The organism is Streptomyces sp. MUM 2J (assembly GCF_022414535.1).
GTDB lineage: Bacteria > Actinomycetota > Actinomycetes > Streptomycetales > Streptomycetaceae > Streptomyces.
Map to the genome: position 1 here is coordinate 57,672 of NZ_JADWYM010000025.1, position 49,554 is coordinate 107,225.

At 73.1% G+C, this 49,554-nt stretch carries 48 protein-coding genes and 1 tRNA gene (1 of these 49 cut by a window edge); 23 read left to right on the forward strand and 26 right to left on the reverse strand.

Features of this window, described 5'->3' with window-relative positions:
• The 4 genes from I3F54_RS20415 to I3F54_RS20430 form a co-directional block, all read left to right on the forward strand.
• A protein-coding gene (locus I3F54_RS20415) for a glycerol-3-phosphate dehydrogenase/oxidase (protein WP_240120270.1) crosses the window boundary here: on the forward strand, positions 1–265 show its 3' end. It extends 1,352 nt beyond the left edge of the window; 265 of the gene's 1,617 nt are visible here — the last part of the coding sequence; its start codon lies off the left edge, out of view; the stop codon is at positions 263–265.
• Positions 266–579: 314 nt separating this feature from the next.
• The gene (locus tag I3F54_RS20420; protein ID WP_240120271.1) at positions 580–1,566 is read left to right on the forward strand and encodes a PAC2 family protein; all 987 of its coding nucleotides are present in this window, start codon (positions 580–582) and stop codon (positions 1,564–1,566) included.
• A gap of 352 nt (positions 1,567–1,918) precedes the next feature.
• Complete coding sequence (locus I3F54_RS20425) at positions 1,919–3,634, forward strand: S8 family serine peptidase (RefSeq protein ID WP_240120272.1); 1,716 nt, start codon at positions 1,919–1,921, stop codon at positions 3,632–3,634.
• A 46-nt stretch (positions 3,635–3,680) separates the two neighbouring features.
• Positions 3,681–4,253 carry a hypothetical protein gene (locus I3F54_RS20430; RefSeq protein ID WP_240120273.1) on the forward strand — a complete coding sequence of 191 codons (573 nt, stop codon included), beginning with the start codon at positions 3,681–3,683 and terminating at the stop codon, positions 4,251–4,253.
• Positions 4,254–4,322: 69 nt separating this feature from the next.
• Here the strand turns inward: I3F54_RS20430 and mshC are convergent, their stop codons facing one another.
• From mshC to I3F54_RS20450, 4 genes are all read right to left on the reverse strand, one after another.
• A complete protein-coding gene (mshC, locus tag I3F54_RS20435) occupies positions 4,323–5,552 on the reverse strand; it encodes a cysteine--1-D-myo-inosityl 2-amino-2-deoxy-alpha-D-glucopyranoside ligase (protein WP_240120274.1) in 1,230 nt (409 codons plus the stop codon).
• A gap of 116 nt (positions 5,553–5,668) precedes the next feature.
• Complete coding sequence (locus I3F54_RS20440; RefSeq protein WP_240120275.1) at positions 5,669–6,487, reverse strand: SCO1664 family protein; 819 nt, start codon at positions 6,485–6,487, stop codon at positions 5,669–5,671.
• The gene (locus tag I3F54_RS20445) at positions 6,451–7,041 is read right to left on the reverse strand and encodes a DUF3090 domain-containing protein (RefSeq protein ID WP_205383595.1); all 591 of its coding nucleotides are present in this window, start codon (positions 7,039–7,041) and stop codon (positions 6,451–6,453) included. The genes I3F54_RS20440 and I3F54_RS20445 overlap by 37 nt, the downstream gene beginning before the upstream one ends.
• A 133-nt stretch (positions 7,042–7,174) precedes the next feature.
• Complete coding sequence (locus I3F54_RS20450) at positions 7,175–7,891, reverse strand: histidine phosphatase family protein (RefSeq protein WP_240120276.1); 717 nt, start codon at positions 7,889–7,891, stop codon at positions 7,175–7,177.
• Between the two features lie 62 nt (positions 7,892–7,953).
• Here I3F54_RS20450 and I3F54_RS20455 point away from each other — a divergent pair, with 62 nt between their 5' ends.
• Positions 7,954–8,949: a magnesium and cobalt transport protein CorA gene (locus I3F54_RS20455; RefSeq protein ID WP_240120277.1), complete on the forward strand. Its 996-nt coding sequence runs from the start codon at positions 7,954–7,956 to the stop codon at positions 8,947–8,949.
• A 27-nt stretch (positions 8,950–8,976) separates the two neighbouring features.
• Here I3F54_RS20455 and I3F54_RS20460 read toward each other — a convergent pair whose 3' ends face one another.
• Positions 8,977–9,768, reverse strand: a complete 792-nt coding sequence (locus I3F54_RS20460) for a ferritin-like domain-containing protein (protein ID WP_240120278.1) — start codon at positions 9,766–9,768, stop codon at positions 8,977–8,979.
• Between the two features lie 224 nt (positions 9,769–9,992).
• Positions 9,993–11,048, reverse strand: coding sequence for an LLM class F420-dependent oxidoreductase (locus tag I3F54_RS20465; RefSeq protein ID WP_240120279.1), 1,056 nt, complete (start codon positions 11,046–11,048; stop codon positions 9,993–9,995).
• A 113-nt stretch (positions 11,049–11,161) separates the two neighbouring features.
• Here I3F54_RS20465 and I3F54_RS20470 point away from each other — a divergent pair, with 113 nt between their 5' ends.
• Complete coding sequence (locus I3F54_RS20470; protein WP_240120280.1) at positions 11,162–12,148, forward strand: aldo/keto reductase; 987 nt, start codon at positions 11,162–11,164, stop codon at positions 12,146–12,148.
• A complete protein-coding gene (locus I3F54_RS20475) occupies positions 12,145–14,511 on the forward strand; it encodes a helix-hairpin-helix domain-containing protein (RefSeq protein WP_240120281.1) in 2,367 nt (788 codons plus the stop codon). The genes I3F54_RS20470 and I3F54_RS20475 overlap by 4 nt, the downstream gene beginning before the upstream one ends.
• A 336-nt stretch (positions 14,512–14,847) precedes the next feature.
• On the opposite strand, the gene I3F54_RS20480 is transcribed toward I3F54_RS20475, so the two are convergent.
• Positions 14,848–15,546 (reverse strand): hypothetical protein, encoded by a 699-nt coding sequence (locus I3F54_RS20480; protein ID WP_240120282.1) that lies wholly within the window; start codon positions 15,544–15,546, stop codon positions 14,848–14,850.
• A gap of 47 nt (positions 15,547–15,593) precedes the next feature.
• Here I3F54_RS20480 and I3F54_RS20485 point away from each other — a divergent pair, with 47 nt between their 5' ends.
• Entirely contained in the window at positions 15,594–15,782 is a 189-nt protein-coding gene (locus I3F54_RS20485; RefSeq protein ID WP_205387297.1) for a DUF5703 family protein, read from the forward strand.
• Between the two features lie 70 nt (positions 15,783–15,852).
• On the opposite strand, the gene I3F54_RS20490 is transcribed toward I3F54_RS20485, so the two are convergent.
• From I3F54_RS20490 to I3F54_RS20500, 3 genes are all read right to left on the reverse strand, one after another.
• Entirely contained in the window at positions 15,853–16,704 is an 852-nt protein-coding gene (locus tag I3F54_RS20490; RefSeq protein WP_240120283.1) for a chaplin, read from the reverse strand.
• 175 nt (positions 16,705–16,879) lie between these two features.
• Positions 16,880–17,113, reverse strand: a complete 234-nt coding sequence (gene chpH / locus I3F54_RS20495; protein ID WP_240120284.1) for a chaplin ChpH — start codon at positions 17,111–17,113, stop codon at positions 16,880–16,882.
• A 178-nt stretch (positions 17,114–17,291) separates the two neighbouring features.
• Positions 17,292–18,617 carry a M20/M25/M40 family metallo-hydrolase gene (locus I3F54_RS20500; protein ID WP_240120285.1) on the reverse strand — a complete coding sequence of 442 codons (1,326 nt, stop codon included), beginning with the start codon at positions 18,615–18,617 and terminating at the stop codon, positions 17,292–17,294.
• 186 nt (positions 18,618–18,803) lie between these two features.
• Between I3F54_RS20500 and I3F54_RS20505 the strand changes: the two genes are divergently transcribed.
• A tRNA-Leu gene (locus I3F54_RS20505) sits at positions 18,804–18,888 on the forward strand.
• Between the two features lie 73 nt (positions 18,889–18,961).
• Positions 18,962–19,339 carry a YchJ family protein gene (locus I3F54_RS20510; protein WP_240120286.1) on the forward strand — a complete coding sequence of 126 codons (378 nt, stop codon included), beginning with the start codon at positions 18,962–18,964 and terminating at the stop codon, positions 19,337–19,339.
• A gap of 49 nt (positions 19,340–19,388) precedes the next feature.
• Here I3F54_RS20510 and I3F54_RS20515 read toward each other — a convergent pair whose 3' ends face one another.
• Positions 19,389–20,090: a FadR/GntR family transcriptional regulator gene (locus I3F54_RS20515; RefSeq protein ID WP_240120287.1), complete on the reverse strand. Its 702-nt coding sequence runs from the start codon at positions 20,088–20,090 to the stop codon at positions 19,389–19,391.
• Between the two features lie 129 nt (positions 20,091–20,219).
• Between I3F54_RS20515 and I3F54_RS20520 the strand changes: the two genes are divergently transcribed.
• Positions 20,220–20,741, forward strand: coding sequence for a gluconokinase (locus I3F54_RS20520; RefSeq protein WP_240120288.1), 522 nt, complete (start codon positions 20,220–20,222; stop codon positions 20,739–20,741).
• 202 nt (positions 20,742–20,943) lie between these two features.
• A complete protein-coding gene (locus I3F54_RS20525; RefSeq protein WP_240120289.1) occupies positions 20,944–22,341 on the forward strand; it encodes a gluconate:H+ symporter in 1,398 nt (465 codons plus the stop codon).
• A 138-nt stretch (positions 22,342–22,479) separates the two neighbouring features.
• Here I3F54_RS20525 and I3F54_RS20530 read toward each other — a convergent pair whose 3' ends face one another.
• From I3F54_RS20530 to I3F54_RS20545, 4 genes are all read right to left on the reverse strand, one after another.
• Positions 22,480–23,106, reverse strand: coding sequence for a cytochrome b/b6 domain-containing protein (locus I3F54_RS20530; protein WP_240120290.1), 627 nt, complete (start codon positions 23,104–23,106; stop codon positions 22,480–22,482).
• Complete coding sequence (locus I3F54_RS20535; protein WP_240120291.1) at positions 23,090–23,836, reverse strand: molybdopterin-dependent oxidoreductase; 747 nt, start codon at positions 23,834–23,836, stop codon at positions 23,090–23,092. The genes I3F54_RS20530 and I3F54_RS20535 overlap by 17 nt, the downstream gene beginning before the upstream one ends.
• Before the next feature lie 272 nt (positions 23,837–24,108).
• Positions 24,109–25,641, reverse strand: coding sequence for an APC family permease (locus I3F54_RS20540; protein WP_240120292.1), 1,533 nt, complete (start codon positions 25,639–25,641; stop codon positions 24,109–24,111).
• Positions 25,642–25,850: 209 nt separating this feature from the next.
• Positions 25,851–26,807 carry a hypothetical protein gene (locus I3F54_RS20545; RefSeq protein ID WP_240120293.1) on the reverse strand — a complete coding sequence of 319 codons (957 nt, stop codon included), beginning with the start codon at positions 26,805–26,807 and terminating at the stop codon, positions 25,851–25,853.
• Between the two features lie 483 nt (positions 26,808–27,290).
• Between I3F54_RS20545 and I3F54_RS20550 the strand changes: the two genes are divergently transcribed.
• The 4 genes from I3F54_RS20550 to I3F54_RS20565 are packed head-to-tail and all read left to right on the forward strand — an operon-like array spanning position 27,291 to position 29,457.
• Positions 27,291–28,184 (forward strand): DMT family transporter, encoded by an 894-nt coding sequence (locus tag I3F54_RS20550; protein WP_240120294.1) that lies wholly within the window; start codon positions 27,291–27,293, stop codon positions 28,182–28,184.
• Positions 28,185–28,216: 32 nt separating this feature from the next.
• A complete protein-coding gene (locus tag I3F54_RS20555; RefSeq protein WP_240120295.1) occupies positions 28,217–28,750 on the forward strand; it encodes an NUDIX hydrolase in 534 nt (177 codons plus the stop codon).
• Between the two features lie 9 nt (positions 28,751–28,759).
• A complete protein-coding gene (locus tag I3F54_RS20560; RefSeq protein WP_240120296.1) occupies positions 28,760–29,152 on the forward strand; it encodes a DUF202 domain-containing protein in 393 nt (130 codons plus the stop codon).
• Positions 29,140–29,457 carry a DUF202 domain-containing protein gene (locus I3F54_RS20565; protein WP_240120297.1) on the forward strand — a complete coding sequence of 106 codons (318 nt, stop codon included), beginning with the start codon at positions 29,140–29,142 and terminating at the stop codon, positions 29,455–29,457. The genes I3F54_RS20560 and I3F54_RS20565 overlap by 13 nt, the downstream gene beginning before the upstream one ends.
• Positions 29,458–29,538: 81 nt before the next feature.
• On the opposite strand, the gene I3F54_RS20570 is transcribed toward I3F54_RS20565, so the two are convergent.
• Positions 29,539–30,483 carry an NADP-dependent oxidoreductase gene (locus I3F54_RS20570; protein ID WP_240120298.1) on the reverse strand — a complete coding sequence of 315 codons (945 nt, stop codon included), beginning with the start codon at positions 30,481–30,483 and terminating at the stop codon, positions 29,539–29,541.
• A gap of 112 nt (positions 30,484–30,595) precedes the next feature.
• Here I3F54_RS20570 and I3F54_RS20575 point away from each other — a divergent pair, with 112 nt between their 5' ends.
• The 3 genes from I3F54_RS20575 (at position 30,596) to I3F54_RS20585 (ending at position 33,446) form a co-directional block, all read left to right on the forward strand.
• Positions 30,596–30,892, forward strand: coding sequence for a hypothetical protein (locus I3F54_RS20575; RefSeq protein ID WP_240120299.1), 297 nt, complete (start codon positions 30,596–30,598; stop codon positions 30,890–30,892).
• Positions 30,893–31,190: 298 nt separating this feature from the next.
• Positions 31,191–32,225 (forward strand): phosphotransferase family protein, encoded by a 1,035-nt coding sequence (locus I3F54_RS20580; RefSeq protein ID WP_240120316.1) that lies wholly within the window; start codon positions 31,191–31,193, stop codon positions 32,223–32,225.
• 6 nt (positions 32,226–32,231) lie between these two features.
• On the forward strand, positions 32,232–33,446 hold the full coding sequence (locus I3F54_RS20585) for an acyl-CoA dehydrogenase family protein (protein ID WP_240120300.1): 1,215 nt from the start codon (positions 32,232–32,234) through the stop codon (positions 33,444–33,446).
• Between the two features lie 279 nt (positions 33,447–33,725).
• Here I3F54_RS20585 and I3F54_RS20590 read toward each other — a convergent pair whose 3' ends face one another.
• The 3 genes from I3F54_RS20590 to I3F54_RS20600 are packed head-to-tail and all read right to left on the reverse strand — an operon-like array spanning position 33,726 to position 36,774.
• On the reverse strand, positions 33,726–34,319 hold the full coding sequence (locus tag I3F54_RS20590) for a TetR/AcrR family transcriptional regulator (protein ID WP_240120301.1): 594 nt from the start codon (positions 34,317–34,319) through the stop codon (positions 33,726–33,728).
• A gap of 26 nt (positions 34,320–34,345) precedes the next feature.
• Positions 34,346–36,013 (reverse strand): class I adenylate-forming enzyme family protein, encoded by a 1,668-nt coding sequence (locus tag I3F54_RS20595; RefSeq protein ID WP_240120302.1) that lies wholly within the window; start codon positions 36,011–36,013, stop codon positions 34,346–34,348.
• Positions 36,010–36,774 (reverse strand): SDR family oxidoreductase, encoded by a 765-nt coding sequence (locus I3F54_RS20600; RefSeq protein WP_240120303.1) that lies wholly within the window; start codon positions 36,772–36,774, stop codon positions 36,010–36,012. The genes I3F54_RS20595 and I3F54_RS20600 overlap by 4 nt, the downstream gene beginning before the upstream one ends.
• A 363-nt stretch (positions 36,775–37,137) precedes the next feature.
• Here I3F54_RS20600 and I3F54_RS20605 point away from each other — a divergent pair, with 363 nt between their 5' ends.
• Entirely contained in the window at positions 37,138–38,463 is a 1,326-nt protein-coding gene (locus I3F54_RS20605) for a serine-threonine protein kinase (protein ID WP_240120304.1), read from the forward strand.
• A gap of 24 nt (positions 38,464–38,487) precedes the next feature.
• Here I3F54_RS20605 and I3F54_RS20610 read toward each other — a convergent pair whose 3' ends face one another.
• The gene (locus tag I3F54_RS20610) at positions 38,488–41,277 is read right to left on the reverse strand and encodes a penicillin acylase family protein (RefSeq protein WP_240120305.1); all 2,790 of its coding nucleotides are present in this window, start codon (positions 41,275–41,277) and stop codon (positions 38,488–38,490) included.
• Positions 41,278–41,617: 340 nt separating this feature from the next.
• Here I3F54_RS20610 and I3F54_RS20615 point away from each other — a divergent pair, with 340 nt between their 5' ends.
• Entirely contained in the window at positions 41,618–42,223 is a 606-nt protein-coding gene (locus tag I3F54_RS20615) for a hypothetical protein (RefSeq protein WP_240120306.1), read from the forward strand.
• A 286-nt stretch (positions 42,224–42,509) separates the two neighbouring features.
• The gene (locus tag I3F54_RS20620) at positions 42,510–42,971 is read left to right on the forward strand and encodes a MaoC family dehydratase (protein WP_240120307.1); all 462 of its coding nucleotides are present in this window, start codon (positions 42,510–42,512) and stop codon (positions 42,969–42,971) included.
• A gap of 115 nt (positions 42,972–43,086) precedes the next feature.
• Here I3F54_RS20620 and I3F54_RS20625 read toward each other — a convergent pair whose 3' ends face one another.
• From I3F54_RS20625 to I3F54_RS20635, 3 genes are all read right to left on the reverse strand, one after another.
• On the reverse strand, positions 43,087–43,713 hold the full coding sequence (locus tag I3F54_RS20625) for a TetR/AcrR family transcriptional regulator (RefSeq protein ID WP_240120308.1): 627 nt from the start codon (positions 43,711–43,713) through the stop codon (positions 43,087–43,089).
• 117 nt (positions 43,714–43,830) lie between these two features.
• A complete protein-coding gene (locus I3F54_RS20630; protein ID WP_240120309.1) occupies positions 43,831–44,118 on the reverse strand; it encodes a YiaA/YiaB family inner membrane protein in 288 nt (95 codons plus the stop codon).
• A 103-nt stretch (positions 44,119–44,221) separates the two neighbouring features.
• Positions 44,222–45,373: an acyl-CoA dehydrogenase family protein gene (locus I3F54_RS20635; RefSeq protein WP_240120310.1), complete on the reverse strand. Its 1,152-nt coding sequence runs from the start codon at positions 45,371–45,373 to the stop codon at positions 44,222–44,224.
• Between the two features lie 89 nt (positions 45,374–45,462).
• Between I3F54_RS20635 and I3F54_RS20640 the strand changes: the two genes are divergently transcribed.
• On the forward strand, positions 45,463–46,095 hold the full coding sequence (locus I3F54_RS20640) for a TetR/AcrR family transcriptional regulator (RefSeq protein WP_240120311.1): 633 nt from the start codon (positions 45,463–45,465) through the stop codon (positions 46,093–46,095).
• Between the two features lie 253 nt (positions 46,096–46,348).
• Here I3F54_RS20640 and I3F54_RS20645 read toward each other — a convergent pair whose 3' ends face one another.
• The 3 genes from I3F54_RS20645 to I3F54_RS20655 form a co-directional block, all read right to left on the reverse strand.
• A complete protein-coding gene (locus tag I3F54_RS20645) occupies positions 46,349–47,431 on the reverse strand; it encodes a Zn-dependent alcohol dehydrogenase (RefSeq protein WP_240120312.1) in 1,083 nt (360 codons plus the stop codon).
• A gap of 17 nt (positions 47,432–47,448) precedes the next feature.
• Positions 47,449–48,837, reverse strand: a complete 1,389-nt coding sequence (locus tag I3F54_RS20650) for an aldehyde dehydrogenase family protein (protein ID WP_240120313.1) — start codon at positions 48,835–48,837, stop codon at positions 47,449–47,451.
• Positions 48,838–49,004: 167 nt separating this feature from the next.
• Positions 49,005–49,554, reverse strand: a 550-nt coding sequence (locus I3F54_RS20655; protein WP_374205944.1) for a TOBE domain-containing protein, incomplete at its 5' end; no start/stop codon positions are given.

Below are 49,554 nucleotides of genomic sequence, written 5' to 3' on the forward strand. Positions count from 1 at the left end.
GTCCGCGGACACCGCCCGGCACCTCGCCACGCACTACGGTTCGCTGGCCTTCGACATCGCCCGGCTGGCCAACGAGAACCCGGAGCTGGGCGAGCGCATCCACCCGGACGCCCCCGAGATCTGGGCCCAGGTCGTCTACGCCCGGGACCACGAGTGGGCCGAGACGGCGGATGACGTACTGCGCCGCCGGACGACGCTGACGATCCGGGGCCTGGCCACGGACGAGGTCCGGACGAAGGTCCGGGGACTGCTCGACCAGAAGTAGCCCGCCATGGTCCGGAAGGGGCGGCTCCAGCGCCGACGGAGCCGCCCCTTCCGCCTGTCCGGCCGCTCATGCCCGCACGGCCCCCGCCGCGGTGCGGCAACGACGACCTGCGCGGACCCGCGCGGACCCGTCCGCCCCGCCGGCCGCGTGCGCCGTGCGGGGGCAGTCAGGGCCGGGACGTCCGGCGGGGTGTTCCGATATGGCGAACGGGGCAGTGATCCGTTCACTCCCCCGTGCAAGGGGGCTGCGGGCCCGCCCTGCGCACGCCGTAAGGTTGGGTGGTCAAGCGAGGGCACGTCGGAAGGAGGCACTGGGTGATCGAGCTCGAGGGGGTTCCCGAGCTGATCGACCCGGTCATGGTGGCCGCGTTCGAGGGCTGGAACGATGCCGGCGACGCCGCCTCCACCGCGGTCGCGCATCTGGAACGTGAGTGGAAGGGCGAGGTGTTCGCGGCGCTGGACGCCGAGGACTACTACGACTTCCAGGTGAACCGCCCCACGGTGTGGATGGACGGCGGCGTCCGCAAGATCACCTGGCCGACCACCCGCCTGTCGGTGGTGCGGGTCGGCGGCGACAAGCCGCGGGACCTGGTGCTGGTCCGCGGCATCGAACCCTCCATGCGCTGGCGTTCGTTCTGCAACGAGCTGCTGGGCTTCGCACACGAGCTGGGCGTGGAACTCGTGGTCGTCCTCGGCGCTCTGCTCGGCGACACCCCGCACACGCGCCCGGTCCCGATCAGCGGGACCACCTCCGATCCGGACCTGGCACGGCGCATGGACCTGGAGGAGACCAAGTACGAGGGGCCCACGGGCATCGTCGGCGTCCTCCAGGAGGCGTGCACGCACGCGGGCGTCCCGGCGGTGTCGCTGTGGGCGGCCGTGCCGCACTACGTGTCGCAGCCGCCGAACCCGAAGGCCACCCTGGCCCTCCTCAACCGGCTGGAGGACCTGATCGGCGTGCGCATCCCGCTGGGCGAGCTGCCCGAGGACGCGCGCGCCTGGCAGGTGGGCGTGGACCAGCTGGCGGCGGAGGACAGCGAGGTCGCCGAGTACGTCCAGACACTGGAAGAGGCCCGGGACACCGCGGAGCTGCCGGAGGCGTCGGGCGAGGCGATCGCCCGCGAGTTCGAGCGCTACCTGCGGCGCCGGGACGGCGGCGGCCCGCCCGGCGGCCACGCCACGGCGGACGGCGAGGGCCCGTCGTACCTGCGGGACAGCTCCAGCGAGCGGACCCGGCCGCCGAAGCCGCCGCGGACGGAGCCGGAGCAGGACAAGGGCGACGAGGACTCCGCGGAGGACTGAGCCCCCGGACGGCACCCGGTCCGCGGGCCGGTGCCAGGGGCGGGCGGGGGGCGGTGCGGCGCACCGCCCCTCTGCCGTGCCGTCACCCCCCGTACCCCACGACGTCGTGCCCGCGGGCACCGGGGCGGCGTGCCCTTCCTCCACCGGGCTGTCGGGGCATCGGGGTCCGGCCGGATACCGGCGTGACATCTGTTTCCAGACGAATTGCACCCGTTACCCAATTCAACCTGCCCCAAACAAAGTTGGTGCGAACACGGTCTGGACGGACCGCCGCGCGCGTGCTTGGTTGTCCCCCGAAGGCGCGCCGCACGACCCCTCATGGCATCCGCACGGACCGAAGGGAGCGGCACAGATGACCGACCAGGCAGAGCCGGCGCAGGGCCCCGGGGCGTTGGGGCCGGGGCCCGACGGAGCGGGATTCACCTATCGAGGAGCCGAGCAGGAGCTGATCGTCGTCGCCCGCCCGGAAGCCCGGCTGCGTGCACGAGCCGACGGCGTCCGCTCCGCGTCGGGCGCCGACGTGACCTCCCTCACGATGTTCCTCAGCGACGAACAGCTCACGCTGGAGCCGCTGTTCGGCAGCGAGGATCGCCTGGCCCAGGCCGCCGCACCCGCGCCGGACGCGCCCGACCTCGCCCTGTTCTACCGGGTGCGCGGCGGGGAGAGCCGCGCCCGCGAGCTGCGCGCCCGGATCGCCGCGCTGCCGGGCATCGACACCGCCTACGTCAAGCCGGGTGCCGTGCCGGCCTCCCTGGGGCAGGGCGAGCGGCAGGAGGAGAAGGCGCCGCTCACCCCCGACTTCAGCGGCCGTCAGGGTTATCTGCACCCCGCCCCGGAGGGTGTCGGCGCGCTGTGGGCCTGGCAGCGGCACGGCGGAGCGGGCCAGGACGTGACGGTGATCGTCGTGGAGGGTGCCTGGCAGCTCGGGCACGAAGACCTCGCCGCCAAGCTGGCGGGCGTGGTCGTCGGGACTCCGCTGGACGACCTGGCCTGGCGCAACCACGGCACGTCGGTCCTGGGCGTCGTGGCCGGTGACCGGGGCGAGTTGGGCGTGACCGGTATTGCGCCTGACGCGGTGACCGCCGCGGCCTCCGTCCGGGGCATCGGCTCCGCCGCGGCGATCCACGCGGCGGCCGAACGGCTCGGCCCGGGTGACATCGTCCTCGTCGAACTGCACCGGCCGGGGCCGCGGTTCGAGTACGCCGAGCGTGACGACCAGCGCGGCTGCCTGCCGCTCGAGTGGTGGCCGGACGACTTCGCGGCCGTGCGGTACGCCACCGCCAAGGGCGTCCTGGTCGTGGCCGCCGCCGGCAACGGCGCCGAGTCGCTCGACGACGCGCTCTACGAGCGCCGCCCCGACGACTTCCCCGGCTGGTGGCGCAATCCGTTCAACCCGTCCAACGCCTCCTCCGGTGCCGTACTGGTCGGCGCGGGCGCACCGCCGCCCGGCACGCACGGCCGTGACCACGGCCCGGACCGCTCGCGGCTGGCGTTCTCCAACCACGGCGCGCGCGTGGACGCGCAGGGCTGGGGGCACGAGGTGACGACCACCGGCGGCTTCTGGGACCGGCCCGGCGACCTGCAGGGCGGGCCCGAGGAGATCACCTGGTACACCGACGCCTTCTCCGGGACTTCCGCCGCCGCGCCGGTGGTGGCGGGCGCGCTGGCCGGGCTCCAGGGCGTGCTCAGGGCAGCCGGCCGCCCGGTCATGTCCCCGGAGGACGCGCGCAGGGTGCTGCGGGCCACGGGTTCCCCGCAGCAGGACGCGCCGGGCCGGCCCGCCTCCCAGCGGATCGGCAACCGGCCCGACATCAGGGCGGCGGTCACCCACCTGCTGCCGCAGGCGGTCGACTCCGGCCGGGCCGAGCGGTACTGGGACGAACTGCTGCCCTACCCGCCCGAGCTCCCGCCCCGGCTCCGGCTGTTCGTGGCCGGCGCCTGGCGCACCCTGGACCACCCGTCCCCCGAAGTCCGCCAGGCGGTCCACACCGCCTTCGCGGGGGGACGGCCCGACGTCCGCGTCTGGTTCGCGGACGAAGAGATCGTCGGCCTCGTCGTCGTGGGCTGACGCACCATCGCAAGGACCCATCACGTCAACGGAAGGTGGCATCGACATGAGCACCACCCCGCAGATGAGTCACATGGGCCAGCAGCAGGGCCAGCAGTACCCCAGCACGTCGCCGTTCCAGCAGCAGCCCTTCCAGCAGCAGCCCTTCCAGCAGCAGTCCTACCAGCAGCAGCCGTCCCAGCAGCCCTACCAGCAGCAGCCGTACGGCATGGGCGGCACCCTGGAGCAGCTGCAGCAGCTCGGCCAGCAGCAGCCGTTCCAGCAGCTGCTCCAGCAGCTCGGCCGGCCCGACCAGCAGGCGCAGCAGGCCGAGCAGCAGGCGCAGCAGCAGCTCCAGCAGATCGTGCAGGCCGCGGTGCAGCAGGTGATGCAGCAGGCCCAGGCCCAGGCCCTGGCCTCCGGCATCGCTGAGGGCTTCGTCGACATCGTCCACCCGCTCCAGGGCCACCCGCAGCAGGTCTTCCTGCGCATCAACGGTCACTTCCGGGTGCTGAACAGCCCGACCCCGCAGCTGCACCAGCAGATCCAGGAGGCGTTCGCCTTCGGCCACCAGGTGATCGGCGTGTGGGACACGCAGTCGCCCAGCGTGCTCCGCAGCGTGCGGATCCAGCGGGTCTGACCGTCGCCCGCACAGCACAAGGGGGCGCTTCCTCCTCGGAGGAAGCGCCCCGTTCGTGCGGGGCGAGGGCTACAGGGCCACGCCCAGCAGCGCGTCCACGGCGCGCGAGACGACGCCCGGGGCACCGGGGTCCGTCCCGCCCGCGTCCTGCTGGAGGGCGACCCAGCAGTCGACGGCGGCGAGGGCCGCCGGGGCGTCGAGGTCGTCGGCCAGGGCGGCGCGGATCTCCTCGACCAGCGCCTCGGCAGAGGGGCCGTCCGGCCGGGACACGGCGGCACGCCAGCGGTCGAGGCGGGCGAGCGCCTCCTGGAGCACCTGGTCGGTCCACTCCCAGTCGGAGCGGTAGTGGTGGGCGAGGAGGGAGAGCCGGATGGCGGCGGGGTCGACGCCGTCGCGCCGCAGTTGCGAGACGAAGACGAGGTTGCCCTTGGACTTGGACATCTTCGCGCCGTGCAGGGCGACCATGCCGGCGTGGACGTAGGCCTTGGCCATGGGGAACTCGCCGGTCAGCACCTGGGCGTGGGAAGCGCCCATCTCGTGGTGCGGGAAGGCGAGGTCGGAGCCGCCGCCCTGCACGTCGAAGCTCATGCCGAGGTGGTCCAGGGCGATGGCCACGCACTCGATGTGCCAGCCGGGCCGGCCGCGGCCGAGGGAACCGCCGTCCCAGCTGGGCTCACCGGGTCGGGCGGCCATCCACAGCATCGGGTCGAGGGGGTTCTTCTTGCCCGGGCGGTCGGGGTCGCCGCCGCGTTCGGCGGACAGCAGCCGCATGGCGGCGGCGTCCAGGCCGGACACCTCGCCGAAGTGCGGGTCGGCCTCGACGGAGAAGTAGATGTCGCCGTCGAGCTCGTAGGCGGCGCCGAGCTCGCGGAGCCGCTCCACGAGCGGCACGATCCCGGGTATGGCCTCGACGGCGCCGATGTAGTGCTGCGGCGGGAGCATCCGCAGCGCCGTCATGTCCTCACGGAAGAGAGCGGTCTCCTGATCGGCGAGGGCGGCCCAGTCGACGTCGTCACGCTGCGCCCGCTCCAGCAGTGGATCGTCGATGTCGGTGACGTTCTGCACGTAGTGGACCTGCCGCTTGGTGTCGAGCCACACGCGCTGCACGAGGTCGAACGCGTTGTAGGTCGCCGCGTGTCCCATGTGGGTGGCGTCGTAGGGGGTGATGCCGCAGACGTAGAGACGGGCGACGGGACCGGGGCGGAGGGTCACCGGACCCCCGGTCGCGGTGTCGTGGATCCTGAGGTCGCGGCCCTGACCGGGCAGGGCGGGGACCTCGGAAGCGGGCCAGGCATGCATGTCATGAGCCTAACCGGACTGGTGTTCCGTATACGAACCGGTGGGGTCCGGATGGCCGGGAAGGCGCTCTTGCGCGATCCCGGCCGCTGTGCTGGGGCCTGCGGTACCGGGCCGGGCTACACGGGGGGCCAGGGGATCGCCGGCCACTCCCCGCTGGGCTCCGGGTGCCTGCGGGAGGCGAGGAGCGCGTCGACACGCGCACGCGTGGCGTCGATCTCGGCGGGGGTGATCAGCCCGGCCAGCCGGGCGGCCAGCGTGCCGCCGTCGCCGAGGGCCGTCCCCAGCGCACGCAGCACCTCGACCGCCTCGGCGGTGAGGGGTTCCCCCGCCCAGCCCCACAGCAGCGTCCTCAGCTTGTCGTCGACGTTGAAGGCGACGCCGTGGTCGATGCCGTACAGACGCCCCTCGGCGGCGGGCAGCAGATGGCCGCCCTTGCGGTCGGCGTTGTTGATCACCGCGTCGAGCACGGCGAGCCGCCGCAGCCGCTCGTCGTCGGCGTGCACCAGCAGTGCCGTACGGCCCTCGCCGGCCTCGGCGAACCCGATCGCCTTCCAGCCGGGCGCGGGCTCCTCGTCGTCGACGAGGGCGAGCAGCTCGGTGCCCGGCACGACGTCGATCCACAGCTGGCACATGCCCTCACCGTAGGGTCCGTCCCGCAGCACGGTCGGCGGGACGAGCCGCCAGCCGGTGGCCTCGGAGACCTCGTAGGCGGCCACCTCGCGCCCGGCGAGGGTGCCGTCGGGAAAGTCCCACAGCGGGCGCTCCCCGGCGACCGGTTTGTACACGCAGGACACCTCGTGCCCCTCGTGCGCGACCGTGCAGAACAGCGCCGCGTTGGAGGCGTCCCGGAGACGTCCGCGCACCGTCAGCTCGCCGTGCGCGAGCAGGTCGGCGGCGGTCACGCTCCGCGGCGGTATCCGTTCTGGCGCGGACATACGTGTCCTTCCGGGTCGAGCGGCAGGCTGCACAGCGGGCAGGGCGGCCGGCCGGCGTTGACGACGTCGAGGGCCCGCTTGGCGAAGGCCCTGGCCTGTGCGCCGCTGAGCCGGACCCGCAGCATCGGGGGCCCGTTCTCCTCGTCCTGGAGAAGCCGCTCCTCGGCCTCGGCGAGATCCTCCTCGGAGTCGGCGTCGAGCTCGACGAGGGCCTGGGCCTCGACGATCATGCGCTGCTCCTCGCCGTCCCAGGCCAGCGCCATGGTGCCGACGCGGAACTCCTCCTCGATCGGGGTGTCGAGGGGCGCGGTGTCGGCGACCTCCGAGGGCGCCACGGCGGGCACCGAGGCGCTGCCGCCGCTCCGGCGCACGACCTCGTCCAGCAACTCGTCCATGCGCTCGGCGAGTGCGGCGACCTGGGTCTTCTCCAGGGCCACGCTGGTCACCCGGGAGCCGGCGGTGGCCTGGAGGAAGAACGTACGGCGCCCGGGCAGTCCGACCGTGCCGGCGACGAAGCGGTCCGGCGGATCGTAGAGGAACACCTGACGGGACACGTCCAGTCTCCATGGGAATCGTTCGTGGATGGGTTCGCGGGGGATCCGCTGGGGAGTGGTGCGGAATCGGGAGTGCGGGCAGCTCCTGCGGACATGCATATGTGCGGACGCTTCACCCTACTGCGGCCGACGATCACGGTGCGCCCGCGCCGCCCCCTACGGGTGCGTCCCCGGCCGGTGCTTCCCCGGCCGGTGCTTCCCCGGCCGCGGGTTCCCCGCGGGGCGCGAGGGAGGCGAAGTCGCCGGTGTCGCCGAGCCGCAGCAGGAACGGCCGCAGCCTGGTGTAGCGGATCGCGGTGACGGAACACGGTTCGACGGAGATCCGCTGGAAGAGGTCGAGGTGAAGTCCGAGCGCGTCGGCCACGAGCGACTTGATGATGTCGCCGTGCGAGCACATGAGGTAGACGGCGTCGGGGCCGTGGTCGCGCGCCACACGTGCGTTCCACTCGCGTACGGCCTCGGCGGCACGGGTCTGCATGGCCCGCATGGACTCGCCGCCGGGGAAGGCGGCGGCGGACGGATGGGCCTGCACGACCTCCATCAGGGGCTCGTCCTTGAGCTCCGCGAGCTTGCGGCCCGACCAGTCGCCGTAGTGGCACTCGCCGATCCGCTCCTCGGTGTGGGCGGTCAGCCCGGGCCGGGCGTCGAGCAGCGGCCGAACGGTCTCCTGGCAGCGCTGGAGCGGGCTGACGACGGCCTCGGCGAGCGGCAGGCCGGCGAGCCGGTCGGGCAGGGCGGCCGCCTGCGCGGCGCCGCGGTCGTCCAGACCGACGCCGGGTGTCCATCCGGCGAGCAGTCCCTCGGTGTTGGCGGTGGAACGTCCGTGCCGGACGAGGATCAGCGTGGGCATGCGGCCCAGCGTAGGCGTACGCCCGGGTGCGCCGGGGCGCCGCGGGCGGGACAATACGCTCCGTGATCGTGGACTGCGCCATCTACCGCGACGGGCACCGCACGGAGGGTCCGCAGGAGTTCTCGGACGCCCTCGAAGCGGCGCGTGCGGCGGGCGGCTTCGTGTGGATCGGGCTGCACGAGCCGACCGGGGAGGAGTTCGACACGGTCACCGAGGACTTCGCGCTGCATCCGCTGGCCGTGGAGGACGCGCTCAAGGCGCATCAGCGGCCGAAGCTGGAGGTGTACGACGACTCGTTGTTCCTGGTGCTGAAGCCGGTGGTGTACGAGCCGCGCGACGGGACCGTCTCGGCCGGCGAGGTCATGGTGTTCCTGGGCGACTGCTTCGCGGTGACGGTGCGGCACGGCGTCGGTTCGCCGCTGAGCGCCGTGCGGCGGCGGCTGGAGCACGAGCCGGAGATCCTCGGCAAGGGCCCGACGGCCGTGCTGTACGCGATCGCCGACGCGGTCGTCGACCACTACGTCGAGGTCGCCAGCGAGCTGCAGACCGATCTGGAGGAGCTGGAGGCGGAGGTGTTCTCGCCGGACGGCGGCGGCTCCCGCCACACCGCGTCGCGGATCTACCGCTTCAAGCGGCAGATCACGGAGTTCCGGCGGGCGACGGGCCCGCTGGCCCTGCCGCTGCACCGGCTGGCGGGCACCGGCCCGTTCGGCACGGCGGTGCCGTACGTCAGCGACAAGGCCCGCCCCTTCTTCCGGGACGTGCACGATCACCTGACGCGCGTGAACGAGGCCGTGGACGGCCTCGACCGCCTGGTGTCGGACATCCTGTCGGCCCATCTGGCGCAGATGAGCGTCCGGCAGAACGACGACATGCGGAAGATCTCGGCGTGGGCGGCCATGGCGGCGGTTCCCACCATGATCGCGGGGATCTACGGCATGAATTTCCGGTACATGCCGGAGATGCGCTGGGTGTGGTCGTATCCGGCGGTGATCGTGGCGATGGCCGCTCTCGAGGTGGCGCTGTACCGGCTCTTCAAGCGGCGGGGCTGGCTGTAGGGCGCGCGGGCGGGACGGGCGCGCGGGTCAGGCGAACTCGGGGTGGGCGGGGGCCGGGGGGCCGCCGAGCGCGTTGCGGTGTTCGGGCATGGTCAGGGAGACCATGCGCCGCCAGCCCGCGAACCGCTCCCAGGCGTACACCGCGTGGATGCCGGCCGCCAGGACGGCCGACTTCGCCCTGGACCAGTGCAGGACGTTCCCCATGTGGGCCATGACGGCGAGGCTGACGTCGCGGTAGATGCGGATCTCGGCGAGCGCGCACTCACGCAGGGTGGTCTGGATGGCGCGGCCGTGGCCCGCGCGGGCGAAGCGGAGGAGTTCCTCGTGGCAGTAGGCGAGGTGGTTGTCCTCGTCGTGGGAGATCTGCCGGACCGCGCGGCCGATGTCGGGGTGGTCGCCGAAATGCCTGCGCAGCAGGTCCATCTGCTCCGAGGCGCGCTGCTCGGTGACGCGGCTGTGCGCGAGGTAGGTGACGATGTCCTGGACGGTCAGCGGCCGGTCGCTCCTGAGCTTGTCGTGGGCGAGTCCGATGCCGTGCCGCTCCAGCAGCATCGTGTAGTCGGTGTCGGCCGGAACCGGAACGGGCTGCAGGCCCCGCTTCTTCATCAGGGCGTTGAAGATGCGGCCGTGCTTGTCCTCGTCGGCTCCGTGCCGGGTGATCTTGGGAGCCATGTCACGCTCGCCCTCCGGCACGAGCGCGGCGATCCGGGCGTTCTCCCAGCCGCCCTGCGACTCACCGCTGGCGGCGATGGAGCAGAACAGGGCGAAGGACTCGTCGTTGTCGAGGATCTCCTGGAACAGACTCTTGGCCGAAAGCATCGTGGGCACCTCTCTGCAGGATCCGCGAAGAACGAGTCAAATGCCGCAAGAGGGACGCCGCAACAGCTGTGTCGGACAAGTCGGCCGAACGGATGAGACGCGGGGCCCCGACGGGGGCGTAACCGAGCCCGCCCGGGCGCGTTGTTCCCCGTGACGGCCGTGGCGGGGAAGACCCCCGAGCCCCCACCACGGCCGCTGAAAGACTGCTCCCCGTGTCTCCCGGGTCACGCGAGCCCGGCACGCTCCATGGCGTCCACACCGGCGCGCAGGGAGGCCAGCCGCTCGTCCAGGGTGAAGCCGGCCGGGGCGAGCGTGAGGGTGGTGACACCGGCCGCCGCGTAGGCCTTCATCCGGTCGGCGATGCGCGCCACCGAGCCGAGCAGGGTGGTCCGGTCGATCAGGTCGTGCGGAACGGCCGCGGCGGCACCTTCCTTGTCGCCGGAGAGGTACTTCTCCTGGATCTCGGCGGCGGCCTGCTCGTAGCCCATGCGCCGGGCGAGCTGGTTGTAGAAGTTCTGCTTGAAACTGCCCATGCCGCCGACGTACAGCGCGGTGTAGGGCCGGAAGGTGTCCGCGAGCCGCGTCACGTCCTTGTCGTCGCCGACGGCGAGCGGGAGCGTCGGGCAGACGTCGAAGCCGTCCATGGTCTTGCCGGCCTTCTCGCGCCCGGCGCGCAGATAGGTGACCGCGGTCTCCTCCAGGTGGTCGGCGGAGGGGAAGATCAGCAGCGCGCCGTCGGCGATCTCCCCGGTCTGCTCCAGGTTCTTCGGCCCGATCGCGGCGATGTACAGCGGAATGTGCTCACGCTGCGGGTGCACGGTCAGCTTGATCGGCTTGCCCGGGCCTCCGGGCAGCGGCAGCGTCCAGTGCTCGCCCTCGTAGGACAGCCGCTCCCGGCTCATCGCCCTGCGGACGATCTCGACGTACTCACGCGTGCGTGCCAGCGGCTTGTCGAACTTCACGCCGTACCAGCCCTCGGAGACCTGCGGGCCGGACACGCCGAGGCCGAGGCGGAACCGGCCGCCGGAGAGGGAGTCGAGGGTCGCTGCCGTCATGGCGGTCATGGCGGGCTGGCGGGCCGGGATCTGCATGATCGCGGAGCCGACGTCGATGTGCTCGGTCCGGGCCGCCACGTAGGAGAGCACCGTCGGCGCGTCGGAGCCGTAGGCCTCGGCGGCCCAGCAGACGGCGTACCCGAGCCGGTCGGCCTCCTGGGCCACCGCCAGATTGTCGGCGTCCATACCGGCGCCCCAGTAGCCGAGGTTGATCCCGAGCTGCATACGCGATCCCCTTACCCATCGGTAATGTCCCTTGTGCGGCCGACCTTAGCGCGCGGGAAACGGTTGTCCACAGGCAACCCACGGCCCACCTATGGCCAGTAATCTCGGCGTTCATGGAACAGAGGCATCTCGGCCGCACCGGCCTGCGTGTGTCCCGGATCGGGCTCGGCACCCTGACCTGGGGCCGGGACACCGACGAGCACGACGCCGCGGACCTGATGAAGACGTTCTGGGAGGCGGGCGGCACCCTCGTCGACACCGCGGACGTGTACGGCGACGGCGAGGCCGAGTACCTGCTCGGGCGGCTCCTGGAGGGGCTCGTCCCGCGGCGGGATCTGGTGATCTCGACGAAGGCGGGCAGCGTGCCCGACCCCGACCGCCGCTTCGACGGCTCGCGCGGGCATCTGCTCACCGCGCTGGACGCCTCCCTGGCGCGGCTGGGCACGGACCACGTCGACCTGTGGCACGTCCACGCCTACGACCCCGGGACGCCCTTGGAGGAGACCCTGCACGCCCTCGACCTGGCCGTCAGCAGCGGCCGGGCACGCTACGCGGGCGTCTCCAACTTCTGCGGCTGGCAGCTCGCCAAGGCGGCGACCTGGCAGCTGGCGGCCCAGGGCACGCGGACCCGGCTGGCCGGTACGCAGATGGAGTACTCGCTGCTGCAGCGCGGTGTCGAGCGCGAGGTGCTGCCGGCCGCCCTGGACCTGGGCATCGGCCTGCTGCCGTCGTCGCCCCTGGGCCGCGGTGTCCTGACCGGCAAGTACCGGGGCGAGTCCCTGCCGCCCGACTCGCGCGGCGCCTCCGAGCACCTCGCCCCGTTCGTCGCGCCCTATCTGGACGACACCGCGAGCCGCATCGTCGACGCCGTGTCGACCGCGGCGGACGGCCTCGCGGTGTCCCCGCTCCAGGTGGCCCTCGCCTGGGTCCGTGACCGGCCCGGGGTGACCGCGCCGATCGTCGGCGCGCGCACGGCACAGCAGCTCACGGCGGCATTGTCGGTGGAGGCGCTTAGTCTTCCTGACGAGATCTGCCGGGCGCTCGACGACGTGTCGGCGCCCGTGCACCGCTATCCCGATCACGACTGGAGCACGCTGTGAGCACGGAGCCGGAGGCCACGGAGAACGCCGGGCCGGGGACGCCGGACGTCGGGGCGGAGGGCGGCATGCCCGGGACCGGCTCCGCCGAAGCGGACACGGCCCCCGAGGGGGACGCCCCCGCCCTGCAGGAGGGGACCGGGTCCACCGGCGGCGACAGCCGGGCCGCGGCCGGGGAGGACGACGGCACTCCCGGTGGGGGCCGGACCACCGCGGCCGGCGACGAGGACGCGGAAGGGGCCGGGGAGCTGTCCGAGGCCCAGGCGGAGCTGGCGGCGCAGCGGGTCGAGAGAGATCGGATCGAGCGGCGCAAGGCCGAGCGGCAGGGGCCCGTCGAGAGCGGGGCCAATCTGAGCGGCACCGCGGCCGACCTGCTCGCGGCGGTACGGGCCGTGGAAAGCGGGCAGAAGCCGGCGGAGACGGTGTTCCGCGAGCCGCCCGCACCCCGCCGCCCCGCCCCGGAGCCCACGCACCGCCCCCGGCCTCAGCAGCCCGCGTCCACCGCCACGCCCGCGGCCCCCTCGGACGGGTCCGTCGCGTCCGCGCGGGAGGTGCTGACCGCCGGCGGCGCACCCGAGGGACTGGCGGGGCAGGTCGCCACCACCCTCGGCGACGGCGCCGCGGAGGAGCTGCGGGCCGACCCCTGGCAGCTGTTGCGGGTCACCGGAGTCCGGCCCGAGCACGCCGACTCCTTCGCGCGGGCGCTACTCGGCCCCACGTGCGCCCCGGACGACGAGCGGCGCGGCCGGGCGGTCACCGTCTGGCTGCTGGAGCAGGCAGCCCTCGCCGGGCACACCGCCCTGGAGCTGCCCGCGCTCACCGCGGCGCTGGCACAGCGGGGGATCCCGGAAGCGGAGGACGCCGTGCGCAGCGCGATCGCCGAGGGCGACGCACTCGTGTTCCAGGACACCCTGGAGGAGCCGGCCGGCCGGGTGACCGCCCCGGGCCCGGAGGCTGAGGGGACCGAGGGGACCGAGGGGACCGAGGGGACCGGGAAGGAGGATACGGACCAGGAGGAGGGCGAGGACGCGGAGCGCCCGGTTCGGGTCCTGGTCGGCCTGGAACGGTACGCGCTCGCGGAGGAGAGCCTCGCGGACGCCCTGGCCCGGGTGGTCAACTCCGTCGCCAAGGAGGAGACCGCGGCGGACTGGGCGTCGGCTGCCGCGTCGGCCCCGGGCAGCGCGGCCGAGCTGATCCGCGCCGTCGCCGGGCACGGCCTGGTCCTGCACACGGGTGGGGAGGCGTCCCGTGCGGACCCGGCGGCCCTGCTCGCCGCCGCCCGCACGCTGGGCCTCCGGGCGGTGGGCGCGTGCCACACGCCCGACGGCAGCCGCCGTCTCGCCGGGCTGCTGGCGGCGGCCGGGGCCCGCCCGTCCCCGGGCGACGACACAGCCGGTACGCCCGGTGCGGAGGCGGTCGCCACCGTCGCCGGGCTGCTCTCGGGCTCCGAGGGGCCCGGCCGGGACGCCGAGGGCGCGCTCGCGTTGGATCTTCTGGTCGTGCTCGACGCGCCGCAACTGGACGTGGAGAGCGCGGCGGCGCTCGCGGAGGCGCTGCCGGACGGGGCCCGGCTGGTGCTGAGCGGGGATCCGGCGGTGCTGTGGTCGGCCGGGCCCGGGCGGGTCTTCGCCGATCTGCTCGCTGCCCGCGTCTGCCCGCGGATCGCCTCCCGCACCCCGGACCCGGGGCCCCTTGGCGAACTGGTCTCCGGAGTCGGCATCGGCGAGCTGAACCAGGTCGAGGCACCAGGCAGGGAACTGGTGATCGTGCCGGTGCGGGACGCGGGCGAGGCCGTGCACCGGACGGTGCAGCTCGTCGCCGACTCGGTGCCGCGGGCCCTGGGCATCCCGGCGGAACAGACCGTCGTGATCACCCCGGGCCACGGGGGCACGGCCGGTACCCGTGCCCTCAACGCCGCGCTCAAGGAACGGCTCAACCCCGGACCGGGCCGGTTCGGCGGCTTCGATCCGGGTGACCGGATCGCCTACTCCCCCGCTCCGGGACGCACGCTGACGGGGCAGGTGGTGAAGGCCGACGCGGACGGGCTGCACCTGTCGTGCGCAGGCGCCCCGGTCGTCGTGCCGCGGGAGCGGGTGGAGCAGTCGGTACGGCACGGGTGGGCGCTGACCGCGCACCAGGCGGTGGGCGACCGGTGGCCGGCGGCCGTCGTCGTGCTGCCCGGGGACGCCGCGCAGGCGCTGAGCCGGCCGTGGGTGTACACGGCCTTCGGGCGCGCCGACCGGCATCTCTCGGTGGTCCACGGCGTGGAACAGACTCTGCCCCGCGCCGTCCGGGAGGTCGGGGTGAAGCCGCGGACGACCCGGCTGCCGTTCCTGCTGCGCGCCCAGGTCCCGGTCCCGGCCTGACAGCGACGGCCCGACGGCTGCGACCGACGACCGAGGCGGCCCGGGAACGTCCCGCCCGGGCCGCCGTACCGGGTCGTGCCGCCGGCGCGCGCATGGGCGCGTCCCGCGCGAGGGGTGCTCCGCCCGGCGGAGCACCCCGGCGCTCCGGTCACCTCACCGGTGCCGTCGCGGCACTAGGAGGTGTTTCGAACGTCCGGTGCGGTGCCCGCGGTGTCCGGTGCGTGCTCTCGGCGTGCCGGCGAAAGACCTCGTACCGGATGTACTCGGGCTTACGGCCGGTGCGGCGAGAGTGCGTGCCGGGCCCCGCGGGTGCTGTGCGGGACTTTCGCAACACCCCTAGCGGTCGGCGTCCAGCGGTTCCAGGTCGTCCTCGTCCTCCCCGTCGAGCTCGGTGCCGACGTCGTTCCCGGCGTCGTCCCCGTCGACGAGGTCGGCGTCGTCGTCGAACACCGCGCTGACGTCGAAACGGCAGACCACCCCCTGCGGGTCGGCCTGCTCGAAGGGTGCTTCCAGCCATTCCCCGGGCTCGGCCGGTTCCTCCGCGGCCACCACCCAGAGCGTGGAGTCGCCCTCCTCCAGACCGAACTCCTTGTGCCGGGAGGCGATCTCGTCCGGCTCGAACTCGCCGAACAGGACCCCCAGGGCCCCGTGCACCGTGTCGCCCAGGTCCTCGCCCGCGCTGTCGCCGTCCGCCGCCTCCACCCGCCTGGCCTGCGCCAGCAGCCGCTGCGGCTCCACCACGGTGTAGTCGCGGCGGATCAGCACGCTGAGCGCGCTGGGCTCCTCGGGACCGGTGTAGGGCGGCATCTCCTCGCCGCCGGGGATCTCGAAGGGCGTGACCTCGTCGTAGCGGTCGTAGAGCAGCTCGTCGTACGCCTCGGCGGCCGAGGCCAACTGGTTGAACGCCTCGTAGACGGCCGGGTCGTCCTCACCCGACCTGCGTTCGACCGCGGCCAGATGGCGGTCGAGCGCGGTCTTGACCGCCTCGGCGGCGGCGCGTACCTCGGCAGCGGTGGGCTGCGCAGCATCAGACATACTGCAGACGCTATCCGTACCGGGCCCCGGCCCGCACAATAGATGCGATGCCGGAATACGAATTTGTCGACGTCCACGTACCGCGCGGGGTTTCCCGCAAGGAGACGACCCGCCTTCTGACGGACCATGCCGAGTACGGACACTGGGAGTTGTACCGCCTGACCCTGCTGCGTGACGGCAGCCGCAAGGTGCGGCTGCGTCGGCGGATCATCCGCCAGGTGCGCGCCACGTGGTGAGGCGAGGACGGCCGGAACGAAGCGGGTCCCGCATCGGCGGGGCCCGCTTCGTACACGGGCGCGGGACCGGTCAGGCCGCGGCGCGCGCCCGGCGGTAGAGCACCGCTCCCGCCAGCAGCGCTCCCGCCCCGGCCGGGAGGACGACGCCGAGCGGCAGGTCACTGCCGGTGTGGGCCAGCTGAGCCGCGCCCCGGGGCTGGGTCACCGCGTGGGTGCCCGGGTGATCGGGGTTGCCCGGACCGCCGGGCGTCTCGCCGCCGGGAGTGGACGGCGTACCCGGAGTGGACGGCGTCCCGGGGGTGTCCGGCGTTCCCGGAGTCCCGGGCGTTCCCGGATTGCCCGGAGTCCCCGGCGTTCCCGGATTGCCCGGAGTCCCCGGCGTTCCGGGGGTGCCCGGCGTTCCCGGGGGCGTGGTGTGGTGCCCGCCGGCGTGGTGGCCGCTGCCGCAGTCGTTGCCCATCGCACTGTTGCCGATCCCGATCACGTCGACGCTGTTGCCGCAGACGTTCACCGGCGCGTCGATCGGCGCCTCGACGTGGTTGCCGGAGCCGACTCCCGGCGAGTGACCGGTGTGGCCGCCGGCGTGCGAGCCGGTCCCGCCCCCGTGCCCGCCGGAGCCGCCCGAGTGGCCGGAGCCGCCGTACCCGCCCGAGTCGCCGTACCCGCCCCGCGTGTGGCCGGGGTGGGCGCACCTGTTGCCCATCGCCGGGTTGAGCACACCGACGACGTCGACGGTGTTGCCGCAGACGTTCACCGGGGCGTGCACCGGCGCCTGCACCGAGTTGCCGGACAGCACGCCCGGCGAGTTGGATGCGGAGCCGCTCGCTCCCGAGTCGGCTTGGGCGTAGCCGCTGCCGGCGGCGGCGATGACGCCGGTGGCCGCCGCCACCGTCATGAGGCCTTTGCGGGTTGCCTGTCGCATTGCTGAATCCCTGCCTTCGACTGAAGCCTTCGGTTGACGCCGTGGACCGAATTCGATTCCGTCCGGACGCGAGTCCGTCGCCGAAAACCGGTCGGCCCCGGAACGCGTGGAGTGCGCTCCGGGGCCGACGGCACGGACGACCCTCAGAGGAACAACCCCTGGAGGGGCGACAACGTCACTTGTTGAAGCAGGTGTTGCCGAAGGCGGGGTTCAGCAGCCCGATCACCGAGATCGTGTTGCCGCAGACGTTCACCGGCACGTGAACGGGCACCTGGACGACGTTGCCGGAGGCGACGCCCGGGGAGTGCACGGCGGCACCCTGGGCACCGGCGTCGGCGACGGCGAGACCCGCGCCCGCGAGAACCAGACCGCCGGTGGCAGCCGCAGCAGCGACGACCTTCTTGATCATTATTCCTCCTTGTTGGCACAAGCGATCCCAGCGTTGCGGATCGCATCAGGCGTAACGAGGAGGGAGTAATGGGGCTACGAGCGTATCGTCGCATTCACTCTTCTCAGTCGGATCCGCACAGGCGGCCGATTGACGACTCCCCCTTCCGTGCACGTCCCACGGACGCCTGCGCAGCGCCTCACGACGCGTCGATGAATCGGTCGAGCACCCGCACGCCGAACCTCAGTCCGTCCACCGGCACCCGCTCGTCGACGCCGTGGAACATGCCCGCGAAGTCCAGCTCCGGCGGCAGCTTCAGCGGGGCGAAGCCGAAGCCGCGGATACCGAGGTCGTCGAACGACTTCGCGTCCGTGCCGCCCGAGAGCATGTACGGGATCGCCTTGGCGGCCGGGTCCTCGGCGACCAGCGCGGACTGCATGGCCTCGACCAGCGCCCCGTCGAAGGTGGTCTCGACGGCCTTGTCGGCGTGCACGTCCTCGCGGCGCACGTTCGGGCCCAGGATGCGGTCCAGGTCGAAGAGGAACTCCTCCTCGTGCCCGGGCAGGAACCGGCCGTCCACGTGTGCCGTGGCCTCGCCGGGGATGACGTTGACCTTGTAGCCGGCGCCCAGCTGAGTGGGGTTGGCGGTGTTGCTCAGCGTGGCGCCGATCAGCTTGGCGATGCCGCCGAGCCGGGCGAGCGTCGACTCCATGTCCTCCGGATCGAGCTCCGTGCCGAACGCGTCGCCGAGCTCGTCGAGGAAGGCGCGGGTGGTCTTGGTGACCCGCACCGGGAACCGGTGCCGGCCCAGCCGCGCAACGGCCTCCGACAGCTCGGTGATGGCGTTGTCGCGGTGGATCATCGAGCCGTGCCCGGCGGTGCCGGCCACGGTCAGCTTCATCCAGTGCATGCCCTTCTCGGCCGTCTGGATCAGGTAGAGGCGCCGCTGCTCGCTGACGGTGAAGGAGAAGCCGCCGACCTCGCTGATCGCCTCCGTGACGCCCTCGAAGAGGTCCGGGTGGCGGTCGACCAGGTACCGGGCGCCGTACGTCCCGCCCGCCTCCTCGTCGGCGAGGAAGGCCAGCACGATGTCCCGCGGCGGCCGGCGCCCGCTGCGCAGCCGGTCCCGGACGACCGCCAGGGTCATCGCGTCCATGTCCTTCATGTCGACGGCGCCTCGGCCCCACACGCAGCCGTCCGCGACCTCGCCGGAGAAGGGGTCGTGCGTCCAGTCGGCCGCGCTGGCGGGCACGACGTCGAGGTGGCCGTGGATGAGCAGCGCGGGCCGGGACGGGTCCTCGCCCTCGATGCGAGCCACGGTGGAGGCGCGGCCGGGGTGCGACTCGTAGATCTTCGGATCGAGCCCCACCTCGGCGAGCTTCTCCGCGACGTACTCGGCCGCCGTGCGCTCGCCGGGGCCCGAGTGGTCGCCGTAGTTGCTGGTGTCGAACCGGATCAGGTCGCGGCAGAGGTCGACGACCTCGTCCTCACCGGTGACGCCCCTGGCCGTGTCGGTCTCGCTCACGCTGCTTCCTCCCGGTGTCAGCCGTTGGTCCCTCTCATCCTCCCTCCGCGCGGCGCCCGAGCCCAAGACCGGTCCCGGCGCGGTCACGCGCCGTGCGCGTGCGGACCGGGCGTGATCGACCACTCTCGAAAGCCTGGTAGTGTTTACTTCGTCGCCGCGAGGGAAACCCCGCACGACAGACACCTGGTCCGGGTGGCGGAATGGCAGACGCGCTAGCTTGAGGTGCTAGTGCCCTTTATCGGGCGTGGGGGTTCAAGTCCCCCCTCGGACACAGATGAAAGGCCCCTGTTCAGCAGGGGCCTTCCGCATGTCCGGCACCTCTGTGACCAGGCACAATGGCGGGCATGACGACGCGTTCCTGCCCCTGTGGCCACCCCGAGGCGTACGAGGACTGCTGCGGCAGGTACCACTTGGGGACCGCCGCCGCGCCCACCGCCGAGGCGCTCATGCGGTCGCGCTACAGCGCCTTCGTGCGAGGGGACGCCGCTTACCTTCTGCGCACCTGGCACCCGAGGACGCGGCCCGCGCGGCTCGACCTGGACCCGCGGATGCGGTGGACCGGCCTGGAGATCCTCGGCACCGGGGCCGGAACGGCCTTCCACACCCACGGGACGGTGACCTTCCGGGCGTCGTACCGCGGCGGGTCCCTGCTGGAGCGCAGCCGTTTCGAGCGGCTCGACGGGGCGTGGGTCTACGTGGACGGGACCTTCCCGGAGGAGTAGGCCGACGGGTGTCCCCGCCCGCGGACCGGGCACACCGCCGGCCGGGGACCTACGGCGCCAGGATGTCCAGCTCCTGGAGCGCCCCCGCGGTGATCTCCCGGGTCAGCCGCTCCGCGCCGTCGGCGTCGCCCGCGCGGATCGCCTCGGCCAGCCGCACGTGCAGGGTGACCGCGGCCGGGTCGGGGTCCTCGAACATGACCTCGTGGTGCGTGCGTCCGGTGAGGACCTCGGCGACGACGTCGCCGAGGCGGGCGAACATCTCGTTGCCGGAGGCGTCGAGGATCACCCGGTGGAAGGCCACGTCGTGGAAGAGGTACTGCTCCAGCCGGTGGCCGCGCGAGTTGGCGACCATGCCGAGCGCGCACTCGGTCAGCTCGGCGCACTGCTCCGCGGTGGCGTACTGCGCGGCGAGGCCGGCGGCGACCGGTTCGACGGCGGAGCGCAGCACCGTCAGTGAGCGCAGCTGGTGGGGGCGGTCGGCGCCGGCCAGCCGCCAGCGGATGACCTGCGGGTCGTAGACGTTCCACTCGGACCTGGGGCGCACGGTGACGCCGACGCGGCGGCGGGACTCGACCAGGTGCATGGACTCCAGCACCCGCACCGCCTCACGCATCACCGACCGGGACACGTCGAAGCCCTGGGCGAGTTCGTCCGTGCGCAGCACACTGCCCGGTGGGTACTCACCCGCGGTGATCGCAGGGCCGAGGGTGTCGAGTACATGGCCGTGCAGACCCCGGCCCGGAGTGGTCATCCCCACAGCGTACGGGCGGATCACGGAACCAAAAAGTCAGACTTATTTGTCCCTGCCTCTTGAATTAGTCGTACCTAATGGGTTTCAGTGGCCCGGCATCAACATGTCGACGAGGACAGCGAGGCAGCGATGAACACCCCCCACGTCGTCGTGGTCATGGGCGTGGCAGGCACCGGCAAGACGACCGTCGGCCCCCTGCTCGCCGCCCGACTCGGCGTTCCCTACGCCGAGGGCGACGACTTCCACCCCGCGGCGAACATCGCCAGGATGTCGGCCGGCATCCCGCTCACCGACGAGGACAGGTGGCCGTGGCTGGACGCCGTCGGTGCCTGGGCGGAGGGCCGGGCGGGGCTGGGCGGAGTGGTCAGCTGCTCGGCGCTGAAGCGGTCGTACCGCGACCGGCTGCGGGCCGCCGCTCCCGGTCTGGTGTTCGTGCACCTGACCGGTGACAGGGCACTCATCGCCGACCGCATGGCGCACCGCCGGGGCCACTTCATGCCCACGGCGCTGCTCGACTCGCAGTTCGCCGCGCTCCAGCCGCTCCAGGCGGACGAGGCGGGTGTCGACGTCGACGTCGAGGGCGGTCCGGACCAGATCGCCGAGCGGGCCGCGGCCGCGCTGGCCGCACGCTCCGAGGCGACGTCCCGCTAGCGCCTCGACAGGCACCAGCACCCTCCAGGGGCCGCCCCCGGCCCCGTCTCCCGCGGGCACCCGTCCGGGCCCGCGCCCTCCCTCCGGGGTCCGGCGGTCCGGACCCCGCTCCTCCTCGGGGCTCCCTGCCCGGCCCCGGGGCTCTTGGGGTCCCGTGCCGGGCCCCGGACCTGCCCATCCCCGTATCTGCAAGGGAACCCCCGTGACCAGACTCAGCGTCGAGATGCTGGCAGCGGACACCGCCGCACCGATCACCTCCGCCGGTCATGCCCGACTGGGCGTGGCCGTGCTGGCGGGCATCGCCGTCATCGTCCTGCTCATCACCCGGTTCAAGCTCCACGCGTTCCTGTCGCTCACCCTCGGGTCGCTCGCGCTCGGCGCGATCGCCGGGGCCCCGCTGGACAAGGTCATCGCCGGCTTCACCGGCGGACTGGGCGCCACGGTCGCCGGTGTGGGCGTGCTCATCGCCCTCGGCGCGATCCTCGGCAGGATGCTGGCCGACTCCGGCGGCGCCGACCAGGTCGTCGACACGATCCTCGCCAGGGCGGGCGGGCGGAGGATGCCGTGGGCCGTGGTGCTCATCGCCGCGGTGATCGGCCTGCCGCTCTTCTTCGAGGTCGGTGTCGTGCTGCTGATCCCGGTCGTGCTGATGGTCGCCCAGCGCGGCCACTACCCCCTGATGCGGATCGGCATTCCGGCGCTCGCGGGCCTGTCCGTGATGCACGGCCTGGTGCCGCCGCACCCCGGCCCGCTGGTCGCGATCGACGCGATCAGAGCCGACCTCGGTGTCACGCTGGCGCTCGGCGTGCTCGTCGCCATACCCACCGTGATCGTCGCCGGTCCGCTGTTCTCGCGGTACGCGGCCCGCTGGGTGGACGTTCCGGCGCCGGAGCGCATGATCCCGCAGCGCGCGTCCGATGACCTCCGCACCCGCCCCGGCTTCGTCCCGACGCTGGTGACCGTCCTGCTCCCGGTCGTCCTGATGCTGTCCAAGGCCCTGGTCGACATCGTGGTCGACGATCCGGCCCACCACGTCCAGCGGGTGTTCGACGTCGTCGGCTCCCCGCTGATCGCACTGCTCGCCGCCGTGCTCCTGGGCATCTTCACGCTGCTGCGGCCCGCGGGCTTCGGCAAGGAGCGCCTCACGCCGCTCGTGGAGAAGGGGATCGCCCCCATCGCCGGCATCCTGCTGATCGTCGGCGCCGGAGGCGGTTTCAAGCAGACCCTGATCGACACCGGTGTCGGCCGGATGATCCTCGACGTCTCCCGGGACTGGAACATCCCTGCGCTGCTGCTGGGCTGGCTGATCGCGGTGGCGATCCGGCTGGCGACCGGTTCGGCGACCGTCGCGACCGTCTCCGCGTCCGGTCTGGTCGCCCCGCTCGCGGCCGGCATGACGACCACCCACACGGCCCTGCTCGTCCTGGCCGTCGGTGCGGGCTCGCTGTTCTTCAGTCATGTCAACGACGCCGGGTTCTGGCTGGTCAAGGAGTACTTCGGCCTGAACGTCGGGCAGACGGTGAAGACCTGGTCCGTGATGGAGACGATCATCTCGGTCGTCGCGGGCGGTCTGGTCCTGCTGCTCTCCCTGGCGCTCTAGTCGCAGTGTCCCGACCGCAGGGTGCACGCCGGCCCGCGGCCCTCTCCCCCGAGGGCGCGGCGCCTGGGGCGGGGGGCGGCCATCACCTGCGGTGGTTCCCGCCCCCCGTGTCCGCGGCCGGGGGGAACAGCGGCGCCGTCAGGGGCGCCACAGGGGGTGCTCCCGTTCGGCCCACTCCCGGTCGACCGCGCCGGTACGCAGGCCGCGGCGGGCCTCTGGGTCGGCGAGGGCCATGCCGATGTGCCCGGCCAGGACGACGCCGATGGTGAGGGCGAGCCAGTCGTGGACGAAGGTCGCGCTGGTCCGCCACATCAGCGGGGTCAGATGGGTGAACCACATCAGCAGTCCGGTGCCGAGCATCACCAGTGAGGCGCCGGCGATCCAGGCGGCGTAGACCTTCTGCCCGGCGTTGAACTTGTCCGCGGGCCGCGATGCGGGCCGCCGGTCGCGGCGCAGCGCCGCGCGCAGCCAGCGCCGGTCGTGCGGACCGAAGCGGTTGAGGCTCCCGAGGTCGGCGCGGAACGCCCGGGAGGCGAGACCGGCCAGGACGGGTACGGGCAGGGCGATCCCGGCCCACTCGTGGATACGGACGACCAGTTCACGGCGCCCGACGAGTTCGGCGAGCTGCGGCAGGTACAGGCAGGCCGCCGTCACCACGCAGGTGCCCATCAGGACGGCCGTCGTGCGGTGGATCCAGCGCTCGGCGCGGCTGAAGCGGGGCAGGCGCACGGCCTTCGGGGTGGGGGCGTCAGCTCGTAGGCTCATCGTCGCGTCCGTTCGAGCGGCCCACCCAGGCGTCGACGTCGTATCCGCGCTTCTCCCAGTAGCCGGGCCGCACCTCGTCGGTGACGGTGATGCCGGAGAGCCACTTGGCCGACTTGTAGAAGTACATGGGGGCGACATAGAGGCGGACGGGGCCGCCGTGGCTGTGGCCCAGGTCCTTGTCCTGCATGCGCAACGCGACCAGGACGTCGGCGCGGCGGGCCTGGTCGAGGGTGAGGCTCTCGGTGTAGGCGCCGTCGAAGCAGGTGAAGCGGACGGCTCTGCCCTGCGCCCGGACGCCCGCCGCGTCGAGCAGGTCGGAGAGGCGGACCCCTTCGAAGGGAGTGCCGGGCACCCGCCATCCGGTGACGCACTGGACGTCCTTGACCAGCCGGGTCTGGGGCAGTCTGCGCAGGTCGGCCAGGGTGTAGGTGGTCGGGCGGTGTACGAGCCCGCCGACCGTGAGGCGGTAGTCCCCGGCGCTCTTGTGCGGCACGGACGAGGTGACCGAGTAGTAGCGGAATCCGCCGCCGTTGGGCAGCAGGCCGGTCAGGCCGGTGGGATCCTTGTCGGCGGCGTTGCCGAGGAAGGCCTCCAGCCCGCGTTGCAGGGTGGGGGCGGTGAGCACGCCCAGGGCGCCCAGGCCCAGAGTGCCGAGGAGGATGCGGCGGCCGATCGGCTTGCCCGGCACAGGCGGCTCGTCCGGGCGTTCCGCTGGTTGTTCGGGGTTCACCCTGCCATTCGAGCACCAGCGGCCCCTGCCGGAGAAGGGTCTCCGGCAGCTCGTCAGGGTTCCGTAACCACTTCGCGCCCCTTCGCGTGCACGGGCCGGGGCGGGCCCGGGGCGGGAAGCGGGCGCGGGCGCACGGGATCGGGACGGGCCCGCGTGGGAGTCGGGGTCTGCTCAGGGGCCCGGCGCGGCCCCGCCCCGGACGCGGGCCCGCACGGGGAGCACGGAGCCGCGCCGGGGCGTGCACCGGCAGGAGACCGGGGACGGGCCCGGTCTCAGGAGGAGGCCTCACGCTCCAGCCGGAAGGCCTCGTTGCCGAGTCCGATCCGGGCGTGCGCCTCGGGGTTGCGGGAGCGCAGCAGCAGGCCGAGGACGAGCCCGGCCACGAGCGCGGCGCCGACGACGGCGGGCAGGAGCCAGCTGAGGGCGGAGCCTGGCCCCGCCCCGACCAGGACGTCGAAGTCCTTGACCGTGAAGCCGGCGAGCACCAGCAGAGCGAGGCCGGCGAGCGCGGAGGTCACCAGGCGCCAGGCCTGGGCTCCGGCCGCGCCGCGCCGGGCGAAGAAGACGATCACGGACAGGGAGGCTGCGGCCATCAGCAGGGTCACGCCGAGGGCACCGAGGTTGCCGCACCAGGTGAACAGGTGCAGCACGGGGGCCGTCGGGTCGCCCGCCGGGCCGTTGTCGGCGACCGCGAAGGCGGTCACGACGATCGCCGCCACGACCGTCTGGAGCAGGGAGCCGATGCCCGGGGCGCCGCTGGTGCCGTTGGTGCGGCCGAAGGCGCGGGGCAGCAGCCCCTCACGGCCCATGGCGAACGCGTACCGGGCGACGACGTTGTGGAAACTGAGCGTGGCGGCGAACATGCCGGTCACGAAGAGCACGTGCAGGACGTCGGTGAAGGTGGCGCCGAGCCGGGACGAGGTCAGCGTGAACAGCAGGCCGGCGCTCTCCTGCTGCGCGGTGCCCACGATCGCGGAGGGCCCGGTGGCGACGGTGAGCGCCCAGGAACTCAGCGCGAAGAACACCGCGACGGAGCCGACGGCGAGGAACATCACGCGTGGCACCAGCACGTGCGGCCTGCTGGTCTCCTCGGCGTAGACCGGGGCCTGCTCGAAGCCGGTGAAGGCGGCGATGCAGAAGCACAGGGCGGTCGAGACACCGGCGCCGGCGAGGGTGTCGGGGTTGAAGGCGTGCAGGGAGAGGCCCTCCGCACCGGGGTCGGTCAGCGCCGCGAAGTCGAAGACGACCACGAGGGCGACCTCGATGACCAGCAGCACGCCGAGCACCCGCGCGTTGACGTCGATCTTCAGCCAGCCGAGCGCGCCGACCACGGCGACGGCCGCGAGCGCCGGGATCCACCAGGCGATCTCCAGGTCGGCGTAGGTGGCGAACAGTCCGGAGACCTCGAAGCCGAAGATGCCGTAGATGCCGACCTGGAGCGAGCTGTAGGCGACGAGGGCCACGAGCGCCGCACCCGCACCGGCCGTGCCGCCCAGCCCGCGGGCGATGTAGGCGTAGAAGGCACCCGCGTTGTGGACGTGGCGGCTCATCTCGGCGTACCCGACGCTGAACAGGACGAGGACGGCGCCGAGGGCGACGAAGAGGAGCGGCTGGCCGACGATGCCCATCACCGCGAATGTAGTGGGCATGACACCCGCGACCACCATCAGCGGGGCGGTCGCGGCGAGGACGGAGAGCAGCAGCCCTCCGGTGCCGAGGCGGTCGGCGCGCAGGGCGCGCTCCCGGCCGAGGTAGGTGCTGATGTCGGCGGCGGGGCGGCCCGGGCTCGAACGGCCGATCGTCATCGGGAGGTCCTTCTCTCGTCACTCGGTGAGCGGTCTGTCGGAAGCGGCCGGTGGCGGCGGCCGGTGGCACGCGGGCGGTCGGGGGGGGCGCGGCCGGCGGCGGTCTGCCGATCGGTCGCAGGGGGGTCGCAGGGGGGTCGGACGTGGGCGGTCGGGGGTCGCGGGCAGGACGTCGGCCGAGGGCTTCGGGCGGAGGGCGGTGGCCGGACTCACCGCGTGCCGAGCGCGCGGTCGCGGGCGGCGCGGAAGGCGGCGAGCGGGTCCCGGTCCGGATAGGACCAGGGCTCGGCGGTGGCATGGTCGCCAATGCGGTGGAAGAGGGCTGCGGCCTCGGCTCCCCGGCCCTCGCAGACCTTGGCGTGGGCCAGGAAGTTGAGGTCGACGAGACGTCGCGGGTGGCCCTCGTGCTCCCACTCGAGCCACCAGTCGAAGGCGGCCTTGAGCACCTGCCGGGCGCGGCGCCCGGTCCAGTGCCCGGATGCCACGGGATCGCCGGGCTCGAACCCGGCGGCGGCCAGGACACGGTAGCGCTCGGCGTGCGCCACGACCGGCAGGACGGCGAGCGGGGAGTCGGCGGGTGCCTGTTCCGCGGCCCAGGCGGCGAAGTCGTAGACCTCGTGCAGCGGGTCGGGGCCGGCGTCGGCGCGCCGCTCGGCGAGCCGGGCGACCATCAGATGGTGGGCGTGATGGTGGTCGGTGTGGCGGGCGCGGACCTGCTCGAAGGCGCGCACGAACCCCGCGTCGTCACCCGTCCAGCGCTCCAGCATCAGCAGGCCGAGCCAGGGAGTGGGGGCACCGGGGACGAGGGCGGCCGCGGCACGGCAGGCCTCGCGAGCACGGGTGGGCTTCTCCCTGCCGCGCAGGCACTGCCGGACCAGGGCCACGGCCAGCAGCGCGGTGGCGTCGGCGGAGTCGGGCTCGGCGAGCAGCCAGTCCCGGGCCCAGGCCGCGCAGTACGGCTCTCCGGCAAGGACCGCGATGCGGTGGTCCCGGCGGTCCCAGTCATCGCCGGTACGGGCGAGCAGCGCGCGGACGGCCTGCCAGCGCCCCTGGGACAGCGCGGCGCGGGCGGCGCCGAGTTCGATGTCGTCGAGGGCGGCGTCGAAGGCCTGGGCCGGACGCCTGCGGACGCGGCCGAGCGGAGGCGGAGGCGGGGGTGGGGACACCGCGGGACTACCTCGTGTTCCTCATGTTCCTCGTTCGGCCACGGGCGTCGGTGCCGCCCGTGGCGCTCCTGTCACCCGAAGACGCCGGTGGTCGCCTGGGGGCGTTGCTGCCGTTGCTGCTCGTCCTGCCCGTGCGGACATCGGCCCGCTGTCAGTCGATCACTCACAGCAAACCCGCAGCCAACACTTGACGTCAAGGGCCGACGACTCATATCGAGGATCAACTGCCCTTCAAATGGCGGGAATTGATCGGTGCCACGTCATGCCGCGCACCTGCGGCCCGGGCTCCGGGCGCCACCGATGTGACGTACGCCATAGCAAAGCCGGGCCCGGCACCCGACCATGGCGGGACTCAGCCGCCCGTTTCCGGGTCCTCCCCGGAGACGGTTCTCTCCGGGCACTCCCCAGGGCCCCGCCGGCTCTGGGACGCTACAGTCGGCCCTTGACGACCCGTGGCCCGGCCGGACGATCGAGGTACGCAGCGTGTCGGTTCTCATCCTTGTTCTCGCCGTGAGCGCGGCGTGCTGCCTGGGCTTCGGGTTCGTCCTCCAGCAGAGCGCCGCGCAGCGGGCACCGCTCGGCGACTTCCTCTCCCCCCGCCTCCTGCTGGACCTGATGAAGGTGCCGAGCTGGCTGGGTGGCATCGGGCTGATGGCCCTCGGCATGGCGCTGGGTGCGGTCGCACTCGGCCAGGGCGAGATCTCGCTGGTGGAGCCGCTCCTGGCGACGAACCTGCTGTTCGCCATGGCCCTGTCGCGTCAGCGCAGCCGACAGCCACTGGGCCGGCAGGGCTGGTCCGGGCTGGCCCTGCTCGCGGGCGGGGTGACCGCGTTCATCGTGGCGGGCCGGCCGCGCGGCGGCACCGCGGTTCCGGACCCCCTGCGGCACTGGCTGATCATCGGCACGATGATCGGGCTCGCACTGGTGCTGACCACTTGCGCCAAGCGCTCCCGACTGAGCATCGGCCCGATGCTGCTGGCCGTGGCCGCGGGTCTGCTGTACGGGGTGCAGGACGCGCTCACCCGGATCAGCGGCCAGCGCTTCTCCGAGGGCGGCCTGCCGGAGCTGCTGACCGGCTGGCAGCCGTACGCCGTGCTGGCACTGGGGGTCACCGGGCTGGTCCTGGTGCAGAGCGCCTTCGAGACCGCCTCCCTGCGCATGTCCCTGCCCGCGCTGACCGCCGCCCAGCCCCTGGCCGGCATCGCCTGCGGCGTGGGCTTCCTCGGCGACCGCCTGCGCACCGACACGGGCGCCCTGACCTGGGAGGCGGTCGGCCTCGCGGCGATCGTGACCGGCATCGTCCTGCTGGGGCTGCACCCGGCGATGCCCTCCGGCTCCGCGAAACCCGAGCGGGTCCGCGCCCTCCAACCGAGCTGAGCCGGCACGGGCGGGCTGCTTGGATGGGGCCCATGAGCGCTGCCGACGAGATCCTCGACATCGTCGACGACCAGGACCGGGTCGTCGGCCAGTGGCCGCGGGGCGAGGCGTACGCCAGAGGCCTGCGCCACCGCTGCGTCTTCATCCAGGCCCGCGACGGGGCGGGGCGCATCTTCGTACACCGCCGCACCCCGACCAAGCTGGTCTTCCCCTCCCTGTACGACATGTTCGTCGGCGGAGTCGTCGGCGCGGGCGAGGCCTACGACGACGCGGCCCTGCGCGAGGCCGAGGAGGAACTGGGGGTGAGCGGGCTGCCCCGGCCGCGGTTCCTCTTCAAGTTCCTGTACGACGACGGCGCCGGGCACAGCTGGTGGTCGGCGGTGTACGAGGTCCGCTGCGACCTCGCGGTCAGCCCCCAGGCCGAGGAGGTCGCCTGGCACGGCTTCCTGCCCGCGGAGGACGTCGAACGGCTCCTCCCGGAGTGGACCTGGGTACCGGACGGGCTGGCGGCGTACGAACGGCTGAGGGACTTCCGGGCCGAGGGCCGCGAGGGGGCCGCCGGGTAAGGTCCTCACGTGATCCCATTCGTCCGCAATGTCCGACTGTGGTTCGCGCCTCAGCGGATCCGCGAGGAGGGCGCCACGCCCGACTACCGGTTCTCACTGGCGAACGAGCGCACCTTTCTCGCGTGGCTGCGCACCGCACTGGCACTGATCGGCGGCGGATTCGCGGTAGACCAGTTCCTGCCCGACCTTCGATGGGCCTGGCGGGCCGGACTCGCCCTCGCCCTGCTCGCGTCCGGCGTGCTGTGCGCGCTGCGCGCGGTGAACCACTGGGTGCGCGCCGAGCAGGCGATGCGGCGCGGGGAGGATCTGCCGCTGTCCCGTTTCCCGGCCGTGCTGAGCCTCGCCGTCGCCGTGGTCGCCATCGCGATGGTGATCGTCGTGATCGCGGGATGGGAGGGGTGAGCGAGCGGGATCCGGGACTCCAGCCGGAACGGACGCGGCTGGCCTGGCGCCGTACGACGCTGGCCGCCACGGTGGTCACCGTGCTCGCCGCCCGCAGCGCCCTGCACGACGGCGCGTCGGCTCCCGGGCTCGCGGTGTGCGCCGCCGGCTCGCTGCTCTGGCTGGGCTTCCTGGTCGTCGCCCACCACCGCATCCGGGCCCTCGCCGTCACCGGCCGCCCGCCGGCCCTGGCGCCCCGGCACGCGACGGCAGCGGTGCTGTGCACGGTCGCGCTGGCGCTGTGCGCGACGCTCCTGGTGCTCTGAACCGGGGCCGGGCCGCACGGGCCTGGCCCGGCCTCCACGCCCTTGGGGCGCCCCGGGGCCCGCAAAAGCCTCCCGAGGGGGCTACGCGGACTCCTCCTCCCAGTCCACCGTCACCACGATCTTGCCGCGGGTGTGGCCTCCCTCGTTCAGCCGATGCGCCTCCGCCGCCCGCTCCAGCGGGAAGGCCTCGGCGACGTTCACGTTCACCACGCCCTGCTCGGCCAGCTCGGACAGCCGCCCGAGGTCCTCGGCGTCGGGGCGGACCCAGTAGTACCGACCGCCGTAGGTGAGCACGTCCGGGTCGGCGATCGAGGCCAGCCGCCCCTCGGAGCCCAGGAGGGCCACCGACGCCTGCAGCGCCTCGCCGCCGACGGTGTCGAAGGCCGCGTCGATACCCTCGGGCGCCAGCCCCCGCACCCGGTCGACCAGCCCCTCGCCGTAGGTCACCGGCTCACCGCCCAGTCGCCGCACGAAGTCGTGGTTGGCCTCGCTCGCCGTACCGATCACACGGGCGCCGAAGTGCCGGGCCAGCTGGACGGCGAGCGAGCCGACACCGCCGGCGGCGGCGTGGACCAGCACGGTCTCGCCACGCTTGACGCCCAGCGCCCGGTTGAGCACCTGGTAGGCGGTCAGCCCGGCCAGCGGCAGCCCCGCGGCCTGCTCCCAGCTGAGGTTGCGCGGCTTGTGGGCCAGCGTGCGCACCGGGGCGGCGACGTACTCGGCGAAGGTGCCGCGGGAGAGGAAGTCCTCACGGACGTACCCGATGACCTCGTCACCGACGGCGTACTCGGTGACGGAGACCCCGGGCTGCACCACGACCCCCGAGACGTCCCAGCCGGGGACCACCGGGAAGACGGCTTCGAGCATGCCGTCCAGATGGCCCTCGCGGCACTTCCAGTCGACGGGATTGACGGCCGCCGCCCGGACCTTGACGAGGACGGCGTCGGGTCCGACCTTGGGCTCGCCGACGTCTCCGTACTCCAGCACCTCGGGTCCGCCGTACCGTCTGTAGCTGATCGCCTTCATGCCTCCGACCCTCGGGGGTACCCTGACGCCACGCAAGCCGGATGCCCCGATATGCGCCGTTCGCGTGGCAGCCTGTCCGTCGGCATCCCCGGCGTCACCGAAGGTGGGCACCATGACGACCCTGCACCACGCACACGGCTCCCACAGCCACATCCACGGCCCGGAGTGCGGCCACACCGAGGTCCCGCACGGCGACCACGTGGACTACGCGCACGACGGCCACATGCACCGCGCGCACGAGGACCACTGGGACGAGTGCGAACGCGACGAGCACGTGGTGCACGAGGCGCACGAGCACCGGCACGGACAGGACTGCGGGCACGAGAGCGTCCTGCACGGCGACCACGTGGACTACCTCCACGACGGCCACCGCCACGCGGAGCACGACGGCCACTGGGACGACCACTGACCGACCCCGCCGGACGGGCGCGGCGCCGCTCCGCCGGAACCCGGGACGCCGAAGAGGCCCGGCGGGGCCCGGCACGCCGCGGGCAGCGGGCGCGGCGGGCGCGGCAGCGAAGCGAACGGAGGGCCGGGCACGGCCGGAAAACACCGCTCGGCCACCCACGAGGCTCCCCGGGGTACTGCCCCGGGTGCCGTCGGCCTATCGTGTCCCCGATCACGTTTGCGCCCCGCACTGGACGACATACCGACTGGTCGGCATGATAAGTCGAGTCCTGTCGCCCAGCAGCCCGTGGGAGCGCCGCATGAGCCCCGACCATCCGCCCGGACTCGATCTCGACCGGCTGCGCGACCTGCTCGACCGTGAGCGTCCCGGCCTGGTGCAGGGACCTCTGACCGGCCGGCTGATCGAGGGCGGACGGTCGAACCTGACCTACAAGGTCTCCGACGGCACCTCGACATGGGTCGTCCGGCGCCCCCCGCTCGGGCACGTGCTGGCCACCGCGCACGACATGCGGCGCGAGCACCGCGTGATCAGCGCGTTGCACCCGACGTCCGTGCCGGTGCCGCGGCCGCTGCTGCTGTGCGAGGACGAGGAGGTGCTCGGGGCGCCGTTCTACGTGATGGAGTTCGTCGGGGGCACCCCGTACCGCACCGCGGACCAGCTCGTCCCACTCGGCCCGCAGCGCACCCGGGAGACGGTGCTCTCCCTCGTCGACACGCTCGTCCGGCTGCACGCGGTCGAGCCCGGCGAGGTGGGCCTGGGGGACTTCGGGCACCCGGAGGGCTTCCTCGACCGGCAGCTGCGCCGGTGGGGCAAACAACTGGACGCCTCCCGCAACCGCGAACTGGCCGGCGTCGACGAACTGCACGCAGCGCTCGGCCGCGCACTGCCCCGCTCCCCCGCTCCCGCGGTGGTGCACGGCGACTACCGCCTCGACAACGTCCTCATCGGCGCCGACGGCACGATCAAGGCCGTGCTCGACTGGGAGATGTCGACACTCGGCGACCCGCTCACCGACCTGGGGCTGCTGGTGATGTACAGCACCCCGCTGGGCATGGCGGGCTCGCCGGTCTCCACGACCGCCGAGGCACCCGGCCATCCGGCTCCCTCCGAACTGATCGCCCGGTACGCCGAGCGTTCCGGACGGGACGTCTCGGCCGTCTCCTGGTACACGGCGTTCGCCTGGTTCAAGCTCGCCGTGATCCTGGAGGGCATCCACTACCGCTACACGCTGGGCCGGACGGTCGGGCGGGGCTTCGACCGCATCGGCGACCTGGTCCCCGTCTTCATCGAGCACGGCCTGACGACTCTTCACGACGGTCTCCAGGAAGGCTGACCCGCCATGGACTTCGCGTTCGACGCCCGCACCGAGGAACTGCGCGCACGACTGCTCGCCTTCATGGACGAGTACGTCCATCCGGCGGAGGCCGTCGCCGACGAGCAGCGCGCACGGCTCGCATCGCCGTGGGACACCCCGCCGGTGGTGGAGGAGCTGAAGGCCGAGGCCCGCCGGCAGGGCCTGTGGAACCTCTTCCTGCCCGACGCCGAGTACGGCGCCGGCCTGACGAACCTCCAGTACGCCCCGCTGGCCGAGATCACCGGGCGCTCGCCGCAGCTGGCGCCCACCGCGACCAACTGCGCCGCGCCGGACACCGGCAACATGGAGGTGCTGGCGCAGTTCGGCGACGACTGGCAGAAGAAGCAGTGGCTCGAGCCCCTGCTCGCCGGCGAGATCCGCTCGGCGTTCGCCATGACGGAGCCGGACGTGGCCTCCTCGGACGCCACCAACATCACCACGCACATCGAGCGGGACGGCGACGAGTACGTCATCACCGGCCGCAAGTGGTACATCTCCGGGGCGATGGACCCGAACTGCTCGATCTTCATCGTGATGGGGAAGACGGACCCGGACGGCCCGGACCTCCGCCGCCAGCAGTCCATGGTCCTGGTGCCGCGCGACACCCCCGGCGTCACCGTGCGGCGTGCCATGCGGGTCTTCGGCTACGAGGACCACTTCCACGGGGGCCACGCCGAGATCGTCTTCGACCACGTGCGCGTGCCGGTGTCCCATCTGATCGGCGAGGAGGGCGGCGGCTTCGCCATCGCCCAGGCCCGTCTCGGACCGGGCCGCATCCACCACTGCATGCGGCTGATCGGCATGGCGGAGCGGGCGATCGAGCTGATGTGCCGCCGGGCGGTGTCCCGGACCGCCTTCGGCAAGGCGCTGGGCCGGCAGGGCGTCGTCCACAACTGGATCGCCGACGCGCGGGTGACGGTGGAGCAGCTGCGGCTGCTGGTGCTGAAGACGGCCTGGCTGATGGACACCGTGGGCAACCGGGGTGCCCACACCGAGATCCAGGCCATCAAGATCGCCACCCCGCGTGCGGTCGTCGACATCATCGACCGGGCGATCCAGCTGCACGGCGCGGGGGGCGTCAGCCAGGACTTCCCACTGGCCGAGCTCTACGCCGGAGCCCGAACGCTGATGATCGCCGACGGCCCGGACGAGGTGCACCAGCGGTCCCTGGCCCGGCACGAGCTGAAGAAGTACCTCTGACAGGGCGGGGAGGGGCGCCCCGGCACGGGAGCGGTCGCCCCTCCCCGTGCCGGGGCGCCCGTCCACGTACCGGTCCGTGTGTCCGGGGCGCGGCGGGCCCGTGTCCGGGCCTCCGCCGGCCCACGGCACCGGTCGCCGTACGGTGCGCCCACCCGTCGTGGCGCCCGTTCGGGCACCTCGACGGGCCGACGGGGCGCTCCTCGCGCCCGGGGCGCGCCCCCACGGGTGCGCGCCCCGGGGCGTGGTGCCGCGCGGGAGGGGGCGCGCTGCGCGCCCGGCTCAGGGGCGCAGGGCCCGCAGCAGCAGGTCGGCCAGGTGATCGGCGACCTCCTGCGGGCCGAGCGGGCCGTCGGGGCGGTACCAGGTGGACAGGTGGTGGACCGAGCCGAAGTGGTAGTCCACCACCAGGTCCGCGGGCGTGGCCGTGGAGAAGACGCCCTCGCGCTGCCCCTCCTCGATGAGGGCGCGGAAGCGCTCGTGGTAGCGGCGGCGCTCGGCGCGGACCTGCTTGTTCTTCTCGGGGCTGAGATGGTGCATGGACCGGAAGAAGATCGACGCGTCGTCGAGGTTCTCGATGGTCGTGACCACGACGTCGGCCGCCGCGCCCCGCAGCCGCTTCTCCACCGGCGCGTCCATCTCGGCGAAGTGGTCCAGCCGCTCCTGCTGGACACGCAGGACGCGCGCGTACACCTCGTGCAGCAGGTCGTCCTTGGAGCCGAAGTAGTGGTAGAGGGCCCCCTTGGTGACGCCTGCGGCCTCGACGATCTCCTGTACCGAGGTCCGGTCGTAGCCCTGCTCGGCGAAGAGCCGGGTGGCGGCGGCCAGGAGCCGCTGCGGCACGGGAGTGCCGTCCGTGTCCGTCGTCCTGGGCACTGCCGCCACCTGCCTTTCCGTGGTTCCTAACGAGTCTGTTGCGTGCGGGAACGCAGTTCCCGCCGGAGGATCTTCCCACTTGCCGTCTTGGGCAGGTCGGGCAGGATCTCCACCTGACGGGGGTATTTGTACGCGGCCAGTCTCTCCCTGCAGTGGGCCGCCAGGTCGTCCGGGTCCGTCTCGGTGCCCGGACGCAGACTGATGTACGCCTTGACGGTCTCTCCGCGGTACCCGTCGGGCACCCCGACGACGGCCGCCTCGCGTACCGCCGGGTGGGTGTAGAGCACGTCCTCGACCTCGCGCGGCCAGACCTTGAAGCCGGACGCGTTGATCATGTCCTTCTTGCGGTCGACCACGTACAGCCAGCCCTGCTCGTCCATGAAGCCGATGTCGCCGGTGCGCAGCTCACCGCCGGGGAAGGTCTCGGCGGTGGCCTCGGGGCGGCGCCAGTAGCCGGGTACGACCTGCGGGCCGCTCACGACGATCTCGCCCTGCTCGCCGAAGGGCACCTCCCGGCCCTCGTCGTCGACGATGCGGACGACGGTGTCGGGGCCGGGCAGGCCGACGGCGAGGGTGCCGGAGACCGGGTCGACCGGGGCCTGTAGGTGCGGGGGCACGGAGGCGCAGGGGGCGGTGCACTCGGTGAGGCCGTAGCCGTTGCGGATGTACGGCCCGAAATCGGACCGGAACTTCTCCACCAGGGCCGGCGGCAGCGGGGCGCCGCCGGAGGAGATGACGGCGAAGGACGCGAAGTGCTCACGGGTGCAGCCGGGGTGGGCGGCCAGCGCCATGAACGCGGTCGACGGGCCGACCGTGTAGTGCGGGCGCTGCGCGGCGAAGGCGTCCAGGACGACGCCCGCCTCGAAGCGGTAGGCCAGGACCAGCGTGCCCGCGCTGTTCAGGCAGGCGCCGAACTGGGCGACCATGCCGGTGATGTGGAACAGCGGGGCCATCGCGAAGTAGACCGGGGCCTCGGGCAGCGCCAGCCCGGTCCGCTGCCGCTCGGCGTTGTACATGATGTTGCCGTGCGTGTTGGTGGCGCCCTTGGGGGTGCCGCTGGTCCCCGAGGTGTAGCTGATCAGCGCGATGTCGCCGGGTTCGGGGACGCGCCCCTGGGGGGCCGGGTGGCCGGCGCGGGCGACGGCGGTCAGGTCGTCGGCGTCGGCGGCCCTCGGGAGACGCTCGAAGGAGAGCACACGAGCGTCGTCCGCGGTCTGGAAGTCCCGCTCGCAGGCGGTGAGCGCGATCCGGACCGGGGAGTCGGCGGCCGTCGTGCGCAGGTAAGACTCCCAGGCGCGGTCGGAGCAGATCAGCGCGGCGGCCTCGGCGTCGCGCAGTACGTGGGTCACCTCGGCCGACTTGTACATGGGGTTGACGGGGACGACGATCGCGCCCGCCTTCCAGGCGCCCAGCACCGCGAGCACGAAGTGCGGGGAGTTCTGGAGCAGGACGGCGACGCGGTCGCCGCGCCCGACGCCGCGGGCGGCGAGACGGCCGGCGACGGAGTCGCTGAGCTCGTCGGTCTCGCGGTAGGTCAGGCCGCCGTCGAAGTAGCTGAGGAAGGTCCGCTCCGGCGCCTCGGCGACGGCCCGGCGCAGGGCGTGCACCAGGGATGCCGCCGGGTCCACCGGAGCACGCTGGGCGTCGGTGAGGAGGTCCCGCCAGGGCTGGGCGGCGTACCCTGCCGCGGTCACTCGGCGGCCTCCCACTTCTGCTGGATGTGGTTCATGTTCACCAGCCAGCGCTCTGGGTCGGCGGCCCTCGCCCGGTAGTACCCGGCGACCTCGGGGTGCGGCAGGACCAGGAACCGGTCCTCCTCGATGCCCCGGAACAGGGCGTCGGCGACGTCCTCGGGCTCGATCGCGGTCGGCCGGAGCACCAGGTCGCCCGCGCTGCCGGTGCCGGCCAGCATGTCGGTGCGCACGCCCTGCGGGCAGACGGCGTGCACCTTGATCCCGCGGTGGCGGTAGGTCAGTGACAGCCACTCGGCGAAGGCGTAGGCGCCGTGCTTGGTGACGCTGTAGGGGGCGGCGCCGATCATCGTCAGCAGGCCGGCGGCGGACACGGTCGAGACGAAGCGGCCGCTGCCGCGCGCCAGCCAGTCCGGGAGCAGCAGGTGGGCCGCGCGGACGTGCGCCATGACGTTGACGTCCCAGGCGAGTGCCCAGACGTCCTCCGCGGCGGATTCCGAGCCGCCGGAGGGGACGCCTGCGTTGGCGCAGTAGACGTCGACGGTGCCGCCGAGCGCCTCCCGTGCCCCGGCGACGATCGCGGAGGCGTCGCCGGGCACGGCGGTACCGCCGATCTCGCCGGCGACCGCCTTCGCCTTGTCCGCGTCGAGGTCGTTGACCACGACCCTGGCCCCCTGTGCGGCGAACCGACGGGCCAGCGCGGCCCCGATCCCGCCGCCGGCTCCCGTGACGACGACTCCAGCACCCTCAACGGCTTCCACCATCGGTCTCCTTCGACGCGACGCGACGCGACTCGGCTCCGACCCTGCGGCGTCAGACTAACCGGTCGGTATGTACGAAGGAAGGGGTGACCGGACCGGCCTGTACCGGCGGGGCGGTGCACACCGTGCCACTCGGCCGACCGGGCCCCGGCCGGATCCGGACAGGGCCGGACCCGACGGACCCGACCCGGCGACCCGGCACCCCGGCGACCGGGCTGCGGCGCGGAGGCGGACGCGCGAGCGGTACCCCGCTGCACCGGTGGGCGTTCGGCGCGCGCCCGGGACGCCGTGGTGTATGGCCAATTCCCCCCGTCCGCAGGACGATACGCCCGTACCGGCGCGCCGTTTCGGACGAGGGGGTCTGGCATGGCAGGGACGGAGATGAGCGTGGCTCCCTACTGGGAGCTGACCTTCGATGCGGACGGGGACGTCGACGGCCGCCGGCGTGACCGGCTGACGGCCGAGGTCGCCGCCCGCGGGGTGCGGCATCTGGTGGTCTTCGCACACGGCTGGAACACCGACCGATCCGGTGCCACCCGGCTGTTCAGCCGCTTCCTCGCCCCCTTCCCCGAACTCGCGCCCCGGGCCGGGCTGGGATTCGCCGGCGTGGTGTGGCCGTCGATGCGGTTCTCCGACGAGCCGATCCCCGACTTTCCCCACTCCGTGGCCGCGCCGCCGGGACGCCGTCCCGCACTGGACGAGGTCACCCTGGAGGCGCTGCGGGAGACCTTCCCCGGGCAGGCGCAGGTCGTCGACCAGATCGCGCGCCTGCTGACGCAGCAACCCCACGGACAGGCGGAACTGGAGGGGTTCGGCCGGCTGGTGCGGCTGCTGGTGGGGGCCGTGCCGTCCGGGCCGCAGGCGCTGTTCGCCGCGGACACCCTGGTGGACGGGGTGCCGCAGGACGGTCCTGCGATGTTCCACCGGCCGGTGGCGGAGGTGTGCCGGGAGTTCACCGAGGCGCTGGCGGGGCTCGAAGAGGGCGGTGGGGGCGAGGGGTTCTCCCTGCCGAACCCCTGGCACGGGGCCCGCGAGCTGCTGCGGCAGGCGACGTACTACGCGATGAAGCGGCGCGCCGGTGTGGTCGGCGAGCGCGGACTGGGGCCGGTGCTCGGGCGGCTGGCCGAGGCCGGCCCCGGCGTGCGGGTTCATCTCGTCGGCCACAGCTTCGGGGCACGGCTGGTGTCGTTCGCGCTGCGCGGCCTGCCCGAAGGGGTGCGCACGGTGAAATCGGTGACCCTGCTCCAAGGGGCCTTCTCGCACTACGCGTTCGCCTCCCGGCTGCCGCACGACCCGCGTGCGGGAGGTGTGCTGCGGGGCCGGCAGAACCGGGTCGACGGCCCGGTGGTGTGCTGCCACTCCCGGTACGACTCGGCGCTCGGCACGCTGTACCCGATGGCCTCGCGGATGGCGGGTGACGCCGCCGGGGTGACGGCCGAGGAGTTCCGGATCGGGCGCCTGCCGGGGGCCCGGTGGGGGGCCATGGGGTACGACGGCGTCCAGGCGGTGCCGGGAACGCGCGCGGTGGCGCTGGCCGAGGCGGTGCGGGGCACACTGCCCGCGTCGGGGTGCGTCAACGTCGACGCGGCGTCCGTGGTGCGGCGCGGCGGACCGCCGTCCGGGGCGCACAGCGACATCCTCCACCGGGAGCTGGCGCAGGTGGTGGTGGCGGCGGGCCGTATCGCCCCGTGAGGCGGCCCGCCGCCACCGCGGCCGTCACCGGTGTCCGGTGAACTCCACGACCTGCTGGTAGGTCGGCCGGTTCTGCCAGCCGATCCGGTCGTGCTTGATGCCGCCGAGGGGACGCTGGACGATCGAGTCGGCACACCACTGGTCACCGGCCGAGCACTGGCCGTCGCCCGGGTAGACCTGGGAGGCGGTCCTGCCCGCCGCTTCCTTCAGGGTGCCGATCAGGACGTCCCGGCAGCCGGTGAGGCTGCCGCCGCCGCAGTAGGTCCGGGCGAGGGGCCCCTGGACCGGCTCGCCGAGCACCGCGCGGATGTCCTTGTCGACATAGCTCCACCAGCCGTACTGGAAGGAGCTTCCGGCGTGCGCCCCGGTGGGGCCGTGGCCGGCGGACGGCGCCTCGTCGACCGGCAGGTTGGCGGTGAGGGCGGAGTACAGGTCGCTGCCGAGGCCGGGCTCGAACTCGGCCTTGACCAGCAGCGGCCACCAGGCGTCGAGGATGCGGATCGCCTCCGCGTCGGCGTACTTCCTTGATCCCGCCGACGTCTCGGTACGCCGGGCGCCGGCGGCGACCCAGGACTGGAGCCTGCTCACCGCCGCGGCTGCCGTGGGGTCGGTCACCGGTGACCCGGTGACGACCTTGAGCAGGTCCGGCAGCACGTCCTCGGCGCGCAGGTCGGACACGCCCGCCTCGGCCATCGCCTGCACGAGGGAGGTGCGGGTGACGCCGCCGGCGGAGACCAGCCTCTTCACGCGGTCGTCGAGCAGGTTGCCGCGGTGCACCGAGCCGTTGCCCCAGGAGGCGGCGGCGTAGCCCTCGGCCTGCTTGTTGTTCCAGGAGATGTAGTAGTCCTGGTCGAGGGAGTTGGGGTGGGCGGACGGCGGGGTGTAGTCGGCGGTGTTGGGCACCGGGTCCCAGCCGCGCCACTCGTACTCGGGCCGCGCCCACACCGGGAACCCGGCGTCGACTCCGTCGGCGCGCACGGGGTTGTCACCGCTGTTGTAGTACGCGGTGTGCCGGTCGTCGGCGTAGAACCAGTTGAACGTGTAGTTGATGTGCTGCACCGCGCTCTGGAAGGACGCGGGGCCGGTGACGTAGCCGGGGTCGTTCAGCATCTGGAAGCCGATGATCGAGTCGGCCTCGTGGAGGAACGACGAACGCAGGCTGGTGTAGGCGACCTTCTTGCCGCCCACGGTCGCGCGGTACTCGACCGGGCCGTACGCCGTGCGCCAGACCCGCATGGTGTAGGAGCCCTCGGCCGTTCCGTCGGCGACCGTCGGCTTCCAGGCGTTCTTCCGCTCCACCTTGTCCATGGCGGTGCAGGTCCCTCGGTAGAGGTAGTGGTAGTCGTCCTGGCACAGCTCGACGGCGTAGGTGTCGATGATGTCCTGACCGGAGGTGGTGGCACTCCAGGCGTAGTCCTGGCCACGGCCGAGTTCGACGTAGAAGCTCAGTCCGGCGAAGGAGGCGCCGCGGGCGCTGAGTCCCGGACCCTGGATCTCCTGGAGCATCAGCAGCTGCGGGGCGAAGTAGCCGGTCTGCGGCCCGAAGACGGCGACGGGGTGCCCGCTCGCGGTGTGCTCGCCGCTGACCACAAGGGCGTTGGACATGCCGCGCCGGGCGGAACTGACGGCCGCCTTCGCCGCCGCGGTGGAGGCTCCGGTCGCGGCGCTGGTCACGGCGCTGCCGGTGCGGTCGTGGACGAGGGGCTCCGGGGTCACCGAGCCGGGGTCGGGCAGTGCCGTGCCGCGGGGGTCGTCGGGGCGGGTGGCGTACGGGAAGCTCTGGCCGTCGTGGACGGTGAGGACGGCTTCGGGGTCGTTGCGCTCACGGAAGGACTCCCAGACCTCGGTGCCCTCCTTCACGCCGTACTTGGCCTGTGCGGCGAGCAGCGAGAGGGCGTTGTTGACCTCGCCGCCGCCCCCGGAGCCGAAGAGTGCGCCGACGACCGAGCCGAGCGCCACCAGGTCGGTGATCTTGAAGTGGGCGATGGTGCCGGCGTTGGTGATGGCGTTCTTGTGGCCGGTCAGGACGTACTCGCCGGGGAAGTACCGGCCCCTGTCCGAGGCGTCGATGTAGGCGTTGATGCCCGCCAGGTAGGCGTCGGCGTCGGCGAGGGCCTGCCGGCCCCGGTCGCCGTTGGTCGTGACGGCGCGGTCGATCTGGGCCTGGAGCTCGGCCTCCGTGTAGGGCGCGTTGCGCCAGAACTGCTGCTCCAGCCCCTGGTTGGCGGCGGCGCCGCCGGCGAAGGAGGTCAACTGGCCGCGGCCGACGTGCCGGAAGACGTCCATCAGCCACAGCCGGTCCTGGGCCGCGGCGTAGCCGGCGCCGAACTCGGTGCCGTAGCGGGTGGTGCCGGTGATGTGCGGGACACCCGTCTTCTTGTCGCGGACGATGGTGACGTCGGTGCGGCCCGCGGGCCTCTGGGTGGACGCTATCCGGTCGGAGGGGACGCCGAAGGAGGCGTCGTTGAAGAAGGTGTTGATCTTCTCCGCGGTGAGGGTGGGGTAGCCGGTGGCCAGGTTCGCGTACGGGCCGAGCTGGTCCTCGGAGTGCCACGGCTGGGTGCCGAAGGCCTGGTTGAACAGGATCTGGACGAGGGTGGCGTTGCCGTTCTCGCCGGGCGGGAGGATGTCCGAGCACCGGCCGCCGCAGTAGTCGTTCACGGCGGTGGTGCTGGTGGCCGCCACCGCTGGTGTGGAAAGCGGCGACAAAAGCCCGGCCAAGAGCGCGCATGCGCCGGCGGCCTTCAGGAACCCGGGGAACCTGCGAGGAGTTCTCAGTCTGTCAGCGGTGCTTCGTGGGGTGCGCCATGACATGGGCGGCTCCTACCGACGTGGGGTTGGCCGGATGTTACCGGCGGTATCCCCGCGTTTGAAGATGAACATGCGTCAACTTTCAGCGCTTCAACGGGAGTCCGGGAGGTCAAGCAGGGCGGCGTTATGGACGGCATCGGCAATCGGATGGAGCCGAATCGCCTGTCGACACGTCTACTCGGCGATGTCGAAGGACGACGGGGGGCGGGCAAGGAGGAAGGACGACGGACGACGCCGGAGGACACCGAACGGCGCCGGACGCCGTCGGGCCGCGGGCACGGAGGCGTGCGATGGGGCCGACACGACCGACGTACAGGTGCAGGTGTGAGGGAGGTGCAAGGCGATGGCCGGATTCCGAAGCCTGGCGAGACAGGTGCGGGACCCGCGGTGCGATCTGGCGCTGCGGCGGTACTCACTGCGCAAGTGCCTTGAAAGGTTCGCCCCTTACGGACACAGGGCGACCTGGGACCATCTGTGCACGCACTGGGGCTTCGGCCCCGAGGACAGGTCCCCCGACCCGGTGCGGCTCGTGGCCGCGCTGGACGAGCTGGAGGAGGCGCGGTCGGTGTGGCTGGCCTATGAGGCCGGGTTCGCCGAACGGCGCAGGAAGGAGAAGCACGACGGGCTGCGCCGGCCGGGCAGCGTGGACGACTGGCACCGGCTGACCTGGGGCGGCTTCGGTGTCGCCTGGTGCGACGACCCACGGGTCCACCCCCGGGAGCCGCTGGCGGAGGTGCTGCGGCGGCTGATCGCGACTCTGGAGCGCGCACCCGGGTCGGGCTGCCCGGTCTGCGGCGGGGCGCGCCTGATGTGGCGGTACGACCTGGACCACGAGCCCTCCTCGGGTCCGGTCTGCGCGGACTGCGGGATCCTCGTCCCCCGTCCGGTACTCACACCCGAGGCCCTGGCGCACGCCAGGCGCGGCGGGCGGCTGCTGGTGTCGGCCTAGAGGCGCGGGGGTGCGCCGGGGATGCCGCACCCCCTGTGCGAGCCCGGACCGGGACCAGCGTCCGCGGGACGGGCATCATCGGAGCATGCGGGTCCACCTCGACGGGGCGCGGGGCCACCGACGGAGCGGTGGTTCCCCTGACGCCGCACGCGAGGGCCGCCGCCGCGGCCGATGCCGTCGCGGCCTGAGCGCCCACCGCGGACGCCACACCGCCGGTCCGTTGACAGCCGCCCTCCCGGCGACCATGCTAAGCAGTTGCTTAGTCATCACACGAGAGGCCGGGACCATGGCAGAGCCGAGGATCTTCACGTCCGCCGACGAGCTGCGGGCGGCGGTGGGTGAGCAGCTGGGGTACACCGACTGGCTGGAGGTCGACCAGAAGCGGATCGACCTGTTCGCCGAGGCCACCGGCGACCACCAGTGGATCCACGTCGACCCGGAGAAGGCCGCCACGGGGCCGTTCGGGACCACGATCGCCCACGGGTACCTCACCCTGTCGCTGCTGCCCCTGTTCGGACCGCAGCTCATCGCCGTCGAGGGCGTGAAGATGGGCGTCAACTACGGGACGAACAAGGTCCGCTTCCCCGCCCCGGTACCGGTGGGCTCGCGACTGCGCGCCACCGCGGCCGTCACCGGCGTCGAGGACGTGCCCGGCGGCATCCAGGTCGCCGTCGCCTTCACCGTGGAGCGCGAGGGCGGAGACAAGCCGGTGTGCGTCGCGGAGTCGGTCTCGCGCTACTACCTGTGAGGCCCGGGGCCGACACGCCCGCCCCGGCCGGAGCGGTCCCGGAGGCGCTGCCGTCACCGGACCGGTCCCGGCAGCGGGCGGGCGGCGCCGGTGACCGCCCGGCCGCAGCGGCGGACTACCTGCCGGCTCCCACCATCCGCAGCACGAGGTCGGCGTAGAGCGCGCCGACCTCGTCCGGGGTGCGGGGGCCGTTCACGTTGAACCAGCGCGCGACGTCGATGCACAGCGACAGCACGGCCAGCGTGGTGCCCGGCACGTCGGGGACGTCGAACTCGCCCGCCGCGACGCCGTCCTCGATGATCCGGCGGACCTCCGCGTTCACCTGGCGGCGCAGCCCCACGATCTCGGCGCGGGCCTCCGCCCCGAGCGAGTCCAGCTCGTACTGCACGACCCGCGCGGTGGTGCGCCCGCCGGCGTGCCAGCGGACGAAGGAGCTGACCGCGTCCGCGAGCCGCTCGGAGGGGGTGCCCTCGCGCCCGGCAGCGGTCCGCAGGATGTCCAGTGCCTTCTCGTGGCCGATGCGGCTGATCCGGTGGAGCAGCTCTTCCTTCGTCTTGTAGTGGATGTAGAGCGCGGCCGGGCTCATGCCGGCGCGGCCCGCGATGTCGCGGGTGGTCGTGGCGTGGTAGCCGCGCTCGGCGAAGGCCTCCACGGCGGCGATCAGCAGTCGCCGGGCCGCGTCCGGGGTGACCTCGCCCCACGGCTGCATCTCGCCGCCGGCCGTCTCCTCCGCCGTACTCATCGCTTGTTCGCCCCTCTCGGTGACAGGAGCCCCCACCATACCGCCGAAGGTGAGCGGTTGCTTAGAGCACCTGCTCGGACAGGGTCGTGAACCGGCCGCGGGGATCCGCCGCGCGCCTCAGAGCTTCTCGAAGGGGTCGTGCTCGGCGAGCAGCTTCTCCAGCCGCGCCTGGTCGACCCGGCTGACGATCCGCCCGGCCTCCTGCCGGTCCCGGACGACCTTGGCGAGGGTGAAGGACGACGTGACAAGGTACAGGACGGCGATGGCGAGGAAGCCGCGGACCCAGCCGTCGGCGCTCGGCCGGAAGATCCCGACGGCGGTGGCGGCCATGGCGGCGGCGAAGGAGACGACGGCCTGACCGTGGAAAGCCGCCGTGTTCTGCTGTCTGACCGGTGTGTCACTCATGGGACCAGGTTCGGCGGACACGGCCACCGCCACATCCGCCGGCGTACTCAGTCGACACTCAGAGCACTCGCAGTACTCAGAGAACTCAAAGCACCCGGAGCACTCAGAACGCCGACACTCCCGTCAGCGCCCGCCCGATGACGAGCTTCTGGATCTGACTCGTGCCCTCGTAGAGGGTCATCACGCGCGCGTCCCGCAGCAGCTTGCCCGCCGGGTACTCGTCGATGTAGCCGTAGCCGCCGAAGACCTGGAGAGCGTTGTTGGCGGCGCGGACGGCCGCCTCCGAGGCGAAGAGCTTGGCCTTGGAGGACTCCACGGCGAAGGGCAGGCCGCGGTCGATCAGGTCGGCCACGCGCCAGGTCAGCAGCCGCGCGGCGTCCACGTCGACGGCGATGTCGCTGATCAGCTCCTGCACCAGCTGGTGGTGGGCGATGGTCCTGCCGAACTGCTCGCGCTCCCCCGCGTACCGCACCGCCGCGTCCAGCGCGGCCTGCGCTATGCCGACGCAGCCCGCCGCCACCGACATCCGCCCCTTGGCCAGGGCCGACATGGCGACCTTGAAGCCCCGGCCCTCCTCGCCCAGCAGCGCGGAGGCCGGCACGCGCACGTCCTCAAGGACCAGTTCGGCGGTCGCCTGGCCGCGCAGCCCGAGCTTGCCGTGCAGGGTGCGGCGGGTCAGCCCCGGGGTGGCGGCCGGGACCAGGAAGGCGGAGACGCCCCGGTGCCCGGGGGCGTCCGTGGAACGGGCGAAGAGCAGGACGACGTCCGCCCAGGTGCCGTTGGTGATGAAGGTCTTGGTGCCGTTGATGACGTAGTCGTCGCCGTCGCGCACCGCCCGGGTGGCGAGGTTGCCGGCGTCGGAGCCGGTGCCCGGCTCGGTGAGGCCGAAGCAGCCGACCAGTTCACCGGCGGTGAGGCCGGGCAGCCACCGCCGCTTCTGCTCCTCGCTCCCCCAGGCCGCGATCGTCTTGGCGACCAGTCCGAGCGAGACGGAGACGATGCCGCGCACGGAGGAGTCGCCGCGCCCCAGCTCCTCCGTCACCAGGCAGTAGGCCAGGTGGTCGCCGCCACAGCCGCCGTACTCCTCGTCGACGGTGAGTCCGAGGAAACCGACCTCGCCCAGCTTCTTCACGATCGAGCGGTCGACCTCCTCGGCCCGGTCCCAGGTGACCGCGTTCGGGGCGATCTCGCGCTCGACGAAGTCCCGGGCGAGCCGCCGCACGGCCACCTGCTCCCCGCTGAGCTCCAGGTTCATCAGAGACCACCCCACAGATCGCGAACTTTGAAAGCCGTACATTTAAATTAGCACTGCTAGTTTCCAGGTGCAGCCCTACTATGTGCGCCATGGCCCGACCGCGCAAGCCCCTCCTCAGCACCGACCGCATCGTCGAAACGGCACGGGAACTCGTGGACACGGAAGGCCTGTCGGCCGTCTCCACGCGCCGGCTCGCCGCCGAGCTGGGGGTGAGCGGGCCCTCCCTGTACAACCACTTCCGCACCAAGGACGAGATCCTGGAGGCGGTCGCCGACTCGGTGAGCGGCCAGGTCGACCTCTCGATGTTCGAGGGCGGCCGGGAGTGGCGGACCGCGCTGCACGACTGGGCCGTCTCCTACCGGGCGGCCCTGCGGGACCACCCGAACATCGTCCCGGTCCTCGCCCGCGGCCCCGGGCGCCGCCCGGCCGCCCTGCGCCTCGCCGACGCCGTCTACGGCGCGATGGTGGAGGCGGGCTGGCCGCCGTCGCAGGCGACCTCGATCGGCGCGCTGATGCGGTACTTCATCATGGGCTCCGTCCTCGGCTCCTTCGCCGGGGGCTTCGTCGAGGACCCGAACGCCTACGACCCCGCCGACTACCCGCACCTCGGCCAGGCCCACCTCCTCGCCGAGCAGCAGGAGAAGATCGACGAGCGGGCCTTCGAGACGGGACTGACGGCACTGCTGGACGGCCTGGCGCAGCAGTACGCCCACCTGCGGTGACGACGCGTCCCGGCATGCGGCAGGGACGCGTCGGCGCTGGCCGAAGCATCCCTGCCGCATGCCGCGGGCGGCCCAGGCGCGCGAGTCGGCGTGATCGCGCCCCCCGCGCACCGGCTGGCCCGGTGAGCGGCAGGCAGGCCGAGGAACCGCCCGCAGGCCGGTCGCACGGCCGGGCCGTGGGCCCGGCATCGCGGCCGGCGCCCGGAAGCCCCGGACGGCGGGCGGGCGCGACGGCCGCGCCCGCCCGCAGCGGTCAGAAGACGATCAGCGCCCGGCCGCCCTTGCCCGCGAGCATGTTCTCGAAGGCCGCGGGGATGCCGTCGAGCGCGATGCGCTCGGTCACCAGGGCGCCGAGGTCGAGCCGGCCCGCCCGGACGTGCTCGGCCAGGACCGGGAGGTCGGCGGCGGGGTCGCAGTTGCCGTAGACGCACCCGGACAGGGTGCGTCCCCAGTGGAAGATCTCCAGAGCGTTGAAGGTGACCTGCTGGTCCTTGCCGCCGATGCCGACGACCGTGGTGCGGCCGCCGCGGCGGGTGGAGTCCCAGGCGGCGCGGATCGAGACCGCGCGGCCGACGCACTCCACGGCCACGTCCACACCGTGCCGGCCGGTGAGCGCGCGGATCTCGCGGGCGGTGCCGTCGGAGGCGAGCACGTACTCGGTGGCACCGGCCGCCCTCGCCAGTTCCTCCTTCTCCGGGGAGACGTCGACCGCGACGATCGTCGACGCGCCCGCGATGCGGGCCGCCTGCAGCGTCGCGAGCCCCACCCCGCCGACGCCGAAGACGGCCACCGTCTCGCCCGGGCGGACCTTCGCAGCGTGGTGGACGGCGCCGTACCCGGTGAGGACGGCGCAGCCGAGGAGGGCCGCGTCGGTGAGCGGGACACCGTCCGGGAGCGGCAGGGCGCAGGAGGCCGGCACGACCGTCTCCTCGGCGAACGCGGCGACGTTGAGGCCGGGGTGGAGGTCCGTGCCGTCGGTGGTGCGGGCGTGGACGCCGGCGGCGCCGTTCAGCGCGTTGGCGCACAGCCAGACCTCGCCGAGCGAGCAGGCGTGGCAGGTGCCGCACGAGGGGGCCCAGTTCAGCACGACGGCATCGCCGGGGGCGAGGTGGCCGACGCCCTCCCCGACGGCGACGACGGTGCCCGCGCCCTCGTGGCCCAGGACGGCGGGGACCGGCACCCGCATGGTGCCGTTGGACAGGGACAGGTCGGAGTGGCAGACCCCGGCGGCGGCGAGCCGGACGCGGACCTGGCCGGGCCCGGGGTCGGGCAGGACGATCTCGGCGAGCTCCAGCGGAGCGCCGATGGCGGGGAGTACGGCAGCGCGGACAGCCATGACGGGCAACAACTCTCCTAGAACTGGAGGGACTTGGTCTGGAGGTACTCGGCGAGGCCGTGCGTGCCCAGTTCCCGGCCCACGCCGGACTGCTTGTAGCCGCCGAAGGGTGCCACGGGGTTGAAGCGCCCGCCGTTGATGTCGACCTGCCCGGTCTCCATACGGCGCGCGAAGGCGACGGCCTCCGCGTCCCCGGCGGCCCAGACGGCGCCCGCCAGGCCGTAGACCGTGCCGTTGGCGATGCGCAGGGCGTCGTCCTCGTCGGTGTAGCGCAGGATCGACAGCACAGGGCCGAAGATCTCCTCCTGGGCGATGGTCATCTCGGGGGTGACGTCGGCGAAGACGGTCGGGCTGACGTAGTAGCCCCGCTCGCGCGGCGGCTCGGAGCCGCCCACGACGAGTCGGGCACCCTCGGCGACGCCCTGGTCGATGTAGCCGCGTACCCGGGCCCGCTGCGCCGCGTTGACCAGCGGGCCGATGCGGTCGCCGTACTTGGCGGCGGCGGCCGCGGCGAGTTCGACGGCCTCGTCGTAGCGGTCCCGGTGCACCAGCATCCGGGTCCACGCGCTGCACGTCTGCCCGGAGTTGGACATCACGTTGGCGACACCGACGTTGACCGCGCGGGCGAGGTCGGCGCTCGGCAGGATCACGTTGGCGGACTTGCCGCCCAGCTCCAGGGCGACCTTCTTCAGGGCGCCGCCCGCGACCGCGCCGATCCGCTTCCCGACGGCCGTGGAGCCGGTGAAGGAGACCAGGTCGACCCCGGGGTGTTCGGCGAGGGCCTGCCCGGCGACCGGGCCGGGACCGGTGACCAGGTTGAAGACGCCGGCCGGGACGCCCGCCGAGTGCACCGCCTCGGCGAACAGGCGGGCGACGAGCGGGGTGTCCTCGGCGGGTTTCAGGACGACCGTGCAGCCGGCCGCGAGCGCGGGGGCGACCTTGGCGACGACCTGGTGCAGCGGGTAGTTCCAGGGCGTGATCGCACCGACGACGCCGATCGGCTCCAGGAACACGGTGGAGGTGCCGGCCTTCTCCTCGAAGGGGTGGACAGCCGCCAGTTCGGCGTACGAGGCCGCGACCGCGATCGGCACGGCCGCGTGGACGGCCTGCGAGAAGGGCAGCGGGGAGCCGAGTTCGGCGGTGACCGTCTCGGCTATCTCGTCCTTGCGGGCCTCCAGCACGTCGCGCAGCGCCGCCAGGCGCGCGGCGCGCTCGGCGGGCGGGGTCGCGGCCCAGCCGGGGAGGGCGGCGCGTGCGGCACGTACCGCGGTGTCGACGTCGAGGGCGGTGCCGGCCGGGACGGTGCCGATCACCTGCTCGTCGACCGGGTTCACCACCTCGATCACGTCCTGCCCCGCAGCGGGCCGCCAGGCGCCGTCGATGTAGATGCCCTCGTGTGCCTTCATCGTGCTCCTCCCGGACCGGTCTCGTCTCCGGCACATAAACTAGCGGCGTTAGTTTTCGGGCGCCAGGGGGTCGCCGCTGACGCCCGATGATGCCACCGGCCCGGGGTGGGCCGGCGCAGGGGAGGGCGGGGAGAACGGAGAGAGCGGGGAAGGAGGACGGGCGGGCGTCATTCCGCCAGATCGGGCAGGTGTGCGGGAGCCGGGCAGATGCGTTCGCCGTGCTGGTCGAAGACGAAGAGGTGGGCGAGGTCGACGAGGAGAGGCACCCGCATGCCGTGCCGCAGGTCGATGTCGGGGGTGGTGCGCACGACCAGGTCGCCGGGCAGGAGGGCGGGTTCCGGACCGGGTGCGGTGCCGGCCGGTCGGTCGAGGACTGCCACGGGCCCGGTGCGCAGGGCCTCCACGCGCTCGCGCAGCCGTTCCAGGACCGAGCCGTCGCGGCGGCGGCGCCGGGCGGGCCGGGTGGCCCGGCGCGGGTTCTCCAGATCCGGCACGACCGCCGGGCGCGAGCCGGTGTCGAAGTGCACGAGCGCCTCGTGCCCCTGGAACTCCACGTACTCCACGAGACCGGTGAGCGGTACCTCGCCGGGCCGGGCGGAGGCGTGCCTGGCGATGCGGACGGCTTCCGAGCGCAGCCCGACGATCACCTCGTGGCTTCGTTGATGTCTGGGGACAGCGTTTATTGACGGCTTCCCAAGGCAGTTAGTGATCAACGAG

Excerpts from the sequence above, each read along its gene's own strand:
- I3F54_RS20585 (WP_240120300.1), top strand. The coding sequence starts at position 32,232 with ATGGACTTCGCGTTCGACGCCCGCACCGAGGAACTGCGCGCACGACTG.
- I3F54_RS20630 (WP_240120309.1), bottom strand. The coding sequence starts at position 44,118 with ATGAGTGACACACCGGTCAGACAGCAGAACACGGCGGCTTTCCACGGT.
- I3F54_RS20575 (WP_240120299.1), top strand. The coding sequence starts at position 30,596 with ATGACGACCCTGCACCACGCACACGGCTCCCACAGCCACATCCACGGC.
- I3F54_RS20470 (WP_240120280.1), top strand. The coding sequence starts at position 11,162 with ATGGAACAGAGGCATCTCGGCCGCACCGGCCTGCGTGTGTCCCGGATC.
- I3F54_RS20610 (WP_240120305.1), bottom strand. The coding sequence starts at position 41,277 with ATGTCATGGCGCACCCCACGAAGCACCGCTGACAGACTGAGAACTCCT.
- I3F54_RS20515 (WP_240120287.1), bottom strand. The coding sequence starts at position 20,090 with ATGACCACTCCGGGCCGGGGTCTGCACGGCCATGTACTCGACACCCTC.
- I3F54_RS20520 (WP_240120288.1), top strand. The coding sequence starts at position 20,220 with ATGAACACCCCCCACGTCGTCGTGGTCATGGGCGTGGCAGGCACCGGC.
- I3F54_RS20650 (WP_240120313.1), bottom strand. The coding sequence starts at position 48,837 with ATGAAGGCACACGAGGGCATCTACATCGACGGCGCCTGGCGGCCCGCT.
- I3F54_RS20490 (WP_240120283.1), bottom strand. The coding sequence starts at position 16,704 with ATGCGACAGGCAACCCGCAAAGGCCTCATGACGGTGGCGGCGGCCACC.
- I3F54_RS20450 (WP_240120276.1), bottom strand. The coding sequence starts at position 7,891 with ATGCCCACGCTGATCCTCGTCCGGCACGGACGTTCCACCGCCAACACC.
- I3F54_RS20580 (WP_240120316.1), top strand. The coding sequence starts at position 31,191 with ATGAGCCCCGACCATCCGCCCGGACTCGATCTCGACCGGCTGCGCGAC.
- I3F54_RS20430 (WP_240120273.1), top strand. The coding sequence starts at position 3,681 with ATGAGCACCACCCCGCAGATGAGTCACATGGGCCAGCAGCAGGGCCAG.
- I3F54_RS20645 (WP_240120312.1), bottom strand. The coding sequence starts at position 47,431 with ATGGCTGTCCGCGCTGCCGTACTCCCCGCCATCGGCGCTCCGCTGGAG.
- I3F54_RS20620 (WP_240120307.1), top strand. The coding sequence starts at position 42,510 with ATGGCAGAGCCGAGGATCTTCACGTCCGCCGACGAGCTGCGGGCGGCG.
- I3F54_RS20625 (WP_240120308.1), bottom strand. The coding sequence starts at position 43,713 with ATGAGTACGGCGGAGGAGACGGCCGGCGGCGAGATGCAGCCGTGGGGC.
- I3F54_RS20480 (WP_240120282.1), bottom strand. The coding sequence starts at position 15,546 with ATGTCTGATGCTGCGCAGCCCACCGCTGCCGAGGTACGCGCCGCCGCC.
- I3F54_RS20640 (WP_240120311.1), top strand. The coding sequence starts at position 45,463 with ATGGCCCGACCGCGCAAGCCCCTCCTCAGCACCGACCGCATCGTCGAA.
- chpH (WP_240120284.1), bottom strand. The coding sequence starts at position 17,113 with ATGATCAAGAAGGTCGTCGCTGCTGCGGCTGCCACCGGCGGTCTGGTT.
- I3F54_RS20465 (WP_240120279.1), bottom strand. The coding sequence starts at position 11,048 with ATGCAGCTCGGGATCAACCTCGGCTACTGGGGCGCCGGTATGGACGCC.
- I3F54_RS20635 (WP_240120310.1), bottom strand. The coding sequence starts at position 45,373 with ATGAACCTGGAGCTCAGCGGGGAGCAGGTGGCCGTGCGGCGGCTCGCC.
- I3F54_RS20615 (WP_240120306.1), top strand. The coding sequence starts at position 41,618 with ATGGCCGGATTCCGAAGCCTGGCGAGACAGGTGCGGGACCCGCGGTGC.
- I3F54_RS20460 (WP_240120278.1), bottom strand. The coding sequence starts at position 9,768 with ATGCTTTCGGCCAAGAGTCTGTTCCAGGAGATCCTCGACAACGACGAG.
- I3F54_RS20540 (WP_240120292.1), bottom strand. The coding sequence starts at position 25,641 with ATGACGATCGGCCGTTCGAGCCCGGGCCGCCCCGCCGCCGACATCAGC.
- I3F54_RS20510 (WP_240120286.1), top strand. The coding sequence starts at position 18,962 with ATGACGACGCGTTCCTGCCCCTGTGGCCACCCCGAGGCGTACGAGGAC.
- I3F54_RS20425 (WP_240120272.1), top strand. The coding sequence starts at position 1,919 with ATGACCGACCAGGCAGAGCCGGCGCAGGGCCCCGGGGCGTTGGGGCCG.
- I3F54_RS20440 (WP_240120275.1), bottom strand. The coding sequence starts at position 6,487 with ATGTCCGCGCCAGAACGGATACCGCCGCGGAGCGTGACCGCCGCCGAC.
- I3F54_RS20485 (WP_205387297.1), top strand. The coding sequence starts at position 15,594 with ATGCCGGAATACGAATTTGTCGACGTCCACGTACCGCGCGGGGTTTCC.
- I3F54_RS20555 (WP_240120295.1), top strand. The coding sequence starts at position 28,217 with ATGAGCGCTGCCGACGAGATCCTCGACATCGTCGACGACCAGGACCGG.
- I3F54_RS20600 (WP_240120303.1), bottom strand. The coding sequence starts at position 36,774 with ATGGTGGAAGCCGTTGAGGGTGCTGGAGTCGTCGTCACGGGAGCCGGC.
- I3F54_RS20605 (WP_240120304.1), top strand. The coding sequence starts at position 37,138 with ATGGCAGGGACGGAGATGAGCGTGGCTCCCTACTGGGAGCTGACCTTC.
- I3F54_RS20565 (WP_240120297.1), top strand. The coding sequence starts at position 29,140 with ATGGGAGGGGTGAGCGAGCGGGATCCGGGACTCCAGCCGGAACGGACG.
- I3F54_RS20570 (WP_240120298.1), bottom strand. The coding sequence starts at position 30,483 with ATGAAGGCGATCAGCTACAGACGGTACGGCGGACCCGAGGTGCTGGAG.
- mshC (WP_240120274.1), bottom strand. The coding sequence starts at position 5,552 with ATGCATGCCTGGCCCGCTTCCGAGGTCCCCGCCCTGCCCGGTCAGGGC.
- I3F54_RS20530 (WP_240120290.1), bottom strand. The coding sequence starts at position 23,106 with ATGAGCCTACGAGCTGACGCCCCCACCCCGAAGGCCGTGCGCCTGCCC.